This is a genomic window from Rahnella sp. AN3-3W3, assembly GCF_003263545.1.
Lineage (GTDB): Bacteria > Pseudomonadota > Gammaproteobacteria > Enterobacterales > Enterobacteriaceae > Rahnella > Rahnella variigena.
Genome location: NZ_JYDG01000026.1, coordinates 1 through 57106 on the forward strand (window position 1 = coordinate 1; position 57106 = coordinate 57106).

General features: G+C 51.0%; 55 protein-coding genes, 1 other RNA gene and 1 pseudogene (1 of these 57 cut by a window edge). 33 read left to right on the plus strand and 24 right to left on the minus strand.

Translation table 11 applies throughout. From position 1 onward, the window contains the following. The first annotated feature begins 326 nt into the window (after positions 1-326). Positions 327-728, plus strand: a complete 402-nt coding sequence (locus tag UC15_RS09160; RefSeq protein WP_112288154.1) for a hypothetical protein — start codon at positions 327-329, stop codon at positions 726-728. A gap of 274 nt (positions 729-1002) precedes the next feature. After that, positions 1003-1110: pseudogene (locus UC15_RS25760) on the plus strand (carbohydrate ABC transporter permease); the annotation flags it as partial. Positions 1111-1158: 48 nt separating this feature from the next. Here the strand turns inward: UC15_RS25760 and UC15_RS09170 are convergent. Continuing rightward, on the minus strand, positions 1159-1767 hold the full coding sequence (locus tag UC15_RS09170) for an HD family hydrolase (protein ID WP_112288155.1): 609 nt from the start codon (positions 1765-1767) through the stop codon (positions 1159-1161). Positions 1768-2106: 339 nt separating this feature from the next. On the opposite strand from UC15_RS09170, the gene UC15_RS09175 reads away from it, so the two are divergent. Beyond that, positions 2107-2757 carry a hemolysin III family protein gene (locus UC15_RS09175; protein WP_112288156.1) on the plus strand — a complete coding sequence of 217 codons (651 nt, stop codon included), beginning with the start codon at positions 2107-2109 and terminating at the stop codon, positions 2755-2757. Positions 2758-2818: 61 nt separating this feature from the next. Here UC15_RS09175 and UC15_RS09180 read toward each other — a convergent pair whose 3' ends face one another. Continuing rightward, positions 2819-4123 (minus strand): lysine N(6)-hydroxylase/L-ornithine N(5)-oxygenase family protein, encoded by a 1305-nt coding sequence (locus UC15_RS09180; protein ID WP_112288157.1) that lies wholly within the window; start codon positions 4121-4123, stop codon positions 2819-2821. Between the two features lie 152 nt (positions 4124-4275). On the opposite strand from UC15_RS09180, the gene UC15_RS09185 reads away from it, so the two are divergent. Then, positions 4276-5157 (plus strand): PhzF family phenazine biosynthesis protein, encoded by an 882-nt coding sequence (locus tag UC15_RS09185; RefSeq protein WP_112288158.1) that lies wholly within the window; start codon positions 4276-4278, stop codon positions 5155-5157. A gap of 40 nt (positions 5158-5197) precedes the next feature. Here UC15_RS09185 and UC15_RS09190 read toward each other — a convergent pair whose 3' ends face one another. Then, positions 5198-5752 carry a helix-turn-helix domain-containing protein gene (locus tag UC15_RS09190; protein WP_112288159.1) on the minus strand — a complete coding sequence of 185 codons (555 nt, stop codon included), beginning with the start codon at positions 5750-5752 and terminating at the stop codon, positions 5198-5200. A gap of 86 nt (positions 5753-5838) precedes the next feature. On the opposite strand from UC15_RS09190, the gene UC15_RS09195 reads away from it, so the two are divergent. The 3 genes from UC15_RS09195 to UC15_RS09205 all read left to right on the plus strand — a co-directional run bounded on the left by UC15_RS09195 (position 5839) and on the right by UC15_RS09205 (position 8148). After that, entirely contained in the window at positions 5839-6360 is a 522-nt protein-coding gene (locus tag UC15_RS09195) for a GNAT family N-acetyltransferase (RefSeq protein WP_112288160.1), read from the plus strand. Between the two features lie 97 nt (positions 6361-6457). After that, positions 6458-7555 carry a bifunctional DNA-binding transcriptional regulator/O6-methylguanine-DNA methyltransferase Ada gene (gene ada, locus UC15_RS09200; RefSeq protein WP_112288216.1) on the plus strand — a complete coding sequence of 366 codons (1098 nt, stop codon included), beginning with the start codon at positions 6458-6460 and terminating at the stop codon, positions 7553-7555. Positions 7556-7608: 53 nt separating this feature from the next. Next, positions 7609-8148 (plus strand): GNAT family N-acetyltransferase, encoded by a 540-nt coding sequence (locus tag UC15_RS09205; RefSeq protein WP_112288161.1) that lies wholly within the window; start codon positions 7609-7611, stop codon positions 8146-8148. A gap of 59 nt (positions 8149-8207) precedes the next feature. On the opposite strand, the gene UC15_RS09210 is transcribed toward UC15_RS09205, so the two are convergent. From UC15_RS09210 to gatZ, 7 genes are all read right to left on the minus strand, one after another. Beyond that, positions 8208-8909 carry a GNAT family N-acetyltransferase gene (locus tag UC15_RS09210; RefSeq protein WP_112288162.1) on the minus strand — a complete coding sequence of 234 codons (702 nt, stop codon included), beginning with the start codon at positions 8907-8909 and terminating at the stop codon, positions 8208-8210. 120 nt (positions 8910-9029) lie between these two features. Beyond that, positions 9030-9884, minus strand: coding sequence for a tagatose bisphosphate family class II aldolase (locus tag UC15_RS09215; RefSeq protein ID WP_112288163.1), 855 nt, complete (start codon positions 9882-9884; stop codon positions 9030-9032). 4 nt (positions 9885-9888) lie between these two features. Then, positions 9889-10938: a galactitol-1-phosphate 5-dehydrogenase gene (gene gatD / locus UC15_RS09220; RefSeq protein WP_112288164.1), complete on the minus strand. Its 1050-nt coding sequence runs from the start codon at positions 10936-10938 to the stop codon at positions 9889-9891. Positions 10939-10982: 44 nt separating this feature from the next. After that, complete coding sequence (locus tag UC15_RS09225) at positions 10983-12350, minus strand: PTS galactitol transporter subunit IIC (protein WP_112288165.1); 1368 nt, start codon at positions 12348-12350, stop codon at positions 10983-10985. 3 nt (positions 12351-12353) lie between these two features. Then, entirely contained in the window at positions 12354-12638 is a 285-nt protein-coding gene (gene gatB / locus UC15_RS09230; RefSeq protein WP_112288166.1) for a PTS galactitol transporter subunit IIB, read from the minus strand. A gap of 75 nt (positions 12639-12713) precedes the next feature. Beyond that, the gene (gene gatA, locus UC15_RS09235; protein ID WP_112288167.1) at positions 12714-13196 is read right to left on the minus strand and encodes a PTS galactitol transporter subunit IIA; all 483 of its coding nucleotides are present in this window, start codon (positions 13194-13196) and stop codon (positions 12714-12716) included. Next, positions 13189-14484, minus strand: coding sequence for a tagatose-bisphosphate aldolase subunit GatZ (gene gatZ, locus UC15_RS09240; protein WP_112288168.1), 1296 nt, complete (start codon positions 14482-14484; stop codon positions 13189-13191). Before gatZ ends, gatA begins: the two co-directional genes overlap by 8 nt. A 279-nt stretch (positions 14485-14763) precedes the next feature. Here gatZ and UC15_RS09245 point away from each other — a divergent pair, with 279 nt between their 5' ends. After that, entirely contained in the window at positions 14764-15546 is a 783-nt protein-coding gene (locus UC15_RS09245; RefSeq protein WP_112288169.1) for a DeoR/GlpR family DNA-binding transcription regulator, read from the plus strand. A 404-nt stretch (positions 15547-15950) separates the two neighbouring features. Here the strand turns inward: UC15_RS09245 and UC15_RS09255 are convergent, their stop codons facing one another. The 3 genes from UC15_RS09255 to smpB all read right to left on the minus strand — a co-directional run bounded on the left by UC15_RS09255 (position 15951) and on the right by smpB (position 20137). Beyond that, positions 15951-18416 (minus strand): glycosyl hydrolase family 18 protein, encoded by a 2466-nt coding sequence (locus tag UC15_RS09255; RefSeq protein WP_112288170.1) that lies wholly within the window; start codon positions 18414-18416, stop codon positions 15951-15953. 825 nt (positions 18417-19241) lie between these two features. Then, positions 19242-19605, minus strand: a transfer-messenger RNA (tmRNA) gene (gene ssrA, locus UC15_RS09260). A 49-nt stretch (positions 19606-19654) separates the two neighbouring features. Further along, positions 19655-20137 carry an SsrA-binding protein SmpB gene (smpB, locus tag UC15_RS09265; RefSeq protein ID WP_112288217.1) on the minus strand — a complete coding sequence of 161 codons (483 nt, stop codon included), beginning with the start codon at positions 20135-20137 and terminating at the stop codon, positions 19655-19657. A gap of 156 nt (positions 20138-20293) precedes the next feature. On the opposite strand from smpB, the gene UC15_RS09270 reads away from it, so the two are divergent. Beyond that, a complete protein-coding gene (locus tag UC15_RS09270) occupies positions 20294-20728 on the plus strand; it encodes a type II toxin-antitoxin system RatA family toxin (RefSeq protein WP_013576738.1) in 435 nt (144 codons plus the stop codon). Beyond that, on the plus strand, positions 20721-21005 hold the full coding sequence (locus tag UC15_RS09275; protein ID WP_112288171.1) for an RnfH family protein: 285 nt from the start codon (positions 20721-20723) through the stop codon (positions 21003-21005). Before UC15_RS09270 ends, UC15_RS09275 begins: the two co-directional genes overlap by 8 nt. Before the next feature lie 77 nt (positions 21006-21082). On the opposite strand, the gene bamE is transcribed toward UC15_RS09275, so the two are convergent. From bamE to nadK, 3 genes are all read right to left on the minus strand, one after another. Then, positions 21083-21427 (minus strand): outer membrane protein assembly factor BamE, encoded by a 345-nt coding sequence (gene bamE, locus UC15_RS09280; RefSeq protein WP_112288172.1) that lies wholly within the window; start codon positions 21425-21427, stop codon positions 21083-21085. A gap of 112 nt (positions 21428-21539) precedes the next feature. Further along, a complete protein-coding gene (recN, locus tag UC15_RS09285; protein WP_198659690.1) occupies positions 21540-23201 on the minus strand; it encodes a DNA repair protein RecN in 1662 nt (553 codons plus the stop codon). Positions 23202-23297: 96 nt separating this feature from the next. Then, a complete protein-coding gene (nadK, locus tag UC15_RS09290; protein WP_112288174.1) occupies positions 23298-24176 on the minus strand; it encodes an NAD(+) kinase in 879 nt (292 codons plus the stop codon). A gap of 137 nt (positions 24177-24313) precedes the next feature. Here nadK and grpE point away from each other — a divergent pair, with 137 nt between their 5' ends. Next, positions 24314-24901 carry a nucleotide exchange factor GrpE gene (grpE, locus tag UC15_RS09295; protein WP_112288175.1) on the plus strand — a complete coding sequence of 196 codons (588 nt, stop codon included), beginning with the start codon at positions 24314-24316 and terminating at the stop codon, positions 24899-24901. Between the two features lie 77 nt (positions 24902-24978). Here the strand turns inward: grpE and ung are convergent, their stop codons facing one another. Beyond that, positions 24979-25665, minus strand: a complete 687-nt coding sequence (ung, locus tag UC15_RS09300; RefSeq protein ID WP_112288176.1) for a uracil-DNA glycosylase — start codon at positions 25663-25665, stop codon at positions 24979-24981. A gap of 337 nt (positions 25666-26002) precedes the next feature. Here ung and grcA point away from each other — a divergent pair, with 337 nt between their 5' ends. Further along, a complete protein-coding gene (gene grcA / locus UC15_RS09305) occupies positions 26003-26386 on the plus strand; it encodes an autonomous glycyl radical cofactor GrcA (protein ID WP_112288177.1) in 384 nt (127 codons plus the stop codon). Positions 26387-26476: 90 nt separating this feature from the next. Here the strand turns inward: grcA and srmB are convergent, their stop codons facing one another. After that, positions 26477-27802 carry an ATP-dependent RNA helicase SrmB gene (srmB, locus tag UC15_RS09310; protein WP_112288178.1) on the minus strand — a complete coding sequence of 442 codons (1326 nt, stop codon included), beginning with the start codon at positions 27800-27802 and terminating at the stop codon, positions 26477-26479. A gap of 243 nt (positions 27803-28045) precedes the next feature. On the opposite strand from srmB, the gene UC15_RS09315 reads away from it, so the two are divergent. Further along, positions 28046-28705 carry a tRNA1(Val) (adenine(37)-N6)-methyltransferase gene (locus UC15_RS09315; protein ID WP_198659692.1) on the plus strand — a complete coding sequence of 220 codons (660 nt, stop codon included), beginning with the start codon at positions 28046-28048 and terminating at the stop codon, positions 28703-28705. A 67-nt stretch (positions 28706-28772) separates the two neighbouring features. Here UC15_RS09315 and nadB read toward each other — a convergent pair whose 3' ends face one another. Continuing rightward, complete coding sequence (gene nadB / locus UC15_RS09320) at positions 28773-30374, minus strand: L-aspartate oxidase (protein WP_198659691.1); 1602 nt, start codon at positions 30372-30374, stop codon at positions 28773-28775. 214 nt (positions 30375-30588) lie between these two features. On the opposite strand from nadB, the gene rpoE reads away from it, so the two are divergent. The 4 genes from rpoE to rseC are packed head-to-tail and all read left to right on the plus strand — an operon-like array spanning position 30589 to position 33298. After that, entirely contained in the window at positions 30589-31164 is a 576-nt protein-coding gene (gene rpoE / locus UC15_RS09325) for an RNA polymerase sigma factor RpoE (RefSeq protein ID WP_112288181.1), read from the plus strand. A 30-nt stretch (positions 31165-31194) separates the two neighbouring features. Beyond that, positions 31195-31842 (plus strand): anti-sigma-E factor RseA, encoded by a 648-nt coding sequence (gene rseA, locus UC15_RS09330; protein ID WP_112288182.1) that lies wholly within the window; start codon positions 31195-31197, stop codon positions 31840-31842. After that, positions 31842-32792, plus strand: a complete 951-nt coding sequence (rseB, locus tag UC15_RS09335) for a sigma-E factor regulatory protein RseB (RefSeq protein WP_112288183.1) — start codon at positions 31842-31844, stop codon at positions 32790-32792. The genes rseA and rseB overlap by 1 nt, the downstream gene beginning before the upstream one ends. A gap of 29 nt (positions 32793-32821) precedes the next feature. Continuing rightward, on the plus strand, positions 32822-33298 hold the full coding sequence (gene rseC / locus UC15_RS09340; protein WP_112288184.1) for a SoxR-reducing system protein RseC: 477 nt from the start codon (positions 32822-32824) through the stop codon (positions 33296-33298). Positions 33299-33372: 74 nt separating this feature from the next. Here the strand turns inward: rseC and UC15_RS09345 are convergent, their stop codons facing one another. Then, entirely contained in the window at positions 33373-34191 is an 819-nt protein-coding gene (locus tag UC15_RS09345) for a DUF6585 family protein (protein ID WP_112288185.1), read from the minus strand. Positions 34192-34616: 425 nt separating this feature from the next. Between UC15_RS09345 and lepA the strand changes: the two genes are divergently transcribed. The 7 genes from lepA (at position 34617) to acpS (ending at position 41179) form a co-directional block, all read left to right on the plus strand. Further along, entirely contained in the window at positions 34617-36416 is a 1800-nt protein-coding gene (gene lepA, locus UC15_RS09350) for a translation elongation factor 4 (protein ID WP_112288186.1), read from the plus strand. A gap of 27 nt (positions 36417-36443) precedes the next feature. Next, positions 36444-37421, plus strand: a complete 978-nt coding sequence (gene lepB, locus UC15_RS09355; protein ID WP_112288187.1) for a signal peptidase I — start codon at positions 36444-36446, stop codon at positions 37419-37421. Between the two features lie 210 nt (positions 37422-37631). Then, positions 37632-38312 carry a ribonuclease III gene (rnc, locus tag UC15_RS09360; protein WP_013576719.1) on the plus strand — a complete coding sequence of 227 codons (681 nt, stop codon included), beginning with the start codon at positions 37632-37634 and terminating at the stop codon, positions 38310-38312. Further along, a complete protein-coding gene (era, locus tag UC15_RS09365) occupies positions 38309-39214 on the plus strand; it encodes a GTPase Era (RefSeq protein ID WP_112288188.1) in 906 nt (301 codons plus the stop codon). Before rnc ends, era begins: the two co-directional genes overlap by 4 nt. An 11-nt stretch (positions 39215-39225) precedes the next feature. Next, complete coding sequence (gene recO, locus UC15_RS09370; protein ID WP_112288189.1) at positions 39226-39963, plus strand: DNA repair protein RecO; 738 nt, start codon at positions 39226-39228, stop codon at positions 39961-39963. A gap of 104 nt (positions 39964-40067) precedes the next feature. Next, the gene (pdxJ, locus tag UC15_RS09375) at positions 40068-40799 is read left to right on the plus strand and encodes a pyridoxine 5'-phosphate synthase (protein WP_112288190.1); all 732 of its coding nucleotides are present in this window, start codon (positions 40068-40070) and stop codon (positions 40797-40799) included. Further along, on the plus strand, positions 40799-41179 hold the full coding sequence (acpS, locus tag UC15_RS09380) for a holo-ACP synthase (protein WP_112288191.1): 381 nt from the start codon (positions 40799-40801) through the stop codon (positions 41177-41179). The genes pdxJ and acpS overlap by 1 nt, the downstream gene beginning before the upstream one ends. Before the next feature lie 21 nt (positions 41180-41200). Here acpS and UC15_RS09385 read toward each other — a convergent pair whose 3' ends face one another. Both UC15_RS09385 and UC15_RS09390 read right to left on the minus strand, forming a co-directional pair. Then, a complete protein-coding gene (locus UC15_RS09385; protein ID WP_112288192.1) occupies positions 41201-41455 on the minus strand; it encodes a YfhL family 4Fe-4S dicluster ferredoxin in 255 nt (84 codons plus the stop codon). A gap of 102 nt (positions 41456-41557) precedes the next feature. Then, a complete protein-coding gene (locus UC15_RS09390) occupies positions 41558-42406 on the minus strand; it encodes a MurR/RpiR family transcriptional regulator (RefSeq protein ID WP_112288193.1) in 849 nt (282 codons plus the stop codon). A 142-nt stretch (positions 42407-42548) separates the two neighbouring features. Here UC15_RS09390 and murQ point away from each other — a divergent pair, with 142 nt between their 5' ends. Genes murQ through yfhb form a run of 3 tightly spaced genes read left to right on the plus strand, consistent with a single transcriptional unit; the run spans position 42549 to position 45494 of the window. Beyond that, a complete protein-coding gene (murQ, locus tag UC15_RS09395) occupies positions 42549-43454 on the plus strand; it encodes an N-acetylmuramic acid 6-phosphate etherase (protein WP_112288194.1) in 906 nt (301 codons plus the stop codon). 26 nt (positions 43455-43480) lie between these two features. After that, positions 43481-44851, plus strand: coding sequence for a PTS transporter subunit EIIC (locus tag UC15_RS09400; RefSeq protein WP_112288218.1), 1371 nt, complete (start codon positions 43481-43483; stop codon positions 44849-44851). Between the two features lie 4 nt (positions 44852-44855). Then, positions 44856-45494, plus strand: coding sequence for a phosphatidylglycerophosphatase C (gene yfhb / locus UC15_RS09405; RefSeq protein WP_112288195.1), 639 nt, complete (start codon positions 44856-44858; stop codon positions 45492-45494). A gap of 72 nt (positions 45495-45566) precedes the next feature. Here yfhb and yiaY read toward each other — a convergent pair whose 3' ends face one another. Next, a complete protein-coding gene (yiaY, locus tag UC15_RS09410; RefSeq protein ID WP_112288196.1) occupies positions 45567-46718 on the minus strand; it encodes an L-threonine dehydrogenase in 1152 nt (383 codons plus the stop codon). Positions 46719-47011: 293 nt separating this feature from the next. Here yiaY and tadA point away from each other — a divergent pair, with 293 nt between their 5' ends. Continuing rightward, positions 47012-47575 carry a tRNA adenosine(34) deaminase TadA gene (gene tadA, locus UC15_RS09415; RefSeq protein ID WP_112288219.1) on the plus strand — a complete coding sequence of 188 codons (564 nt, stop codon included), beginning with the start codon at positions 47012-47014 and terminating at the stop codon, positions 47573-47575. A gap of 13 nt (positions 47576-47588) precedes the next feature. On the opposite strand, the gene mltF is transcribed toward tadA, so the two are convergent. Continuing rightward, the gene (gene mltF, locus UC15_RS09420; RefSeq protein WP_112288197.1) at positions 47589-49049 is read right to left on the minus strand and encodes a membrane-bound lytic murein transglycosylase MltF; all 1461 of its coding nucleotides are present in this window, start codon (positions 49047-49049) and stop codon (positions 47589-47591) included. Positions 49050-49324: 275 nt separating this feature from the next. Here mltF and purL point away from each other — a divergent pair, with 275 nt between their 5' ends. From purL to UC15_RS09445, 5 genes are all read left to right on the plus strand, one after another. Then, entirely contained in the window at positions 49325-53218 is a 3894-nt protein-coding gene (gene purL / locus UC15_RS09425) for a phosphoribosylformylglycinamidine synthase (RefSeq protein WP_198659693.1), read from the plus strand. A 216-nt stretch (positions 53219-53434) separates the two neighbouring features. Then, positions 53435-54058: a lipid IV(A) palmitoyltransferase PagP gene (gene pagP / locus UC15_RS09430; RefSeq protein ID WP_112288199.1), complete on the plus strand. Its 624-nt coding sequence runs from the start codon at positions 53435-53437 to the stop codon at positions 54056-54058. A gap of 259 nt (positions 54059-54317) precedes the next feature. Beyond that, complete coding sequence (pagP, locus tag UC15_RS09435; RefSeq protein WP_112288200.1) at positions 54318-54929, plus strand: lipid IV(A) palmitoyltransferase PagP; 612 nt, start codon at positions 54318-54320, stop codon at positions 54927-54929. Between the two features lie 186 nt (positions 54930-55115). Beyond that, positions 55116-56417 carry a bifunctional glucose-1-phosphatase/inositol phosphatase gene (gene agp, locus UC15_RS09440; RefSeq protein WP_112288201.1) on the plus strand — a complete coding sequence of 434 codons (1302 nt, stop codon included), beginning with the start codon at positions 55116-55118 and terminating at the stop codon, positions 56415-56417. A gap of 101 nt (positions 56418-56518) precedes the next feature. Beyond that, a protein-coding gene (locus UC15_RS09445) for a fatty acid desaturase (RefSeq protein ID WP_112288202.1) crosses the window boundary here: on the plus strand, positions 56519-57106 show its 5' portion. Its footprint extends 420 nt past the window's final position; only the first 588 of its 1008 coding nucleotides appear in the window; the start codon lies at positions 56519-56521; its stop codon lies off the right edge, out of view.

Sequence of the window (57106 nt, forward strand, 5' to 3'; positions counted from 1 at the left end):
GCACTGTTTGAATTGTCAGAGAAGGCGGGGGTTGCGCTCGGGATAACACAAATACGGGCTTAATCTTTTGCTCCTTCCCCTCTCACGAGGGGAAGGCTGGGAGGCCGGGTGTTGGTTTCGTGTAAACCTTAAGATAAATATAAAATATACCCCACGTGTATTTATATGTTTTTTGTATGATTTAAGTTGATGTATTTATATTTAAAAGGTTTGTTTCTAATATCAAAGTGATTAATATCTGCGTGGTTTAAAATGTAGTTTTGAGGGACCAAACTCCCATTGAGATGATCCTAAAGACCAGACATGGATAAGAGCAGGGATTGATTATGCAAAAAGAACGGGTTTTTAGGAAAAGGTATATTTTTATTGTATTGGCTATAGCTTTTTTTGGATATTTAATTAAGGTGGTATTAGATTTTTCACCTTATGAACAAACGATTATACGAAAGGAAAGTATAGGCGAGTTTAATACCCTTTATGTGACTGAAGGTAGTGCGGGTGCAACGACCAAAAATACGTATAAATATTATCTTTATCCCTCTGTAAAAACAGAGAAAGAGTTTCTGGCAGATGTCAGAGATTATCCTTCTGTTCTGTTTACTTCAGATCCCAATGTTAAAATACAATTAAAGGGGAGATATCTTTATTTTACAGTTAAAGGAACTATTTATAGTTTTACCAATCAATCTGATTCTGTTTTTATATATCTCAATTCAACCCCATTTTAATGGGGTTATATCCACGCATTGCCGTTCATTCCGGCATTCAACTCTGATTTGTTCAGAAACATTGCTCATATCTCATTCAAATAACCATCATATTCCCGCCATGTAAATGACATAAACGCAGACAGGATAGGCGCCTTATTTCAGTCAGCTACAGACAGGCTGTCTGACAGACGTCTGTCGTCGGACGCGCCGCCGTTTGTAGGTCCGCAAAACTATCTACGGCTGATCCACGTTTCAGTCTTCTGGCGCACTGCTCAATAATGTGGCGTACATCCTGATGCGTCAGTCGTTTCTCAGTATTCCCCGTGAAATCGAAGAAGCCGCGCTGATGGTAGGCTGCCGCTGGTTGCAGGTAGTATTTCGGGTGCTGATCCCGATGTCGTTGTTGACCTCGCTCCTTCCCCTTTTACGAAGGGAAGGAGCAAAAAAATTACTTCAGCCAGCCCTGCTGATGCGCATTATCCAGATGAGTGCGGATATGCAGCCACAGTTCAGGATGGATATCGGCGATAAAGGCATTACGTGCCAGAACCTGCTCGAGACGGATATTGTTTTCCACCCAGCTCTGACCCTGATTATTCAGGTTCATGACCATCGGCATCACGCGGTCGATCACCAGCGCAAAGCGCGCTTCAGGGGTTTCGCCCGCTTCATATTCATTCCACAAATCCAGGAACTGCGTGCTCATGGGCACAGGCAGCAGGCCGAACAGACGTTTCGCTGCAATGATTTCCTGATCGTGAACCGCCGCGCGGGCAGCGAGATCGTAAACCAGCACATCACCAGCATCGATTTCGACGATGTCGTGGATCAGCGCCATGCGGATGACTTTATTAATATCAACGCCTTCCGGTGCGAAAGGGGCCAGAGACATTGCCGCCACGGCGAAATGCCAGCTGTGTTCTGCGGAGTTTTCCTGACGCTCAGTGCCTAACACTTTGGTGCGACGTTGCACGCTTTTCAGCTTGTCGATTTCCATCAGGAACTGAAAAACTTCGGTCATTGCCCCAAAATTCAGCGGGGTCGTTGCTGCAGACATACTAAAACCTTAGTCATATTGACGGCATGGTAAACGGCGTTATTTTCATTTTTCCGCTACACCTTAGTCGCTTGATATAAAAAAATCATGTTTTTGGGTGCGGAAAATCCCGCTGTAGTCTGAATGTCACTTTGGTAAATTATAAACAAAGCGAATGAATTGAAGGGCTTCACAGTCGAGGATGAGTGAAATGATGATCCGGCTAAGAGACTGTTACATCAGATAATACTCATTTTAAGCTTACAGATGTACACTGGAATTGTTCTCAGTTAAGCTAATTCCGTCGGAACGTTTTATAAACAATGATTTTTACTTTTTTGTCTTGAGGATCCTCAACGTATGGGTAAGTTGTCTCCATCACCACAGGGATATCCGTGGGCTGAAGAAATTGCCAACAGCCTGAGTCACGGCGTTGGTCTGGTTTTTGGGATTGTCGGGCTGGTGCTGTTGCTGGTTCAGGCAGTTGGCGATAACGCCAGCGCCATGGCGATCACCAGTTATAGTTTGTACGGCGGCAGCATGATTTTGCTGTATCTGGCCTCCACGCTGTATCACGCGATACCGCATCAGAAAGCCAAATACTGGCTGAAAAAACTTGATCACTGCGCGATTTATTTGCTGATCGCCGGAACCTACACACCGTTCCTGCTGGTCGGGCTTAATTCCCCGCTGGCGAAAGGGCTGATGGCGGTGATCTGGGGGCTGGCGCTGTTCGGCGTGATTTTTAAACTGGCGTTTGCGCACCGCTTTGAAGTGCTTTCGCTGGTCACTTATCTGACGATGGGCTGGCTGTCGCTGATAGTGATTTATCAGCTGGCGACTACACTTTCGCTGGGTGGCGTAGCCTTACTGGCGCTGGGCGGTGTGGTATACACGCTGGGCGTTATTTTCTACGCCTCTAAACGCTTTCGTTTCGGTCACGCCATCTGGCACGGGTTCGTGCTCGGCGGCAGTGCCTGCCACTTTTTGGCCATCTATTTTTACGTCTGATTTGTTTAATTAAAGTCAGTAAAAGGAAAGCGGAGCCTGATGCTCCGCTTTTTTGTGCCTGCTATTTACCGCGCTTGCCCGCATCCGGCGTGTCCGACCACCATTGCACCAGTGAAGGCACTGGCCGCAAATCGTAGTGCGCTTCGCCCAGCAAATGATTGAGGATTTTCGCCGAGCGCCACGCGGTCAGCGTCAGTTGCCCTTCGGCGCTGCCGTGACTGTGAATCCCGGCATTCACCGCGTAAATGCGGTTCTGCTCAGGGCCGTCCCAGCGCAGGTTGAAATTCGGCTGAAGCGGCAAATGTTGTTCGCGGTCATAGGGGATGCGGTCCAGCAACGGCTCGAGATAATCCGGTAAACCGGGACGATAGCCGGTCGCCAGAATCACGATATCGGCACTGAAATGCTCTTCGCATTTTTCCAGCCCGTGTTTTGCCTGCAAACTGAAATCACCGCCCGCATGACGTACGATATGATCGAGCGCGCGGTGGGGCAATAAACGAACGTTACGCGGCTGATGCAGCACATCGAAACGGTGATACAGCTGCTTATAAATATCTTCCAGCGTGTGATAACTGATGCCATCGGAAGGCAGTTTTTGGGTGGCGATTTCCTGCTCACGTACGTCCTCCGGCAACGTATAAAAGTAATTCACATACTCCGGCGTGAAATATTCATTGGTGAAAATCGATTCATCCAGCGGCTGAAAATTCGGGCGTCGTGATATCCAGCTCAGTTCGGCAAATTCGCCCCAGTGGCCGCTCAGCGCGTTGAGAATAATGTCCGCGCCGCTTTGTCCGCCACCGACGACGGCCACGCGTTTGCCGGTGAAATCCGGTTCGCGCAGTTCAATCTCAGCCGCATGAAAACAGTTTTCGCCCAGCGCCGCCCGCGCCGGTTTTGGGATCCACGGTGCATGGCCGGTGCCGAGGCAAATGTTGCGCGCACGGTGCTCGCCTGTTTTACTCTGCACGATAAATTCCTGCCGCTTGTCATCGAAATCAATGCGCTCAACCGGTTCGGAAAAATGCAGATCAGGGATGCGGTCGCACGCCCAGCGCAGATAATCGGAAAACTCATCACGGCTGATGATCAGTTGTTCCGTCGCCAGAAAGCGGTAAATTTTCTTCTGTTCCACCAGATAATTGATGAAAGAAAACTCGCTGCGCGGGGCGACGGTGGTCACCAGATCCTGCAACACATAGGTTTGCATGGTGGCTGTCGGCAGTAACATGCCGGGGTGCCAGCTGAATTCCGGATTAGCGTCAAAGAAGGCGGCGTCGAGTTTTCCGGTATCTTTTGCCATGGCGGCGAGGCTTAAATTAAAGGGACCAATACCAATACCTATCAAATCCTTCACGGGCATCTTTCTGTTCCTTGTGTTTTTAGGATATTTTGGAAGCTCTGTTAAGCATAGGTCAGCCGCCCGCGACTGACATGGTTCTCGATAACTTATCGAAATATTCCTAAACTCAGTGACTTCGCCGTTCCTTACTCAATGATTAAAAAGGATTTGCTATGACCCGCCTGCGCCGTTTTAAACAAGTCGATGTGTTCACCGCCCGGCCGCTGAAAGGCAACGCCCTGGCCGTGATACTCGACGCCGAAGGACTGACAGACGCCGAGATGTTTGCAATGGCCCGCTGGACGAATCTTGCGGAAACGGCGTTTGTGCTCAAACCCGCTTCACCACAAGCCGATTATCGCGTAAGGATTTTCACTACCGATAAAGAACTGCCGTTCGCCGGACACCCAACGCTTGGCACAGCTTACGCGCTGTTGCAAAGCGGGTTGCAGCCGAAAAATCCGGGATATCTTGTCCAGGAATGTGGCGTCGGGCTGGTGCAGGTGAAACAGCTGGCAGAGGGCGGACAGGCCTTTTCCGCGCCGCCAGCGAAACAGAGTCCGCTTGATGCTCAGCATCTGGAATTGCTGGCTAAGGCGTTACGTGGCGGAAAGATTCAGGCAGAAGTTACGCCGGTCAACGTCGATATGGGGATCATCTGGCTGGTGGTGCGGATGGAAAGCGCGCAGGAATGTCTGAATATCACCGCTGATGCCGCCGCTGTCAGCCAGCTGCAAACGCAACTGGGTATTAACGGTATCGCGGTTTACGGTTTGCACGATAAAAACGGTCCGGCGGATTATGAAGTGCGCGCGATTATTGATGAGGACGGCGTGCTGAAAGAAGATCCGGTCACCGGCAGCGCCAATGCCTGTCTGGCGCGGGTGCTGAAAGCCGCGAACTTCCCCGACGGAGAACATATGGCACAAACTTATCGCGTGCGGCAGGGAACTAAACTCCAGCGCGATGGCCGCGTAACCGTGACGTTTGTCGATGGTGAACCCTGGATCGGCGGCGATACATGTACGCTGATCGACGGCACGTTAGATCTCTGATCAGCGTGACCGTGCACTGGCGCTGCTGAAAGCGTGGAAACTATTTGTCGCTCATGACCAGCAAATACCGGCACGGCTCAGTGCCGGTATTACTGAAGGTGATCGGCAAATCCACGCCGAACGTCAGCGCATCGCCTGCCGATAGCACATACTTTTCCGTGCCATAATCGACAGTCAGCGACCCTTCCACCAGCCACAGACGTTGTTTATACGCCTGATGACTCCAGCCCGGATAACTGACGCGCGCAGCGGCTGGCAGCGTAATTTCCACCAGTTCCGGACCGCCGTTTTCCTCATGCGCCGTCACCTGACGCCGCAGATAACCGATATCCGGATCCTGCCACACTTCCTGCTGTGCAAGCGGACGTAATGGCGCGGGTTGTTCGTTATCTTCTGACAGCAACTGCGCGAGCGAAACACCCAGACTGGCGGCCAGACGACCTAAAAGGCTGGCGCTCGGACTGCTGTCCTGCCGTTCAATTTTGGAGATCATCGCTTTACTGACACCTGAATTGCTGGCCAGTTGTTCCAGGCTCAAACCCTGTGTTTTACGCAAAGACTGCAAACGTGTGGCGATCAGTTGGTCGATTGACATGGGATCCGTTCCGTTGTTTACTTTTGTGGAATTAATTCCACTATAGTGGAATTAAACATCAAACGGAAGTCACCGGGGAAGAACTGATGAAAATGATCACCTGTACCGAACGCCAGCACGCTGTCGCTATTCTGGATATTTTTAATGATGCGATCCTGACATCCACCGCGTTGTATGACTATAAACCGCGTCATATCGACAGCATGACATCCTGGTTTGCCACTAAACTGACCAATAACTTTCCGGTGATCGGGCTGGAAGACGAACAGGCCGCACTGCTGGGTTTTGCCAGTTACGGCACTTTCCGTGCCTGGCCTGCCTATAAATATTCGGTCGAACATTCGATTTATATTCATAAAGATCACCGTGGCAAAGGGCTGGGTAAAATCCTGCTTAATGCACTGGTGGATGCCGCCCGTGAACGTGGCGTACATACGCTGATTGGCGCGATTGACGCGGCCAACAGCGGCAGTATTGCCCTGCACGAAAAAAACGGATTCAGTCATACCGGGACCATTAAACAGGCGGCATTTAAATTTGACCGCTGGCTGGATCTGGCCTTTTATCAGATGATCCTCGACACGCCGTTAAAGCCGGTGGCAGGCTAAAAGTCCGGCATTGAATAAGAAAGCAAGCGCCGGAGGGTGCAAGGGATAATGGCGGCTTATGCTGACAGTCATCCAGTCGGGAAACGTGAGGCAGAAAATGTCAGGTAAAACACAAGTCATCAACAAAACGGTAGCGGAAAACTCAGCCTCTGAGTCGGTGAAGGATCCGCGCTGGCAGGCGGTCGTCAGCTGTGATGCGAACGCGGATGGCAAATTTGTATACGCGGTAAAAACCACCGGTATTTACTGCGCGCCTTCATGCCCGTCACGGCAGCCGAATCCGGAAAATATTCTCTATTTTGATGATGCCGAAGCCGCAGAAGAGGCAGGGTTTCGCCCGTGCAAACGCTGCCGTCAGGGACTGATTTCACTGGCGCAGTTTCACGCTCAGCGGGTAGCTCAGGCCTGCCGTATTCTGGAAGGATCTGCCAGGATGTTGACGCTTAATCAGCTGGCCGCCGAAGTAGGCATCAGTGCTTATCACTTTCATCGCCTGTTTAAGGCGCAAACCGGCGTGACGCCCAAAGAGTATCAGCAGGCGCAGCGCGCCCGGCGTGTACGTGAAAAGCTGGCTGATTCTGCAACGATAACCGAAGCGATCCACGCGGCCGGATATCCTTCCGATAGCCGGTTTTACGAAACGTCCGCAGCCACGCTGGGCATGACGCCGCAAAATTTCCGCTCCGGTGGCCGCGATGTGCGCGTCTGGTTTGCCATCGGCAAATCTTCACTGGGCGATATTCTGGTTGCCGAAAGTCAGCGGGGGATCTGCGCCATTTTACTGGGCGACGATCCTGAAAAGTTGATCAATGAGCTGCAAAACAGTTTTCCACAAGCGGAATTGCTGGGCGGCGATGCGGATTTCGAGCAGCGAATTGCTTTGGTTGTTGGCTTTGTCGAAGCGCCTCAGATTGGGCTGGATTTGCCGCTGGATATTCGCGGAACGGCTTTCCAGCAGCGCGTCTGGCAGGCATTACGTGATATCCCACCGGGAAATACCGCCAGTTATGCCGAGATTGCCACTAAAATTGGTTCGCCTAAATCAGTCCGCGCTGTGGCCGGAGCCTGCGCCGCAAACCTGCTGGCAGTCGCCATTCCCTGTCATCGGGTGGTTAAAACGGGGGGTAATATTTCCGGTTACCGCTGGGGCGTGGAACGAAAACGCAGTTTGCTGGCGCGGGAAGAGAAAGGCTGACTATACTCAGCTGACATTATGATTTTCCGAACATTTTGATGAAGAGGGATGCCGTGCCAGCCTGCACTATACGGATTGCTGAACCGAAAGATATTGATTCACTGGCTGAATTACACGTTGCCATCTGGCGTGATACTTATCGCGAACTGGCACCGCCGGAAGCCTTTAACGCGCTTGATGTTCCGCGTCGTAAATCTTTCTGGCAGGATAAATTTGCGCATCCTGCTGCCGGTCAGGGCATTTTTATCGCGGAAGTTGACGGCAAATTAGCCGGATTCAGTCTGGCTTCGGCTTCTTCAAACCCTGAATTTGGCGAGATGGCCGAAATCAAATTCCTGTATGTTTCGCCTGCATTTAAGCGTCAGGGGATTGGCAAATTGCTGATTGCCAAAGCTGCAACACATCTGGCGGGTGAAGGTTTTAAAAGTGCAGGGCTGGGAGTTGTAGAAGGCAACGAGCCTGCAATTAGGTTCTACCGTGCCCTGGGGGGGCTGGAATCCGGGCGCTATACCGATGCCGGTCCGCTGTGGCGTTCGCCTAATATTATCTATGCGTGGCCTGATGTTACGGTATTGTCTGCGCTAAATTCCTGAGCGGTTTTCATTGAAGGACCGGTTCTGCCTGCGTCAGTAAACAACGCAGGCAATGCCTGTCAGCGCAGTTCTTCCAGACGATGTTTCTGCTGACCTTCCGCATTGAAATTATCTGCACTTAACCAGCGATCAAACGCTGCCTTTGAGGCCGGCCATTCGTGGTCAAGAACCGAATACCAGCAGGTATCACGGTTGTGGCCTTTATTGATGATGGCCTGACGGAACATACCTTCATACTCAAACCCGAAGCGTTTTGCGGCCAGTTTTGACGGCTCATTCAGGCTGTGGCATTTCCATTCGCAGCGGCGATATTTCAGGGTATCGAACAGATAACGTTGCAGCAGGTAAATGGCTTCAGTGCCAAAACGTGTGCGTTTCATCAGCGGTGACCAGTTCACCCAGCCAATTTCGGCAACGCCATTCACGGCATCGATACGCATCAGAGAAACGCTGCCCACGGCGCGCTGTGTTTCGTTATCCACCACCGCGAAAAATAGCGGATCTTCGCTTTTTTCCTGCCGGGAAATAAACACGTCGCAATCTGCCTGCGTTGCAGGGCGGTCGACGGTGAGATAGGTCCAGTCCCGATTGTCATCAATGCTGTGCCAGGCGTTAAATAAATCCTCACTATGGCGTTCGCAGGACAGAGGCTCAAGATGACACCAGAGGCCATCAAGCTGAAGATGCGCAGGGCGCTCGCGGGGCTGCCAGTCGGGAAGAGCGTCACCGATGGGTTGGCCAAAATGGTTCAGGGTGGTCATAGCCGTTTCCATTTTACTATTAATGAACTTCCATAAAATCAGAATGGAATGACAGCTGCAACCTGCACTTTACTAAAATCCGGAAAGCGGGCGCGGGCCCGCTTCTTTAATACAGGCGTGTCATAATCGCCCGGCACTGCCACAAATCCTGATTTTTTCTTCCACGACTTTCTGCATCGCGAGCTTTCCCGGCACGATGTATTTTCGCGGATCGTTAGCGTCCGGATGTTCTGCAAAATACGCTTTCACAGCATCCGCAAAGGCAATTTTCAGTTCGGTCGCGACATTCACTTTGCAAATCCCCAGACCGATTGCCCGGTGGATCATCTCCTCCGGAATCCCCGATGCACCGTGCAGAACCAGCGGAATATCAACCTGCTGGCGGATTTGTCCAAGACGGGTGAAATCCAGTTTAGGTTCTCCCTGATACAAGCCGTGAGCGGAACCAATGGCGACTGCCAGCGAATCAATTCGCGTCGCTTCAACAAAGTGTTTCGCCACTATCGGATCAGTAAAGTAGCTGTCGCCTTCTTCCACCACCAGGTCGTCTTCCTGACCGCCCAGGCGGCCTAATTCCGCTTCGACACTGGCATCAAAGCCATGACACAGCCTGACGGTTTCGCTCACCTGTTTGATATTGTCCACCAGCGGGAAGTGCGAGGCGTCAATCATGACGGAGCGGATCCCCGCACGGACTTTGGTTTCTATATCACCCTGATCCTCATGATGATCCAGGTGCAGTGCCAGTGGGATGCGGTATCTCCGCGCAGCCTCGTGGCATATCGAGATCAGGTAATCTGTTCCGGCATAGCTGAATGTGCCCGGTGTTCCTGCAAGGATCACCGGAGAACTCATGGCCGCCGCGGTTTCGGCTACCACCTGCACAGTTTCCAGATTGTGGACGTTGAACGCAGGCACAGCATAACCGTCGCGCTGCGCTGCAAGCAGCATTTCCCTGTTTGAAATCAGATACATTGTTTCAGCTCCCTGTCATATCCAGTAAAATTTTCCCTGTCATCGGCTTTCCTGCGAGTGACGTCACTTCCCTGACAAATTCTTCCGGTGCTCCAATACTTCCGATCAGCGCGTCAAGATTTATCCTTTTCTCTGCAAAAAGTTGCGTGGCTTGCTGCCATTCGCTGCCCGGCCAGGGGGCGGAATAATTCATCCAGCTGCCCAGCAACGTCAGTTCTTTGCGCAGGATATGGCTGAAGGTAGAAACGTTAAGGGTAAGATCCTTGTGTAACGTCCCGACCAGCGCCACCTGAGCGTTAGGGCCGGCAATATCGAGGGAAAGCGCAACAGTTTGCGGTGTGCCTGCTGTTTCTATGATCAACTGATTAAAGCGTCGTTCTTGTGTTTTCTGCCGAATGTCATCTGCGCTCAGCGTTGCGCTGTTAAAGGCATGGCTGGCACCGGTTTCCAGCGCAAGAGCCAGACGCTGAGGATTGATATCAACAGCCGTCACCGATTTTGCTCCCAGTGCGCTGGCGGCCTGAATGATGAGTTGTCCGATGGTGCCTGCGCCAATCACAATGACCTCTTTGTCCTGACAGCCACCGGCCAGTTTGAGGGCATGAAGACCTACCGTAATGGGCTCAAGGAAAGCGCCCTGCAAAAGGGAGGCATTCTCTGGCAATTTGAACAAGTTTTTGCGGGAAACCAGCGCATATTCAGCGTGTCCTCCCTCACGGCGGGAGCCAATAAAGTCATAGTGTTTGCACTGCGAATAAGCGGCTTTCTTGCACTCTTCACATACAAAGCACGGGAGTAAAGGAACGCAGGCCACGGCATCACCTTCCTGTAGGTCGTGAATATCCTCCCCGATACTGACGACATGACCGCTGAATTCATGGCCGAGGGTAATGGGATAATAATGCGAGCTGTTTGCGAAGATACGCGGGATATCTGACCCGCAAAGACCTGAGTAGGCGATGCGAACCAGTACATCACCGGAGCTTTTGAGTTCCGGAACCGGGCGATCTTCAACTGTCATCTCCCCGCCGGTGTGTACCACAACAGATTTCATAATCGGTTTCCTTGAGCGGGGGGATCCCCCCCGCTGAGATGAAGTTAAGAATTGGCCTGTGCAATCACTGCTTGTTTTTCAGCCTGCGTAAACTCGCGGGCACGACGCCATGTCAGGAAGACCCCGATGGCATAGACGACGCCGATCACGCTCAGTCCTGCGATATTCTTCAGTGTGCAGAGCTGAATGAGCAGATAGGTGACAGGTGAGCCGCCCTGATCCATAGACGCCACTCTTCCGCCTGCGGTAAGTGCGCCAGCATTGGCAGCCAGTTGTGTTTGCAAATCAATAGTCTGAGTGGCAATCCACAACGTGATGCCCATGATGATGCAGCCGGAGATAAGCGTGCGGAACAAGTTGCCCTGATGCACGGCTACGGCGATGGCAACGAAGAAACCGATAGTGGCGAGATCCCCGAACGGCAGGACCTGATTGCCAGGTACCAGTACGGCAATCAGTATGGTCAGCGGAATAAAGATCAGGCTGGCAGATACCACGGCGGTGTGGCCGAGCAGCAGCGCGGGATCCAGACCAATCAGGAATTCCTGTCCGCCAAAGCGGGCTTGCAAACGGGTACGGGCATGGCGGGCAATGGGGGTTAAGCCGTCCATGATCGGTTTGATCACTCGTGGCATCAGGAGCATCACTGCCGCTGTTTTCACCGCCAGTTGCAGTACGCCCTTAGCGTCATAACCGGCGAGGAAACCAATAATCAGCCCCATCACAAAACCGACAGTCACCGGTTCACCAAACGGGCCGAAACGCTTTTGCACATCGTCAGCGCTGAAGTGAATTTTGTTCAGCCCCGGGATTTTCTCGATAACAGTATCAACCAGCACAGCGATCGGGCCGAGATAGGCCGAAGAACCATGCGGGATCGCAATGCCTTCAAGATTGAAGAAATCCCGGGTATCTTTCGCAAACCAGTCACCCAGTTTGTAGATAAACGCCGCATGGACAACGACACCCATAATCCCCAGCCAGTAAGAGCCGGTGGCGAGATGCAGCATGGCGCCAGTGAATGTCATGTGCCAGATGTTCCAGATATCCACATTGACGACACGCGTCATACGGGTCAGCAACATCACAATATTCACACCGATGGCAATCGGGATGGCAACCAGTGCAATTTGTGAAGCCCAGGTCATTGGGGCTGAACCTGGCCAGCCAATATCAACCACCTGCAGGTTAATTTCGAAGTGCTCTGCCATGGCTTTTGCCGCTGGCCCGATGGAATCGAGCATCAGGCCGATGACTAATCCGATCCCGACAAAACCGATGCCAATATGAATTGCTGATTTAAAAGAATCTCCCAGTTTCATCCCCAGTATCAGAGAGAAAACGATGATGACGCCGGGCAACATGACTGTTGGCCCGAGGTCGAGGATGTAGCGCATTATTTCAGTAAACATGGCTTACTCCTGTAACAGGGTCAGTATTTGCTGGCGCAACGTATCCATGCCTACACCTGAGATAAACGGCATCCCGTGAACGACCGGAATGCTGCCGAATGTGCGGTCGACTTTGGCGGTGGTGCAAATCAGATGAGCACCTTCCATATAGGTTTCGATCTCCGTTACGCGACACTGCACGAGATCCACTTGTATGCCATGTGCTTCACACAGTTCTTTGATTTCTTCTGCTGCCAGCGTAGAGGTGGCAACAGCTCCGCCACAGGCGACTATAATTTTTCGCTTCACGGTAAAACTCCTCAATAGGTTGTTTTTGATATTATTTTTTTAGGTAAGACGTCGGTTTTAATGCTGAGAATGCGCTCAGATGCACGCTTCGGAACGCTTCTCCGGTGATGAGATAAAAATGCGACTTTTAAACAGCGCGGAAAGCTGCTCTTCAGGCGCCGTCAGCAAGCTTTCGCAAAAAACGGGATCTTGTAACTGGCTGAATAACTTGCGTAATAATTTCAGCTGTTCTGCCGGATGAGTGACTATCAGGGCAATAATCAGTGAGGCCGGAATGGTTCCGTCGTCATCTGCCTGAAAAAATTCCACTGCTGTTTCGGGCCTGATGAGATAAATCGCCGGACAGCGGGCATGTGTCGCTTCACAATGGGGAATGGCGACGGCATGGTGCTCTAACTGGATGCCTGTTGGGAATTCAGCTTCGCGGTTTACCAGCGCTTGCGGATACGTCGTTTCCACTACGCCTTCCTGCACCATACGTTCACCGATGTGCATAAGCGCCTCGTGATGATCCGCAAAACTGATGCCGGTTTTGACGAAAACCTCGCAGTTATGCATGGCAGGCTCCTTCCTTAAGGGGTTGCGCAGGAGTGCAGCCGAAATGGTAAGCGCGTAAAACATCCTGGATTTTATCGATGATAAGTTCGTGCGGATCGCTGGCGAGTTCGCCTTTCATCACCCTTTCAAACTGAGCGGGAAGGTACTGACTCAGTAAGCCCAGAGGGATTGCCACTGATTGCAGGTTGGTGATTAAGACTTCCATCGCCCGGTTAATACGGGTGTGAGGCCAGTAATAGCGAATGCGATCGGACAGGCTGAAATGCAGGTCGATGAGCGAGAGGCTGAATGTCGAATGGTAATATTTTTTCCAGTAACCGGGCTCATCCAGCATAACGCTATCAATAACCGTCAGGATCTGGCTGCGGGACTCGGGCGCAATCAGTACCTGTTCAATGTTTGCCAGCGCGAAAACGGCTTCCCGTAAGGCAAAAGTCAACGCCGGCCCCACTTTCAGGATGGCGAAGTGATCGTTCACCAGGCTGCGGTAGGAATCACGGGTCTGGTAATCGGTAGAATGTGCCTCGTAAATTAGCGGAGTTGTCGCAATATACGCGGACAGATCCCGGGCGAGTTCCGGCTGGTAGTGGATTACACGGCTGTGATCGAATTCCACGCCGGGCTGGACCACGACGGCGATAATCCTGTTTATTGCATCATTCAGCCCAAGCTCACTAAATGCCTGATGGTGCATGTCGAGTGTGGCTTTGGCATCTGCGGCTTTCGTGACATGAACATGCTCAATGGAGGAAGACTCACCGCCGGGCACAGGAACTTCTGTACCAATGACATAGGTCAGCTGCTTTTTCTGCTGTGGAGTGGCTACCCTTTCTGCGACCTGACATAAACGCGCAGCGCGTTGAGCCACAACGAGGGGAGCCAGAGGGACAGGATCATCTGCGCATGACATAGACGCATCAAGATGAATTTTGCTGAACCCCGCTTCGACATAGCGGGCAATCAGCACTTCGGCTTTTGCCATCGCACTTTCAGCGCTTTCGTTCTGCCAGCAGTTTGGTCCCAGATGATCCCCACCTAAAATCAAACGATGCATCGGGAACCCCATATTTTCTGCAATCGCGAGAACGAAATCTCGAAAGTCCATCGGCAGCATCCCGGTGTATCCGCCAAATTGATTGACCTGGTTTGAGGTAGCTTCGATCAGCACTTTGCGGTCTGTATGCAGGTCTTCGCGTAACGCCGCTTCAATCACCAGAGGATGTGCAGAGCACACTGAGCAAATCCCAATTCTTTCGCTTGTCTTGTGTTTAGCAATAATGTCTTTCATTTTCTGCCTCCGTTTGTTTCCGAAGAGGATCGTACCTTTGCGAAAGGCAAACAATAGCATTTTCCGCATTATGTGATGGTGATCGAAATGTTTCGTAAGCATACTGCATTCGTTTTCTTTCGTTTTCAGCGGTGTCTCGGGAAATTCGAAGATAAAGTCTGAGAATGCAGCCAAGACACATCGGGAGTTGCTATGATTCACAGCACAGGTAATTTTTACTCCTCATTGAGGGGTCTTTTGTTTACACTGTGGAGAATATGACCTTTCGGATTACTCATAATGAATACTTATGAACGTCGCCATAAAATCATTGAGTTAGTGAATGAAAATGGCAGTGTTTTAGTGGCTGATCTTTCGAGTGCTTTCGAAGTTTCAGAAGTGACCATTCGTTCGGATTTGAGTCTGCTGGAACAAAAAGGCGCACTTAGCCGTTTTCATGGTGGTGCGGCAAGATGGACGGCGAAGAACGCTTCCGGCCACGACAAACAGCCGGGGGAATTGGTACTGGAAGAGCGCTACCTTCAGGCCAGCGATCCCAAAAAACGTATCGCGCAGGCGGCGGCTGGCATGGTTAAGCCCGGCGATACCGTGATCCTCGATAGTGGTAGCACCACGATGTTACTGGCCGAGGAGTTAGTAAAATCAGGGGACATCACGGTTATCACCAATAATCTTCCTGCTGCTTTTGTTTTGTCTGAAAATCCAGACATTACACTGGTGGTTTGCGGCGGAACGTTGCGGCATAAAACCCGCTCCTTACATGGCAATATCACGGAATATGCGTTGCAGGGTATCGTCGCTAACCTGATGTTTGTCGGCGCTGATGGTCTTGATGCGGCTACCGGAATTACTACCTTTAATGAAGGCTACAGCATCAGCGGAATTATGGCCGAGGCCGCTCAGCATGTGGTGGTCGTCACTGATTCCACTAAATTTGGACGACGCGGATATAACCTGGTGCTGCCTATGGAAAAAATTGACACCATCATTACTGACGCGGGTATCAGCAATAATGTGCTGCAGGCGCTTCAGCAAACGTCGACAGAGATTATTGTTGTTTAATCTTTATCCGGTTTCTGACTTCAACCTGTGCTGACTTTATGGCTGCTGATGACTAAAAGATACGGGCACAACTGAGGATTGCGCAGACGCGCGAGGAAGATTTTAGCTTTTTCAGTAACAGCACTTGATAAGTGGAATCGGTATTCAAAAAGTTGGCCGCAGAGCAAGATGCCTGCGGCGACGGGAAAGCAATCAGGATTTTTTGTTATAGACTTCAAAGGTGAAGTATTTCTTTTCCAGCGTCTGATAAGTGCCGTTTTTGTGGATTTCTGCTGCAGCGGCATTAGTCACGGTGACATTAATAGCTAACAGGCAAAAAAAATCGCCTTTACCCGCGGGGATAAAGGCGATTTAAGCTTTACCTTTGACTTAATATGACATTGTCAAAAGCCGTTCATTGAAGATTAATTGGCTTTAAAGATCTGTATTGATGAGATTTGCTCGTCTAACCTGAATGAATACATATCAGGCACATCTTCTCCACCTTTAATCTCAATTTTTTTACCCGAGTAATTTTCATGCACATAAACTCGGGCAACCCAGCCGGGTGTGACTTTTATTGAGGACAGCACATCGTTAAAGCCATGCGTGACAAGCTTAGGTATATTCCCCTCGACAGAAATAGATGAGCCAGTGTAATTAGCATTTGTATACAGCACAGCCTTCACTTCTTTAACTGGTTGCGGTTCTGGCTCAACACTGGGGATGACTTTTAATGAGGAAACTTTGTCATTAGATTTTAGTGAGTTAAGGTCTGTAATATTTTGACCTGACGTCACATCAACATAATCCCCTCCAAAGTTGCGTCCAGCATAAAGTCGAACGGTATAACCTTCAGCAACCTTTATCGATGACATTGCGTCATTGAAATTAAGATCATCGCCGAGCCATTCCATATCGCCGACAATGTTTAAGGAGGTATTCCGATAGCCGGTATCTTTATAAGCAATTGCTTTAATCAGCTCAACAGAGGAAACTTTATCATTGAAGCCGCTGACTAGCGCCGTTGCATCCGCAGTATAAGTCACCTTATCTCCGCTAAAACGACATTCCTTGTATAAATTTGCCCCCAAAGAACCTTTCCCAAGTGATATGGACGAGGTTTCATCATTGGACTTTCTACCGTTTTTCATCGTGTGGTCGACTAAGCATTCAATGTCCTCGTTGACTTCCAGACTATCGCCACCCATAGCAGTGTTCTGGAACAGCGTTACATTCGCAGAGGAAACAGGCGTTGGATCCGGCTCAGGTTGCGGCTCCGGCTGCGGCTCAGGCTGCGGATCTGGATCAGGCTGTGGCGTTGAAGCTGTCAGGATATCATCGACGATATGGCCCAGTTCATGTTCAGGCGTATCGCCGCTGATGTCCCAAAGGATCGCGCCACCAAAGCCTTGCTCGTTGATATAGTCGACTTTTTCGCGAATAGACTGCGGATCGTCATAGGTCAGGAACTCTTGCGTAGTTTCGCTGTAGAGATACGGAACGTGTGATTCAGAATCCCAGTAGCGCGTGTATTCGCCAGTGTTCAGTTTTTGTTTCAGCACATACCACGGGTTGGTACCGGTGAAATCTTTCGCGTCGTCCCATGCACCTTTGACAGTCGCTGCACCGGTGTTAAACATGCCCGGTAAACCAGGAATCAGCTCCGTTCCAGGAACATGGCCCCAGCCACGACCGTAGTAAGGGATCCCCATCATCAGCTTGGCTTTTGGTACTTGCCAGGTTTCGACGTAAGCATTCATAGTGTCGGCTACGTTCAGGTCTTTATCTTCATCATGGCTGTTTTCATACAGCGGTGCGTTATGACCGGTTAGTGGATCAAAAGCACCGTGGATGTCATACGCCATCACGTTTACGCTATCCAGCAACGGTGCGGTCACAGCCGGGTTGATGTATTGAATGTTGTTGTGGTTGGTGGTGACTGCCGCAGAAAGTTGATAGTACTTATCATCCTTCAGACCTTGTGCATCCAGCTTGCTGCGCAGGGACTGGATAAGCTTGGTGAACTGGGCTTTTTCAGCTTCGGTGTCCGGGTATTCCCAGTCAATATCGAGGCCGTCGAAATTCCACTGCGCCATATAGCTGACCATGCTGTTGGCCAGTTTCTCAAGACCTGCATCTGTGGCGGTTGCGTTTTCGAAGACACCTTCCTGAGAGTTATTCCAGCCACCGACTGAAATCATATGCGCCACGTTGGCCGCTTCAGTGCGTTTATCCAGGTCTTTGATCAGGCCCGGAGCTTTGTCGGTGTCATGCATGGTCACTACACCATTTTTCACCACAGCAAAACCGTAGTTCAGATGGGTCAGGCCAGAGTAGTCAACTTTATCCGGGGTAAAGAAGTTATGTGCTTCATACACACCCCATTCCGGGAAGTAGCCAATCACTTTACGCTCAGCAGCTACGCGAGCCTTTTCACGGGTCTGCAGATCGATTGCGTTCTGGCCGGTATAAGGGGTGAACTGGAAGGTGGCGTAAGGCTTGATATTAATCGCATCGCCGGATTTCCAAACCGGATCGGTGCTCGGGCTGATGCCCTGATCAACCCACCATTGTGCAGTCCAGTAATATCCGAGGAAGCGTACGGTATCGCCGCCTTTATAGGTGCGGTTCGGGTCGTAGTCTTCGGAGATAATAGCCAGTTCTTGTTTCGGCGCGACTTCGGCTAAAACAGTACCAGGGAAGTTGTTTTGCGATGCGTTGGTATACGCAGTCCAGGTGTGACCACCATCTTTGGTGATCATCATCGAGTAATCGAGGCCTGAGAAGGTGTTAGTCTCGTCATTTCCCGCCACAGTGGCAGCTGACGAAATTATTGGGAATCCAATAGCAGAAAACAGGATTGCCGCAGTTAATTTATTTAAGCGCATAAATAGCTTCCAAATTTGTCCATAAACTCGTTATTAACGAGGGATGCAAAAAAAAACACGCGCCTTTATATCATTTACATTGTTTGCATAGTATTTAATTATATATTAAGAACGAATAAATCAAACTTACCCATATGTATTTAAACAATAAAGATATTCCCATCATTTAAATGAATGTTATCGTTGCCAATTATAATTAAATGTTATTATTGATAAAAGCTGCAGAAACTGAGTTCACTATCAGCTTCTTAGGATGCCAAAGACTGACTCCTCAAGGGCCCTGAACTTGGCAGTAGTGAGTCAAAACGGGGCGATTTTGGGGTTCACCAATCATAAATTGTGGATCGGAAAAGACCCGTTTTGAGCGAGGTAGCGGGTAAGCGTAAAACTTTACCATTAAACGATGTCATAGCTATTTCTCTTGAATAATATTGGTTTGGATGCAGGAGGATTGGGTATGTGGTCGTTTTTAAAATTATTTGTGTCTTATTGTTTTTATAATGAAAGCCATAGAACTTCACTTGTTTGTTTTAATTTAAATGAGTCTTAAAAATACTTACTATTTTTTATTAAAAGCTTCGACGATGTACCTGGAACCCTACCATATTGGGTACAAAATACGCGATGGGAATCAGTGAAGTCGATGCAGGACTACGAAAACCTGACATACAATTTTTATTGGAAAGCTCAATGATGAATTCACATCGGTGGCTCTTTTTCAGAGGTCCTGGGAAAAATTAAAGATACAAAAAAGCCCGCAGGGCTTACGCCTTGCGGGCTTCCAGGACTTCGTTGGATGGCTCTGGTAACCATCAACCAAGAATTTGGTGGAGCTGGGGGGATTTGAACCCCCGTCCGAAATTACTACACCGTCGGCACTACATGCTTAGTCCAATCTTTACATTCGCCGGTTAGCTGCGGATGGACACGCCACTAACAAACTATCCTGATTGGGTTTAACGCTTTCACCCCAGGCAAGGTGTCCACGCGATCTCTTTTGGGTTTGACCTCTCTTGATCCCCGTCCTAAGAGCGGAGGCTAGGGAGAGAGGGCTCTAAGCAGGGTATTAAGCTGCTAGGGCGTAGTTTTCGTCGTTTGCGACTATTTTTTTGCGGCTTTTTACGAGGCAAACCGCCCCTCGGCATGCTCCTTGGGCTTCGCAAATCCCGTCGAATCCAGAATCAGCCCCAAGTACTGTTACGCAGTATACCAGAAAAAGAACACGCTAAGCCAGAGACTTAGCGGTTTGAGTTCTTCATGATACGTGCTTTGTCTACTTTCCATTCACGATCTTTAATGTCATCGCGCTTGTCGTGCTCTTTCTTACCTTTAGCCAGACCGATCTTCACTTTTGACCAGGCATTTTTCCAGTACAAGGAAAGCGCCACGACGGTGTAACCATCACGACTGACTTTTCCGAAAAGCGTTTCTAATTCTCGCTTCTTCAGCAGTAATTTTCTCGTACGGGTAGGGTCGCAGACGATATGACTCGACGCCACGTTAAGAGGTTGAATGGTTGCGCCAAATAAATAGGCTTCACCGTCGCGGAATGTGACATAGCTGTCAGAGATGTTTGCTTTACCAGCGCGCATCGATTTGACTTCCCATCCCTGCAAAGCAAGCCCCGCCTCGATTTCATCTTCAATGAAATATTCATGGCGAGCGCGTTTGTTCATCGCGATAGTCGCGGAACCGGGTTTATGTGCTTTTTTCTTTGTCATAGTGATACTTATTATACTGTAAGCGATGCCGATTGAAATCCCCACGCTGTCAGAGTGGGGTGTTTTTCCTGTTTGTGGCGAGCTGTGCTTCGTAGTTTTTATTACCGCGCGGATAAATGGTATTATCTGTACGTTTTATGACACCTGGAAAATGATATGCCACAGATAAGTCGTTCTGCGCTTGTACCCTTCAGCGTGGAGCAGATGTACACCCTGGTTAATGATGTCGATGCTTATCCGCAGTTTCTGCCCGGTTGTACCGGCAGCCGCATTTTAGAAAACAGCGATACGTCCATGACCGCCGCCGTTGATGTTTCGAAAGCGGGCATCAGTAAGACTTTTACAACCAAAAATACGTTAATCAGCAATAAGCGCATTGATATGCAGCTGGTGGATGGTCCTTTCCGGAAACTGACTGGAGGATGGGATTTCATCGAACTTAGCCCCGACGCATGTAAAGTTCAGCTTAGCCTTGATTTCGAATTTACCAATAAATTGATTGAGTTAGCGTTCGGAAAAATCTTTAAAGAACTGGCAGGCAGTATGGTTCAGGCATTCACGCTGCGCGCAAAAGAGGTTTACAGTGTCTGAGATCCGCGTTGAAGTCGTCTATGCACTGCCGGAACGTCAGTACCTGCGCACGGTGAAACTGGAAGAAGGGAGCAGCGTAGAGCAGGCGGTCAATGCTTCCGGTTTGCTTGAGTTACGCAGTGATATAGATTTAAAGCAGAACAAACTGGGTATCTACAGCCGCCCGGTAAAGCTTGCCGATACGGTGAGTGACGGAGATCGTATTGAGATTTATCGGCCATTAATTGCTGACCCGAAAGAGTTACGGCGGATTCGCGCCGAACGTTCTAAAAAATAAGGCGCCACAGGCGCCTTATTTTTTTACCCTGAAAGATGATTTTTGGTAGTTACCAGAGACCATCACACCGGGGCGATTTATTTTTGATCGCTCAACTTCGGTTTGTTGTCGATATTGGTCAGTTCACCCGCTTGGTTGAAGGTCAGCGTCAATGTTTGCTGTGTTACACCTTCGTGGCCTGGCTCCTGACGGAACACGTAGAACCAAACATCACTGCCAAACGGGTCGTGCAGCATCGGCGTGCCAAGAACATAAGCAACTTGTTGTTTAGTCATACCGGTATGAATTTTTTGAACATCCGCAGGAGATAAGTAATTCCCCTGGTTGATATCAGGCCGATAAACCACCTTTTCCAGAGTGGAACAGCCCGCAGTAAGCATTACAAGAGCTACAGCGGCGGCAGTTAGCGTTTTACAGCGCATAGTCATTACATTCCTTTAGGGCATAAGATGCCGATGATAATAGACCTTTCATCAGTTTGAAACCTTTGCGGGGCACCTGTATGACCGCTTAAATGTAAAAAAGTTGAGCTTTTTACGCAGCGAGCAGCTCTTTTGCATTGGCCAGCGTGTTTCGGGTGACTTCACTTCCGCCCAGCAGACGCGCCAGTTCCTGCAAACGCGCCTTTTTATCTAGCCGGTTCATTTGCGTTTCTGTCACTTCGCCGTCGGTTTCTTTGCTGACAAAATAATGCTGATGTCCGCAACCTGCAACCTGAGGTAAGTGAGTCACACACATAACTTGCGTGGATTCACCTAACTGGCGCAGCAACCGGCCAACAATGGCTGCCGTTGGTCCACTGATGCCAACGTCAACTTCATCGAAGATAAGCGCCGGAGTTTCCATTTTTTGCGCCGTAATAACCTGGATCGCCAGTGCAATACGGGAAAGCTCACCACCGGAGGCTACTTTGGCCAGCGCCTGAAGCGGCTGACCCGGGTTAGTGGTGACCTGGAATTCCAGACGGTCAGCCCCCTCCATGTTCAGGTGTTCTGGTTCGAACTGCACCTGAATCTTGAATTTACCGTGCGGCATGGAAAGTGCCTGCATGCTTTGCGTAATCAGATGTGTAAGTTCATCGGCGAAATACTGGCGTTTTTCATGCAGCTGTTCAGCAACCGCTACTGCCTGCTGATAATGATGCTGTACCGCTTCGCTCAGCTCTGCCTGATTGGTTTCCTGATCATCCAGTGCCTGCTGTTCTTCAAGCAACTGGCGATGCAATTCTGGCAGTTCTTCTGCGCTGACATGGTGCTTGCGTGCAAGATTCATCTGACGGGACAGGCGCTGTTCCAGTTCGTATAAGCGGTTTGGATCCATTTCCAGGCGTTCACTGTAGTGGCGCAGTTCATCGCTGGCTTCGCTGACCTGAATGGAGGCATCGTCGAGCATGACGATCAGATCGTTCATTTTGCTGTCGAGCTCAGCGAGTTCAGTCAGCTGATTACGTGCGGTATAAAGCAAACTGACAATGTTTTGCTCTTCGCCATCGGCCAGAAGATATAGCGCGCTTTGGCTCAGGGAAAGCAGCTGTCCGCTGTTTGCCAGACGTTTGTATTCTTCATCGATTTGTTCGTACTCACCGGCCTGAGGGGCGAATTCGTTCAGTTCTTTCAACTGATATTGCAACAACTGACGGCGCGATTCGCGCTCGCTGACTTGCTGCTGATATTGCGCCAGCTGACGACAGCTCTGATGCCAGTTTTGGTAAGCTTTGCGCATTTCAGCCAACAGCAGGGGCTGATCGGCATAAGCATCGAGCAGATCTTTCTGATGCTCAGGCTTGAGTAAAAGCTGATGGGCGTGTTGTCCGTGAATTTGGATCAGATGCTGACCCAGCTCGCGAAGCTGTGACAAAGGCACGGGCGTGCCGTTAATGAAACCGCGGGAACGGCCGTCGCTGCTGATGGTACGGCGCAGCAGGCAATCCTGCCCTTCGTCGAGCTGGTTTTCTGCCAGCCAGTGTTTTGCAGAAGGTGTATCAGCCAGAGTGAAGCGGGCGCAGATATCGGCACGACTCGCACCCAGGCGCACCATGCTGCCATCTGCGCGACTGCCAAGGCAAAGCCCGAGCGCATCAATAGCGATGGACTTACCGGCACCGGTTTCACCGGTGATTGCCGTCATACCGGCATGAAAATCGATTTCTAATTCGCGGACAATGGCAAAGTTACTGATAGTTAATTGCGCCAGCATGATCACCTTCCTGTACATAACAACAGACCTGTAATTACATACAGTATAAACTGGTTTTATATACAGTAAAGGGGCTGGCGAATTATTTTTGTCTGATCAGAAGAGTTTTTTTGACCATCCGAGTTTTGTGCTTAATGTATTGAAATAGCTGTAGTCTTTCGGGTGGATCAGATTCAGGTGGAACTCGCTACGGCGGATGACTACTTCTTCACCCGGTTGGATCGGCAGGGCAATCTGGCTGTCACAGCTGATTTCAAGGTCATTGCTCATATGTGAGAACCGCAGACAAATCGTACTGCTGCTGTTAATAACCAGCGGGCGCGCAGAAAGTGTGTGCGGGAACATCGGCACCAGCGCAATAGCTTCTAACGTCGGCGTCAGGATCGGACCGCCACCTGATAGCGAATAGGCGGTAGAGCCGGTTGGTGTCGAAATAATCAGACCGTCCGAACGTTGGGAGAAGGCGAATTTGTCGTCAATATAGACTTCAAATTCAATCATGTGTGCGACTTTTCCCGGATGAAGGACGACTTCATTGATAGCAGTGCTCACGCGACATTGCTGGTCTTTGCAGCGTACCATGGCCTCCAGCAGGAAACGTTGTTCGCTGATGTATTCGCCCTGCAGAACGTCATCGAGTTGCTGCAAAGCGTTATCCGGGTCCAGATCGGTCAGAAAACCGAGATTGCCACGGTTGATGCCGATGACTTTGATGTCATAGCGTGCCAGAACGCGTGCGGCGCCCAGCATGTTACCGTCACCGCCGACAACAACGGCCAGATCGGCCAGTTTGCCGATTTCTGCCAGACTGCCGGTCGTGGCGTTTTCAAGGGCTAAATCTTGTGCCACCTGTCGCTCAACAATGACCTGATATCCTTTTGAGATTAACCAGTGGTAAAGCATTTCATGGGTGGCAAGTGCCGAAGGATGACGAGGGTGTCCGACAATCCCAATGCACTCAAATTTTTTATTCATCGCTGTGGTTATCCTCAGCAGGGTGTGATGACCCCTGCATTATGACCGGTTTCATTAAAAACCAAACCTTGAAACCCCGGTTTTGATCCCCATAATAAGCCAAGTAGCAAGATTAATGCTAAAACGCGGAGAGATTCATGAGTAGTAAAGAACATAAGACACCTGACGAGCAAGTCTCTGAAGAACTGAATCAGGAACAAGAGCTGCAAGCGGAAGCGGAAACCCAGGCGGCAGATGTCGTTGACCCGCGCGATGAACGTATTGTTGAACTGGAAGCACAGCTGAAAGAACTCCAGCAGCGCGAGCGTGACAGCTTGCTGCGTGCGAAAGCGGAAGTGGAAAACATCCGTCGCCGCACCGAACTGGATATCGAGAAAGCGCATAAATTCGCTCTGGAGAAATTCTCCGGCGAGCTGCTGCCTGTTATCGATAATCTGGAACGTGCTCTGGATCTGGCTGATAAATCCAATTCAGAACTGGCAGGTTTGATTGAAGGCGTCGAGCTGACCCTGAAATCTCTGCTGGATGCTGTGCGTAAGTTCGGTATGGAAGTGGTGAGCGATATCCACGTGCCTTTCAATCCGGAACTGCACCAGGCGATGACGATGATGGAATCCGAAGAGCTGGAACCTAATCACGTGATGATGGTGATGCAAAAGGGTTACACGCTGAACGGCCGTCTGTTACGCCCTGCAATGGTTGCGGTTTCCAAAGCAAAAGCCTGATTCTGTGTTTAGCAGACTGATATAACGAAAGAGGCACCTTCGCGGGTGCCTCTTTTTTATGCCTGTTCAGGTCGCATTTATGCCTGTTCAGGTAATACCGGCACCCAGTCAATCGGTGCCAGACCCTGCTGTTCCAGTAAGGCATTCGCCTGTGAGAAATGTTTACATCCCAGAAAACCGCGATGTGCAGAAAGCGGAGAAGGGTGCGGCGCTTTCAAAACATGATGGCGGTTGCGGTCGATAATATTACCCTTCTTCTGCGCGTGAGAGCCCCACAGCAAAAAGACAATTCCTTCACGATTTTCGTTCAGTGCGGCAATAACTTTGTCGGTAAAGGTTTCCCAGCCTAGTTTGGCATGTGAGTGCGCCTGACCCCCTTCGACGGTCAAAACCGTGTTCAACAGCAGCACGCCCTGATCGGCCCAGCTTTGCAGATAGCCGTGAGACGGTCGTACGAAGCCGGGAATGTCGGTGGCCAGTTCTTTATATATGTTCACTAAAGAAGGCGGGGCAGGGATACCCGGACGGACAGAAAATGATAATCCGTGAGCCTGGTTGGGGCCATGGTAAGGATCCTGACCCAGGATCACCACTTTGACGTCTGCCAGTTCAGCAGAACGAAAGGCGTTGAACACATCCTGCTGTGGCGGATAAATGGTTTTGCCTGCCGCGCGTTCTGCCGCGACAAACTTCAATGTATCAACGAAATAGGGTTGTTCTTTTTCCTGACCAATCACGTCATGCCAGGTGAGAGTAGTGGACATTGACGCTCTCCTTTTGAAGGTAATTTTAAACTGGCAGTAGCTTACCTGCTCATTCTGCTGAGTGAAACCCGCACGCGCTTTTGCTGATGTTTATCTGCGACTTAACGTTCTATGCAAAATTTGTTGATAATTTACAAAAATAATTTAATCAAGCGCCTTGAGAAAATTGATATAAAACATAAATATGCCGAGGGTGAGAAATACCCACAGGGAAAAGATTGATATTTATCAAAGAATGCAGGGTGCTCTGCTGTTATATCTGACAACAGGAAAACAGGTTGTGATTCAGCCTGACATCAATCAATTAACAGTATCGTAGCCAACTTGGAGGCAACATATGATCACTGGGATCCAAATTACTAAAACCGACAACGAAGCGCTGAAAAACTCTTTCTGGCTGCTCGATGATGAAAAAGCAGAAGCTCGCTGTGTATGTGCAAAAGCGGGTTTTGCGGAAGACCAGATTGTGGCTGTCAGCGATCTTGGCAAGTTTGAATACCGTGAAGTGCCAATGGAAGTTCAGCCGACCGTGCGCGTGGAAGGTGGTCAGCACCTGAACGTTAACGTACTGCGTCGTGAAACGCTGGAAGATGCGGTTAAACATCCTGAGAAATACCCACAGCTGACTATTCGTGTGTCTGGCTATGCGGTACGTTTCAACTCACTGACTGCTGAACAGCAGCGTGACGTGATTACCCGTACTTTCACTGAAAGCCTTTAAGCGCCTCTGAGCGTTTCAGTTTTCAGGTAATAGCAGGAATAAAAAAACCGCCTTTAGGGGCGGTTTTTCTTTGCATCAAATCAGGCCTGATTAGGAGGCGTCTTTTGCTGCGTCAGGTTTAACGCGGCGCTTGCCGACGTTTTTGCTGTCACGATGGCGAACTTTCACTTTCACCTTCGATTTTTCCTGATCCGCTTTCTGCTTCTCTTTGCGTTTCGCCAGCACTTTCTTCGATGGCTTACCGGTCACTTTTTCACTAGGTGCTTTGGTCTTAGGACGGAAGCCTTCCAGCACGCGCGCTTTAAGTGGTTCATTCAGGTAACGACCGATTTTACCGAGCAGCAGATGGTCATGCGCTTCCACGAAGGAAATCGCGGTGCCTTTGCGGCCAGCACGACCGGTACGGCCGATGCGGTGCAGATAGATGTCAGCGGTCAGCGGCAGGTCAAAGTTGAAGACGTGGCTGATGTCGTTGATATCCAGACCGCGCGCGGCGATGTCGGTGGCAACCAGCACGTTAACGCGATCTTCGACCATACGTTTAACAGCTTCGGTACGTTTAACCTGTACCATTTCGCCTTCGAGATAGCAGGAGTTAATCCCGGCTTCACGCAGCCACGCGACCAGTTCATGCACACGCTCGCGCTTACGCACGAAGATCACCGATTTAGTGACGTCTTCCTGTTTCAGCAAATGGATCAGCATCTGGGTTTTATGCGCCAGATCGTCGGCACGGTAATACCATTGCAGGATCTTTTTGCGTTCGCGGCGTGACGGGTCGGCTTCGATTTCTACCGGCTCAGTCAGAATGCGTTCTGCGAATTCACGAATGGCTTCCCCTTCCAGCGTTGCGGAGAACAGCAACGTCTGTTTGCGCCAGCGTGCTTCGGCAGAAATGGTTTCGATGTCCTGCGCAAAACCCATGTCCAGCATGCGGTCGGCTTCGTCGAGGATCAGCGTCTCGATTGCGCGGCAGTCGAAGTTTTCTTCTTTAATGTATTGCAGCAAACGTCCGGTTGTCGCAACGACAATGTCCTGGTTTTCGCTGAACACTTCGGCATGGTTCATATAAGCCACGCCGCCAGTGATGGTCGCGATATCCAGTTCGGTATGTTTGGCTAACTCACGCGCCTGTTCAGCAACCTGCATAGCAAGTTCGCGGGTTGGCGTGAGGATGAGAATTCGTGGCGGACCAGATTTCTTACGCGGGAAATCCAGCAAATGCTGCAATGCAGGCAGCAGGAACGCCGCTGTTTTGCCGGTGCCGGTAGGAGCCGAACCCAACACATCGCGTCCGTCCATTGCTGGCGGAATGGCCTCTGCCTGAATGACAGTAGGACGGCTATAGCCTTTGTCGCCAAGGGCTTCAATCAGGCGTTCATCGAGTTCGAGTTCGGAAAAAGTGGTTACAGTCATGGTCTACCTCTACTTGGGGCGCCGATTATAGACGTGTTAGACGCGATCTTCACCTATTTAAGCGGTTTGCGTGGCTTTTACTCTGCTTCTCTTTGCCCTATGCTACGACAGTTTTCGTTCCCGGCCCTGCTGGCTGGCGTTATTACGGTGAAATGAGTGACAAAAGTAGTCAGTTCCGCACAGCCTTTACGGCGCAATGGTTTTACCTTTAAACAGTTTTTCGTCGCACATGACCGTTGCGCGATGAAAGTTGGCACAGACGGTGTTCTGCTGGGTGCGACTGCGCCGGTCACTCAGGCACGACGTGTTCTTGATATTGGCTGTGGCAGCGGTCTGATTGCCATGATGCTGGCACAGCGCAGCGAATCTGACACTGTTATTGATGCCGTAGAACTTGAACCTGCGGCCGCCGGACAGGCAGCTGAAAACTTCCGCGAATCAGTCTGGGCGAATAGATTGTCTGTGCATGCGCAGGATATTAATGAGTACGCGCAAAAATATCCTGCTCAGTATGATCTGATTGTCAGCAATCCTCCTTATTTTGAATCGGCCGTTGCCTGCCGCGATGAAGCCCGTAATGCTGCCCGTTACACGGAAACCCTGACACATGAGGCGCTGCTTGAATGCGCGCAGATGCTGATTGCGCCGGAAGGGCTGTTCAGCGTTGTTCTGCCCTATGACATCGGTCTGGCATTTGAAACGCTGGCTCACCATAACGGCTGGTTCAGTGCGTGGCGCATGGCCGTTCGAGACCGGCCGGGAAAACCGCTTAACCGTTTGCTGCTGACATTATCAAGGCAATTTGTTGAACGAACGGATGAGGAACTGGCATTGCGGAAATCGGAAGGCGTTTACAGCGAAGAGTTCTGCACGCTGATCACCGATTTCTATCTGAATTATTAACGGGGCAAAGGGTGAGGGGCCGAAAAGTGCGTTCCTTCGCACTCTTTCGAAACTAACACTGTAAAACCTATGGCTGCAAAATAGTGGGCTGCGGATATTCCTGTAAATCAGGATAATCGAGCGTGTAATGCAGGCCACGACTTTCTTTACGCTCCAGCGCGCTGCGGACGATCAGTTCAGCTACCAGCACCAAATTTCTCAATTCCAGCAGATTATTGGAAATACGGAAGTTGGCGTAATACTCGTCAATTTCCTGTTGCAGCGTCATAATGCGGCGCAGTGCGCGCTCCAGGCGTTTCGTTGTACGCACAATTCCCACGTAGTCCCACATAAACAGGCGCAGCTCATGCCAGTTATGCTGGATAACAACCTGTTCATCGGAATTGTCCACCCGGCTTTCATCCCACTGCGGAATGTTTTTTGCCAGCTTGGCATGAGGCAGGCGCTTAATAATGTCTTCCGCTGCCGACCAGCCGTACACTACACATTCCAGCAGTGAGTTAGAAGCCAGACGGTTAGCGCCATGCAAACCGGTATAGCTGACTTCGCCAATCGCATACAAACCATCGAGATCGGTACGACCGTGCTGGTCTACCATCACGCCGCCGCAGGTGTAATGCGCAGCCGGCACGATCGGAATGGGCTGTCTGGTCAGATCGATGCCCAGCGATTGCAGCTTTTCATCAATCATCGGGAAATGATGCTTAATGAATTCCGGCGGGCGATGGCTGATATCGAGATACATGCAGTCTGCACCGAGACGTTTCATTTCATGGTCGATAGCACGTGCAACAACATCACGCGGCGCCAGTTCGCCTCTTTCATCGAAATCAGGCATAAACCGCGTGCCATCCGGACGTTTGAGCAGGGCACCTTCGCCACGCAGCGCTTCGGTCAGCAGGAAGTTACGCGCCTGAGGATGATAAAGACAGGTCGGATGGAACTGATTGAATTCCAGATTGGCAACCCGACAACCTGCACGCCACGCCATGGCGACGCCATCGCCTGAAGAGATATCCGGGTTAGTGGTGTACTGATACACCTTAGCGGCACCGCCTGTGGCGAGAACAACGGCTTTGGCGCGCAGTGTTTCAACATGCTCTTTATCGCGGTTCCAGACATAGGCACCGACCACGCGTTGGGTGCCCGGTAATCCAAGTTTGCTTGAGGTAATTAAATCAACGGCATTATAGCGTTCTTTCACGCAAATATTGGCGTGCGCCCTTGCTTTCCCAACCAGCGTAGTCTCTACTTCTTTACCTGTAGCATCAGCAGCATGCAGGATCCTACGGTGGCTGTGACCGCCTTCGCGTGTCAGATGATAACGCTCTTCTGAGCTCGCGTTGGTTTCGGTATCAAACAGGACGCCCTGGTCGATCAACCATTGCACACAATGTCGTGCATTGCTGGCGATAAATTCAACAGCTTCTTTATCGCATAAGCCTGCGCCGGCAATTAATGTGTCATCAACATGTGAGGCAATGCTGTCTGCTTCGTCGAAAACGGCGGCAATTCCGCCCTGGGCGTAAAACGTAGAGCCTTCGTTGAGGGGGCCTTTACTGAGAACAGTGACGTGACAGTGGTCTGCAAGTCGCAAAGCCAGAGAAAGGCCCGCAGCGCCACTTCCGATTATCAATACATCGCTAACAAATTCAGATGAAGGTTGCATAACGTATGATGTTTGCAGAAGAAGAGGGAAATTCATGTTAGCCTAAACCTCCGTGCAAAAGCCACGGGCTTAAGACTTCAATAGAAAAAACAATGGCGATGTGGAACTAATCGTTCCATGTGAACTCCAAGCAGTACTTGCTCAGGAATATAATGATGAAAGCTGGCAGTACGATTCTAAGCGCGGAGATAGTTTTGGGGAGATTTTACCTCGGATGAGCGAGCAGTTAGCCGATCAAGTTCTGGTTGAGCGGGTCCAGAAGGGTGATCAAAAATCGTTCAATTTACTGGTTATTCGTTACCAGCATAAAGTAGCGAGCCTTGTATCCCGCTACGTGCCACAAGGCGATGTGCCTGATGTGGTTCAGGAATCTTTTATCAAAGCGTATCGTGCGCTGGAATCTTTCCGCGGCGACAGTGCTTTTTATACCTGGCTGTATCGTATTGCAGTCAACACAGCGAAAAATTATCTGGTTGCTCAGGGGCGTCGTCCGCCATCCAGTGATGTCGATGCGAACGATGCCGAGAATTTCGAAAGTGGCGGTGCCCTGAAAGAAATTTCGAACCCTGAGAACTTAATGTTGTCTGAAGAATTACGACAGATAGTTTTCCGTACTATTGAAGCACTTCCTGAAGATCTTCGCATGGCGATCACCTTAAGGGAGTTAGATGGATTGAGCTACGAAGAAATAGCCGCCATCATGGATTGTCCGGTGGGTACGGTAAGATCCCGTATATTCCGTGCCCGGGAAGCAATTGATAACAAGGTTCAGCCGCTCATCCAGCGTTAGAGATGACGGACACAGGAAGGGTACTTAGGCATGCAGAAAGAAAAGCTTTCCGCTCTGATGGATGGTGAAGCCATTGATTCTGAACTGTTGAGTTCTTTATCAACAGATTCCAAGCTTCAGCAAGACTGGCAGAGTTATCATTTGATCCGCGATACCTTACGCGGTGATATTGGGAATGTGGTGCATCTGGATATCGCAGACCGTGTGGCCGCAGCGCTGGCAAACGAGCCGGTTAAACTGGTGCCGGGTTCCGCAACAGAATCGCAGCCTCAGCCTCATACCTGGCAAAAAATGCCTTTCTGGCAGAAGGTGCGCCCTTGGGCGAGCCAGCTGACTCAGGTTGGCGTAGCTGCTTGCGTATCGCTGGCTGTGATTGTCGGTGTGCAGCACTATAACCAGCCTGACGCATCTGGCGCTTCTCCGGAAACGCCAGCATTTAATACTTTGCCAATGATGGGTAAAGCCTCTCCGGTCAGCTTCGGCGTGCCAAATGAAGGCAATACCACCAGCGGGCAACAAAATGTGCAGGAGCAACGTAAGCGTATCAATGCTATGTTGCAGGATTACGAACTGCAACGCCGCTTGCATTCTGAGCAACTTCAGCTCGAACCTGTCACTCCACAGCAAGCCGCTGTTCAGGTCCCAGGAACTCAGTCTTTAGGAACGCAAACGCAGTAATGAAGCAATTTTGGTTTGCCGCTTGTTTAGTGACGGGCAGCCTGCTTACTCCAAGTATCGCCTCGGCAGATCCCACTTCCGAGGCGTTATTACAAGGGATGGGTAAAGCCAGTCAGTCGCTGAATTATGAAATGGGTTTTATCAACATCACGAAGCAAGGGATAGATTCCTTTCGCTATCGTCATGCTGTTTCTAATCAATCCTCGCTGGCTCAACTGGTACTGATGGATGGTCCGCGCCGTGAAATTGTCCAGCGCGGAAAAGACATCAGCTACTTCGAGACCGGGCTTCAGCCTTTTACTCTGGATGGCGATCATATTGTTGATTCCCTGCCCTCCATTGTATTCAGCGATTTTTCCCAGCTGTCAAAATACTATGATTTCATCGCCGTAGGTCGCGCGCGTGCCGCAGACCGTCTGAGCCAGGTGATCCGCGTGGTTTCGCGTGATGGCACAAGGTTCAGCTATGTTATCTGGATTGATGAGCAGACTAAGTTGCCAATGCGTGTGGATTTATTAGATCGCGATGGCGAAACGCTGGAACAGTTCAGGGTCATCAGCTTTGATGATGGTAATCAAGTCATAGTGGCTCTTGCTGATCTTGAGAAAGCAAATCTGCCGCCGGTACTTTCGTTACCTGCTTCTGAGCCGATTAAGTTTGGATGGCAAGTGAAATGGCTTCCGGCGGGGGTAGCTGAAGTGGCGAGCAGTCGCAGAAGCTTGCCAAATATGCCAGTCACGATAGAATCCCGTTTGTATACTGACGGATTGTTCAGCTTCTCTGTCAATATCTGTGCTACCACTAACGGCCCCTCTGAGCAGTTAATCAGACAAGGGCGAAGAACCGTACAAACGGAAGTTCGTAACGGTAATGAGATTACTGTCGTCGGTGAATTGCCGCCTTCCACAGCAAAACGTATTGCTGAAAGCATTGTTTTCTCTGCCAAATGACTTTTGGCTAAATAAATCCGGGTGATTTTATGATGAAAGAATGGGCCACTGTGGTGTCGTGGCAAAACGGTATTGCATCACTGCGCTGTGAAACGCAGTCGGGTTGCAGTAGCTGCCATTCGCGTTCAGGTTGTGGTGCCCGGGTGCTGAATGAACTGGGACCACAGACTGGCCATAATCTTCAGGTCAGTTTTGCTGAGCCCCTGGAACCGGGGCAAAAAGTTGAACTGGGAATACCTGAGGGCAGTTTGCTACGCTCTGCATTTCTGGTCTATATGACACCGCTGTTTGGGGTGATTGCCGGAGGCGGAATACTGCAGGCTCTGTTTAAAGCAGACATGTACGCAGTGATCGGTGCCGCGCTGGGCGGCGGTCTGGGCTTTATCATCGCCAAAGCACTGGCGGCAAAAGTCGACGGTAAATCGGGCTATCAGCCGGTGGTTTTGCAGGTGGGATTACCGCCGAACGCATTCCGTTATTCTGCGGATAACGAGCTTCCTTCGTAATATGTGACTTCTTTCGTGCTACCCGGAACGATGCGAAAACAAATGCCACTGACTCAGACGAGCCAGTGGCATTTTTAGTTTCTGACCGGGATACGGTTCTGAATCATATGCTCAATCAGGGCGATGAAAAGATCGGCACTGGAGAGTGAAGTATAGGCAACAGAGAACAAAATCCGACCGTGTTTATCAAGCAATCTGATTAACGGGCTGTTGCTCCCGCCGCTGATAAACTGAATGTCTTGAACGGGTATTGTCTTCCCTTCATCGGTGGTCAGCATTAATGCACTCAGCCGGATCCTTTTCTCGTTCATTGTCAGAAGGTTAGAGCCGATAAACCGTTTCAGTCCGCAGTGCGAATTTACCATGCTGGTAAAAAGAATGTCTCCGCCCTGCGCCAGCGTATTCAAAGCCCAGGGGCCACGGAACATCAGTTGTTCATTCTTAATAACATCAATCAGCCGTTCTGAATTAGCAATGTTCGGCGTGATCCGGTGCCATGTTTTGCTATTTTCCTCACGGAACATCATCGTATTTAAAATGCGGCGTGTATATTTACCCGTTCTGAAACGGTATATATCCGAGATTCTGTCGAACGGAATAAATCGGTTCTTTTTATCTAGCTGGCTTATAACCAAAATACCATTTTCATGAAGCTGATACACCTGATTCGGTCGAATCAAACGTCTTAGTAAAATAAGTACGACACCGAGCGCAATGCTCAGCAAGGCAGATACCACCACGCTATGCAGCCCGTCAGCGGTATGGCCGAAGGCGAGGAAAAAAGCGATTTGTACGGCACCGCCCACCAGCAAAAGCACTGAAAGGACCAGAGTGATCCAAGAGTTGGCTTTGGCAAAGCCATGCTGACTGAGCAGCCGCCCTTCATTGATCATATTGATAACCTTGTGACCGGATTGAATTAATAATAAAAAACGAATGAATAGGAAGAATGAGAATTAAAACTTTGTGAATTGGAATAATGTAATTTCTTTTATAACAATATATTAGGTGTTCAAGTGCGTTTTTGTATATGGGCATTTTCCTAAAACCTGCCTGAGTCTAAAAAACACAGACGAAATGCCCAAAAAAAGTCAGGGCGACGCTGAAAGAACAGTCCGGGAATGAAAACAAATGAAAATGTGAGGATTTCCTTCAGAAAAAGCACGCATAATCTGGAGTTAGGATGTACCGAGACTAGGTTTTCACGGTGCTGGCATGTAGAATGCTGCGACTTAGGCGAAAGACAGCCAACCTACAAACCGTCGCTGTATGTTCATGGCGAATGATTCAGAAATACCAAGGTAGAAAAACTTTTATAATGAAGCATATACGAAATTTCTCCATTATTGCCCACATTGACCACGGTAAGTCGACGCTGTCAGACCGTATTATTCAAATTTGCGGCGGCTTGTCCGATCGTGAAATGGAAGCGCAGGTTCTCGATTCTATGGATCTTGAGCGCGAGCGCGGTATCACCATCAAAGCGCAAAGCGTGACGCTCGATTACAAAGCGAAAGATGGGCAGGTTTACCACCTGAACTTTATCGATACTCCCGGACATGTCGACTTCTCCTACGAAGTTTCCCGATCACTGGCCGCTTGTGAAGGCGCATTGCTGGTCGTGGATGCGGGGCAGGGCGTAGAAGCGCAGACGCTGGCGAACTGCTACACCGCGATGGAAATGGATCTGGAAGTAGTTCCGGTTCTGAACAAAATCGATTTGCCTGCTGCTGATCCTGACCGCGCAGCTCAGGAAATCGAAGACATCGTGGGAATTGATGCGACGGATGCAGTCCGTTGTTCAGCTAAAACCGGTGTGGGTGTGCCTGAAGTTCTGGAGCGTCTGGTGCGTGATGTTCCGCCACCGGAAGGTGATCCTGATGCGCCATTGCAGGCACTGATCATCGACTCCTGGTTCGACAACTATCTTGGCGTTGTTTCTCTGGTGCGTATCAAAAACGGCACCATGAGAAAGGGCGACAAAATCAAAGTAATGAGTACCGGACAGGTGTATAACGCCGATCGTCTGGGTATCTTCACGCCTAAACGTGTTGATAAAGACATTCTGAACTGCGGCGAAGTAGGCTGGCTGGTTTGTGCGATCAAAGACATCCTTGGCGCACCAGTGGGCGATACCCTGACGCTGGCTCGTCAGCCTGCAGAAAAGGCTTTGCCTGGTTTCAAGAAAGTGAAACCTCAGGTATATGCCGGTCTGTTCCCGGTCAGTTCCGATGACTATGAAAACTTCCGTGATGCGTTAGGCAAATTGAGCCTCAACGATGCTTCCCTGTTCTATGAACCGGAAAGTTCTACCGCGCTGGGCTTTGGTTTCCGTTGTGGTTTCCTCGGTCTGCTGCACATGGAAATCATTCAGGAACGTCTGGAACGTGAATACGATCTGGACTTGATCACTACGGCACCAACCGTTGTGTACGAAGTTCTGACCACCGGCAACGAAACCATTTATGTCGACAGCCCGTCTAAACTTCCGGCGCTGAATAACATTCTGGAATTACGCGAGCCAATTGCCGAGTGTCACATGCTGATGCCGCAGGAATATCTGGGCAGCGTGATCACCTTGTGTATTGAGAAACGTGGCGTGCAGACCAATATGGTCTATCACGGCAATCAGGTTGCGCTGACGTATGAAATTCCGATGGCTGAAGTAGTCCTCGATTTCTTCGACCGTCTGAAATCAACATCGCGCGGCTATGCGTCCCTCGATTACAATTTCAAACGTTTTCAGGCTTCTGACATGGTACGTGTTGATGTTCTAATCAACGGCGACCGTGTGGATGCACTGGCACTGATTACTCACCGTGGCAATTCACAGTTCCGTGGACGCCAGCTGGTTGAGAAGATGCAGGAACTGATCCCGCGTCAGCAGTTCGACATTGCTATTCAGGCGGCAATTGGTGCTCACATCATTGCCCGTTCCACCGTGAAGCAATTACGTAAAAACGTTCTCGCCAAATGTTATGGCGGTGACGTCAGCCGTAAGAAGAAACTTCTGCAGAAGCAGAAAGACGGTAAGAAACGCATGAAACAAGTGGGTAACGTTGAGTTACCGCAGGAAGCGTTCCTGGCCATTCTTCACGTGGGTAAAGAAAGCAAATAAATCCTCATTGAGTTGTAGGGAGTATGCATGGCTAACATGTTTGCCTTGATCCTGGCGATTGCAACGCTGGTTTCAGGGATTATCTGGTGCCTTGATCGTTTCAAGCTGGCACCTGCACGCCGGGCTAAAATTGCGAAAATTAAGGCTGAAACGGGCGGGGCGGTTGACGATACAACGCTGAGCAAAGTCGCGAAGCAGCCAGGCTGGGTGGAAACCTGTGCTTCTGTATTCCCGGTATTGTTAGTTGTGTTTGTGGTGCGTTCATTTATTTATGAACCGTTCCAGATCCCATCTGGCTCTATGATGCCAACGCTGCTTATTGGCGATTTCATTGTGGTTGAGAAATATGCTTATGGTCTGAAGGATCCTATTACCCAGACCAAGCTTATCCCGACCGGTGAACCAAAACGCGGCGATGTGGTGGTATTTAAATATCCGCTCAATCCAAGCGTGGACTATATTAAACGTCTGGTCGGTTTGCCAGGCGACCGGGTGACTTACGATCCGTTCAGCAAGCAGGTGACCGTTCAGCCAGCCTGCGACAGCGGCAAAAATTGCAACACGGCGCTGGCGGTGACTTATGACACCGGCGTTGCCAGCGATTTCGTGCAGACTTTCGGTCAGTCTTCTGGTGGCGAAGCCAGCAGTGGTTTCTTTGAAACGCCACCGACAGGCAATGTTCCGCAAGACGGTGTCCGTCTTGTTCAGCGTAATGAAACGCTGGGGAATGTCACGCATCGTATTCTGACTGTGCCGGGCGCGCGTGACCAACTGGGTGCGTATTATCAGCAACCGGGCCAACCGCTGGGGACATGGGTCGTTCCTGCCGGCCATTATTTCATGATGGGCGATAACCGTGATAACAGCGCTGACAGCCGTTATTGGGGCTTTGTACCTGAAAAGAATTTAGTGGGTAAAGCGTCTGCAATTTGGATGAGCTTTAAAAAACAGGAAGGTGAATGGCCTACCGGTGTTCGTTTAAGCCGTATCGGTGGAATTCATTAATTAATGGTGCCCGTTAGCGCAGCATTATATTTCCACTCGTTGTAGAATATCCTTTCGGGCGATAAAAGTTGGCTCCCCTGATTTTACGTTTTTATTTAAAACGAACAGGAGGAGCCACTGCAAACGAAACAGCTTTGGATTGGCTTAGGGCGAAGCAGGCCTGTTCCGTATGCTGAAGTTTTTGACGCATTCTTGATCTATTGGTAACTCATGAATCCCATCGTAATAAACAGGCTTCAGCGGAAGCTGGGCTACACTTTTCAACAGCAGGAGCTTTTATTGCAGGCACTGACTCACCGCAGCGCAAGCAGTAAACACAATGAGCGTTTAGAGTTCCTGGGTGACTCAATTCTTAGTTATGTAATAGCTAACGCGCTGTACCATCGCTTTCCTCGTGTAGACGAGGGCGATATGAGTCGTATGCGTGCCACGCTGGTACGTGGAAATACGTTAGCTGAAATGGCACGTGAATTCGATCTCGGCGAATGCTTACGCTTAGGGCCGGGCGAATTGAAAAGTGGTGGTTTCCGCCGCGAGTCGATTCTTGCGGATACGGTGGAGGCACTCATTGGCGGCGTGTTCCTGGACAGTGATATCCAGACCGTCGAAAAGCTGATTCTCGATTGGTACCGTAGTCGTTTAGACGAAATCAGTCCCGGTGATAAGCAGAAAGACCCAAAAACCCGTTTACAGGAGTTTTTGCAAGGTCGTCATCTGCCGTTGCCTTCTTATCTGGTTGTGCAGGTTCGCGGTGAAGCGCACGATCAGGAGTTTACCATCCACTGCCAGGTCAGTGGCTTGAACCAGCCGGTTGTAGGAACCGGTTCAAGCCGCCGTAAAGCCGAGCAGGCGGCAGCGGAACAAGCGCTGATACAGCTGGAGCTTGAATGAGCGAAGAAAAGAATTACTGTGGTTTTGTTGCAATCGTAGGCCGTCCTAACGTCGGTAAATCTACCTTGCTGAATGAATTATTGGGGCAGAAAATCTCCATTACTTCCCGCAAACCGCAAACTACGCGTCACCGCATCATGGGTATCCACACCGAAGGGCCATACCAGGCTATCTACGTGGACACCCCGGGGCTGCACATCGAAGAAAAACGTGCCATTAACCGTCTGATGAACCGCGCTGCAAGCAGCTCGATTGGTGATGTAGAACTGGTGATCTTCGTGGTTGAAGGCACTCACTGGACTCCGGATGACGAAATGGTGGTCAACAAACTGCGTGATTTGAAATCACCGGTTCTGCTGGCAATCAATAAGATTGATAACGTCACCGATAAGTCTAAATTGCTGCCACATTTGCAATTCCTGAGTGAGCAGATGAACTTCGTTGATATCGTGCCTATCTCAGCAGAGAAAGGCACCAACGTGGATACCATTGCAGCTCTGGTGCGCAAACGTCTGCCGGAAGCGGTTCACCACTTCCCGGAAGATTACATCACTGACCGTTCACAGCGCTTCATGGCCTCTGAAATCATCCGTGAAAAACTGATGCGTTTCCTCGGCGAAGAATTGCCGTATTCCGTGACCGTAGAAATCGAACGCTTCGTCAGCAATGAACGCGGCGGTTACGATATCAATGGCCTGATTCTGGTAGAACGCGAAGGCCAGAAGAAAATGGTTATCGGCAACAAAGGCTCTAAAATCAAGACGATTGGCATTGAAGCCCGCCAGGACATGGAAAACATGTTTGAAGCGAAAGTCCATCTTGAGTTGTGGGTTAAGGTCAAATCCGGCTGGGCAGACGACGAACGTGCGCTGCGTAGCCTGGGTTATGTAGACGACTTATAAGGTCCGCGCCTATGGAAGGCTGGCAACGCGCATTTGTTTTGCATGGGCGACCTTACAGTGAAACCAGTCTCATGCTGGATTTATTCACTGAGGGACAAGGGCGGGTACGCATACTGGCTAAAGGTGCGCGTGGCCGCCGGTCCAATTTAAAAGGCTGCCTGCAGCCTTTTACGCCTTTACTGGTTCGCTGGAGCGGGCGGGGAGAAGTCAAAACCCTGCGCAATGCCGAGCCGGTTTCTCTGGCACTTCCCCTTTCAGGTCTGATGCTTTACAGCGGCCTGTACGTCAATGAACTCGTTTCCCGCGTACTTGAGCAGGAAGCTAATTACTCTTCGTTATTCTTCGACTATCTTAATTGTCTGCAAAATCTTGCCAGCGCCAGTGGTTCGCCTGAGTACGCTTTGCGTCAGTTTGAACTCTCGCTTTTACACCATTTGGGCTATGGCGTGGATTTCCTGCATTGCGCGGGCAGTGGCGAAGAAGTCAGCGACACCATGACCTACCGCTATCGTGAAGAAAAAGGCTTTATCGCCAGTCTGGTCATTGATAATTCCAGCTTTACCGGGCGTGATTTGAAAGCGCTGGCCAGCCGGGATTTTCCGGATGTTTTCACGCTGCGTGCTGCAAAACGTTTTACCCGCATGGCACTGAAACCCTATCTCGGTGGCAAGCCCCTGAAAAGTCGTGAGCTATTTCGCCAGTTTCAGGTCAAAAAGCCTGTCTCACCTTCTGACAATTCTTCCAGCTAAATCAGATTCCGGGCTACACGTCGCTACTCTCAAGGGTGTAAACTGCAGAAATTAGCTTTTCTGATCCACTCATAAATCAATTCATTCTCAAATCTGGAGCTGTTATGGCTGAGTTGCTGTTGGGCGTTAACATTGATCACATCGCGACACTGCGTAATGCACGCGGTACGGCTTACCCTGATCCGGTTCAGGCGGCATTCATCGCTGAACAGGCTGGTGCTGATGGGATCACCGTCCACCTGCGTGAGGATCGCCGTCATATCACCGACCGCGACGTGCGCCTTCTGCGTCAGACTATCCAAACCCGCATGAATCTCGAAATGGCTGTCACCGATGAAATGGTCGGGATTGCCTGCGAAGTTTTGCCGCATTTCTGCTGCCTGGTGCCGGAAAAACGCGAGGAAGTGACTACCGAAGGCGGTCTGGATGTCGCCGGTCAGATAGATAAAATGACCGTTGCCGTTTCCCGTCTGAGCGAAGCGGGCATTCTGGTTTCCCTGTTTATCGACCCGGATTTGCGCCAGATTGATGCTGCTGTCGCGGTCGGTGCGCCTTACATCGAAATTCATACCGGTGCGTATGCGGAAGCGAAGACTGATCTTGAGCGTCAGGCTGAGCTGGAACGTATTAAGCAGGGCGCGGCTTATGCAGCAGGCAAAGGTTTGAAAGTGAACGCCGGTCACGGGCTGACGTATCATAACGTGCAGCCGATCGCGGCACTGCCGGAAATGCATGAGCTGAATATCGGCCACGCTATCATCGGTCAGGCGGTTATCGACGGCTTATCCGGTGCAGTACGTGAAATGAAAAATCTGATGAGAGAAGCCCGCCGGTAATGAGCATTTTAGGTTTAGGTACGGATATTGTTGAAATTTCCCGTATCGAAGCAGTGATTGAACGCAGCGGCGACCGGCTGGCGAAGCGTATTTTATGCGCCAATGAATGGGCTGTTTATCAGCAACATCAGCAGCCGGTTCGTTTTCTGGCGAAGCGGTTTGCCGTGAAGGAAGCCGCAGCTAAAGCGCTGGGAACCGGTATCCGCAACGGCCTGGCATTTGAGCAGTTTGAAGTCGTCAATGATGTGCTGGGTAAGCCGGGGCTGGTTTTTCATGCCCGCGCGGCAGAAATGGCGGCGGAAATGGGCGTGAAATCGGTACATGTCACGCTTGCCGATGAGCGCCGTTATGCCTGTGCGACGGTTATTATTGAAAACTGATTTGTTGCATCATTCCGTCAGTTAAACGGCGTGATGCAATACCACAAACTTATCCCAAAGCTGTTCGTTAGTTTCGATGTGTTGCGGATTGATGATGATGGTATTGTCGATTGGGCAGACACTCTGACAGGTCGGTTTGTCGTAATGACCGACACATTCCGTGCAACGATCGCTGTCAATTTCATAAATATCATTGCCCATCGAGATTGCCTGATTCGGGCACTCCGGTTCGCACATATCGCAATTAATGCATTTGTGTGTGATCAGCAGGGCCATGGCGTTTTCTCATATCGTTCAGTTATCAGGGCGCGCAGTATAGCAGAATTGCGCTGGCACAGGATCTACGTCAGTGCCTTTCCGCTCCCCGAATGATCCTGATCAAACCAGCTTTTTGACCAGTTCTTCGCTGTGGCGGATCCGCTCCGGTGCATGTTCGGTATCCTGCTGAACCAGCGCAACAAACAGCAGATCGGTCAGTGAATATTGTGCCGTTGTGGCCGACAGCGCGGCTCCGCGTGTGGTAGGTAAATCTGCGACGGTGTACAAACAGTGATCGGCCTGTTGTTGCAGGGTATTGGGTGAAAACCCGGTGATCGCCAGTACCTTAGCGCCACTTTCCCGGGCAACCCGTGCCGCCAGATTGATTTCGCTGCGTTCACCGCTGAACGAAATCGCCAGCAATAAATCTTCCTTTGAAAGCGCCTGAGCTGTAGCAATCAGCACATGTGTGTCCGACTCCGCGATGGCCGTGACGCCAATTTTCAACAGCTTATACGCCAGATCCTTAGCCACCAGTGCGGATGCCCCGATGCCCGTCAGAATGATTTTTCGGGCACTGCTCAGCATCGACAATGCGATTTGCAAACGGGGCTCGCTGTTGATATCGAGCGTTGCGCGCAAAGCCGATTGTTTTTCTGTCAGTAGTTTCTCGCCCACAATGTGCAGACTGTCGGTGCTCAGGATCTGATTGTGTACGGTGACAGGTTCGCTGTTTTTGGGGGATGCCAGGGATTCGCTCATGGCGAGTTTCAGCGCAGGAAAGCCTTTATAACCGAGTTTTTGCGCGAACTTCACCACGCCTGACTGGCTGACTCCCGCCATTTCGGCCAGTTTTTGTGAGCTCATATGACGCGCTTTTTCCGGCTGAGCCAGTAAAAAATCAGCCAGTTTACGGTCATTTTGTGCCAGTGTCGGATACAACTGGCGGATACGGATCATACAACTCATGGTGGCTTATCCCGGCTTCTCAGAATACGTAGGTCACGTTTTGCGGATTATGTTATCTAAAATAGCAAATATTCCTCGCAATGATGAATAAAATATTCAAGTATTATGCAATAAATTTGAATTAAAAATTCAGGAGAAAAACATGAACAGTCCCCTTAACTTAGGCGCACTCGTTTCCGAGAGCCGTAATCCGGATACGATCAACTTAGATGAAATGTCTTCACTGGAATTAGCCACCTGTTTCAATCAGGAAGACCGCAAAGTTCCTGAGGCCATCAGTAAAGTTCTGCCGCAAATAGCGCAGGCGATCGATAAAGCCGCGGCTTCATTTAAAGCGGGCGGTCGTCTGATTTATCTCGGCGCGGGGACCAGCGGGCGTCTGGGCGTTCTCGATGCATCGGAATGTCCGCCAACGTTCGGCGTGCCGCACGGCATAGTTATCGGCCTGATTGCCGGTGGTCCCGGTGCACTACTCAAAGCGGTAGAAGGGGCCGAAGACAGCGAAGCGCTGGGCGTTGAAGATTTAAAGAATCTGCATCTGAGCGCGGATGACACCGTTGTCGGATTAGCGGCGAGCGGCCGCACACCTTACGTGATCGGCGCGTTGCGCTACGCCACGGAACTGGGTTGTGCCACGGTGGCGATTTCCTGTAATCCGGATTCACCGATTGCGCAGGAAGCGACGATCGCCATTTCTCCCGTTGTCGGGCCCGAGGCGCTGACCGGTTCCACTCGTCTGAAATCCGGTACTGCGCAGAAACTGGTACTGAACATGATTTCTACCGGTGCGATGGTGAAAACCGGCAAGGTCTATCAGAACCTGATGGTCGACGTGAAAGCGACCAACGTCAAACTGGTCGATCGTGCCTGCCGCATTGTTGTGGAAGCCACCGGCGCGGCACGCAGTGATGCTGAACTGGCGCTTTCTCAGACTGATTTCGAAGTGAAACCGGCCATTCTCATGTTACTGGCGGGCATTGATGCACCACAGGCAAAAGCGCGTCTGGAGCAACATAACGGCTACCTTCGTGCCGCGCTGGCGGGCTAAATCAGGAGAAAAGCATGGCGACAGCAATGGATAAAACTCACCTGCTGGCTTCTAAGATTTTGCAGGGTGTGGGCGGCGAAGGGAATATCAGCAAGCTGGAAAACTGCATGACCCGTGTACGTGTGGAAGTTTTTGACGATGCGCGCCTGGATCTGACCAGCCTGAAAACGCTGGAGGGGATTAAAGGTTATCTCAGGCAGGGCGAGCAGCATCAGTTTATCGTCGGGCCGGGGGCAGCAGCCAAAGTCGTGGACGCCATGCGCCTGTTGCTGAGCCCTGCGGGAGCAGCCAGTGCGGCGGGTGAAAGTGATATAGCCCGCAACAAAGCCAGTGCCAAAGCCAAATACTCAGCGCCGATGAGTGGCGCGCTGCGAAAACTGGCGGATGTTTTCATCCCGCTGATCCCGGCATTTATCGCTTCAGGTCTGATTATGGGCATTATTAATCTGCTCAAACGGCCTGATATCGCCGGTTCCATTGCGACTGATTATCCTAATATTCTCGGCCTGCTGGCGATATTCGGCGGCGCTGTATTTGCCATCATGAATATTCTGGTCGGTGTGAATGCTGCCCGCGTGTTTGGCGGTTCACAGGCAATGGGCGGCGTGATGGCGGGGATCCTTTCCAGTCCGGCGCTGGCGCAAATTACGCTGTTTGGCGAAACATTACAGCCGGGGCGTGGCGGGGTGATTGCCGTCTTGCTGGTCGTCGCGCTGATGTGCTGGCTCGAAAAACGGCTGCGCCAGTGGCTGCCTGAATCGGTCGAACTGATCCTAAATCCGCTGATCACCACGCTTATCACTGCGACGCTGGCAATTGTTATCCTCCAGCCGATCGGCGGTTATATCTCTGACGGCATCGCGCACGGCGTCAATATTGCTATCGACAAAGGCGGATTACTTGTGGGTGCAGTGCTGGCCGGAGCCTTTCTGCCGCTGGTGCTTTCCGGGCTTCATCAGGGGCTGGTGCCCATCCACGTAGAGCTTATTCAGGCGCACGGTTCCAATCCGCTGTTGCCTATTCTGGCGATGGCGGGTGTCGGACAGGTCGGCGCGGCGATTGCGGTTTACATGAAAACGCGTAACGCACGGCTGAAAAAAGTGATTAAAGGTGCGCTGCCGGTGGGAATACTGGGCATCGGCGAACCGTTGATTTTCGGGGTGACGCTGCCGCTTGGCCGGCCATTTATTGGCGCCTGTCTGGGCGGGGCCGTGGGCGGCGCGCTAATCTGTTACTGGAAAGTCGCTACGGTCATCACTTTTGGTATTTCCGGGTTGCCGCTGGCGCTGACCATTATTTCTGGCAAAGTGATGTTGTATCTGGCCGGTTTAGTCATTACGGTATTAGCTGGTTTTATTTTTACCTGGCTGATGGGGTTTAACGATCCCGAGGAGTAATGGATTGAGTACGAAGCCTGATCGACGGGTGGTCTTTTTTGACCTGGATGGAACACTGCATCAGCAGGATATGTTCGGGACCTTCCTGCGTTTTTTGCTAAAAAAAATGCCGCAGAACCTGGTTCTGGTGGTGCCTTTATTGCCGCTGATTGGCGCAGGACTATTCTTTCAGGGGCGTGCAACACGCTGGCCGATGAGTCTGTTGCTGTGGGCCATTACCTTTGGTCACAGTGAGGCACGCCTGAAAGCGCTGGAGCTGCAATTCGTGACTGCGTTTCGCGAAAAAGTGGTGGAGTTTCCGGTGGTACAACGCCGGTTGCGCGAATATCTGGACAGCGACGATACCGAAGTGTGGCTGATCACCGGTTCTCCTGAGAACCTGGTGCAGCAGGTTTATAAAGCATCGCTGTTTTTACCGCAGGTACGTCTGGTGGGCAGCCGTATCGCGCGGGGTAAAGGCGGCTGGGTGCTGCCTCTGCGCTGTCTCGGTGAAGAAAAGGTTGTACAGCTCGAAAGCCGGATTGGCTCACCGCTGAAACTTTACAGTGGTTACAGCGACAGCAAACAGGACAACCCGCTGTTGTTCTTTTGCGAGCACCGTTTTCGTGTCAGCAAGCAGGGCGAATTGCAGCAACTGGAATAAATACCGCAGGATGTTTCAGACAAAAAACAGGCCATTTCTGGCCTGTTTTTATTTGGGCATATTCTTTAGTAATCAGAACGCAGCTTTGAAAATCCCTACCACATCGGCATGCGTACCCTGAATCGGGTTAGTCAGTGCGCAGGCATCTTTCAGGGCGTTGGTCGCCAGTGTATTAAAATCTTCTTCTTTCACGTTCAGGTCGCGTAATCCGGCAGGAATATCGACATCACGCGCCAGCTGACGGATAGCATCGATACAGGCTTTTGCACCTTCGGCATCACTCATCGCTGAAACATCAATGTGCATCGCGGCAGCAACGTCTTTCAGACGCGGGCTGGCAACGCGGGAGTTGTATTCCTGCACAAACGGCAGCAGGACGGCATTACAGACACCGTGCGGCAAGTTATAGAACCCGCCTAACTGGTGCGCCATGGCGTGTACATAACCGAGCGACGCATTGTTAAATGCCATCCCGGCGAGAAACTGTGCGTAAGCCATGTCTTCGCGAGCCTGCATATTTTTACCGTCTTTCACTGCAGTGCGCAGTGAGTCGGTAATCATGGTAATCGCTTTCAGCGCACAGGCATCCGTTATCGGGTTTGCCGCGCTGGATACATAGGCTTCGATCGCGTGGGTCAGCGCATCCATCCCGGTGGCAGCAGTCAGCCCTTTTGGCATGCCGACCATCAGATGCGGGTCATTGACTGACATCAGCGGCGTCACGTTTTTATCCACGATAGCCATTTTGATATGGCGTTCTTCATCGGTAATGATGCAAAAACGCGTCATTTCTGAAGCCGTACCGGCAGTCGTGTTGATAGAAATCAGCGGCAACTGGGGTTTAGCAGAACGGTCAACGCCTTCGTAATCATTGATGTTGCCGCCGTTAGTGGCCAGCAACGCGATACCTTTGGCGCAGTCATGCGGTGAACCGCCGCCAAGTGAGATCACGCAATCGCAGGCATCTTTTTTCAGGATCTCCAGCCCTTCACGCACATTGCGGGTGGTTGGGTTAGGGTTCGTTCCATGATAAACGCTGCTTTGCACGTCGCTTTTTGCCAGTAATTCCTGAACCTGTTTAACCACGCCGATATCGAATAACACTTTATCCGTGACGATCAGGACATGGCGGAAACCATGCTGCGCGATAGCGGTAGCCGCATCATTAAGCGCGCCAGAACCAATAACGTTAACGGACGGGATAAAGAAAGTTGCAGTAGCCATAATTGTTTTCCTTGTTGTCAGCTCTTGGTAGGTACAAGGAAACCTTAATATTGTTACCGGTAACATCATTTGATCTGGCGCAACAATACGCAGATTAACCCGGCTAATTTCCTCATCTAATGACTATGAAATGTAAGGTTATTATCTGTTGGCATAAGCCATTTCTGCTATCAGAACCGCGGGTTATCATCATTAAGTAATACTTCCTGTTATCGCTGATGAACTGTACGCGCGATATCGATTATGGCCCGTGGGCGGGCGGCGCGAACAAAGGTATAATGGCGCGGATTAAAATGACTGAGGTTGAAGTGGCAGTGACAGAATTAGCAGAAATAAATGACGACGAACGCTGGATGCAATACGCAATGACTCTGGCGCTGAAGGCGCAGGAGGAGGGCGAAGTGCCGGTGGGCGCCGTGCTGGTTTTGGACAATCAGGTGATTGGCGAGGGCTGGAACCGTTCTATCGGACATCATGATCCGACGGCGCACGCGGAAATCATGGCGTTACGTCAGGGCGGCAGCGCGGTGCAAAACTACCGACTGCTGGATGCCATATTGTATGTCACTCTTGAGCCTTGCGTGATGTGCGCCGGCGCAATGGTCCACAGCCGGATCCGTCGCGTAGTGTATGGCGCTGCCGATGCCAAAACCGGTGCAGCGGGTTCTCTGATGGATGTTTTGCGCCATCCCGGCATGAATCATCAGGTAGAAATCACGTCGGGCGTTCTGGCTGATGCCTGTTCTGAACAGCTGAGTGCGTTCTTTCGTTTTCGCCGCAGCCAGAAAAAAGCGCTGCGGCTGGCAGAGCGCGCAGCTCAGGCCGGTGACATCATTTCTGATAATCCTAAAGAATAAGGCTGTTCAGGCCTTATTTCCCCAGTGCTTCCTGTGCATCCACTACCGGATATCCCTGACCCAGCTGAGCCTGTAGCGCCGCCTTCTGCGCCTGCTGCTTCTCTTTTTCCATCAGATACCCCACCAGACTGAGCTGATAGCGGCGGATATTTTCCACATAATTATACGCCTGCGTGCCGCGGGCATAACCGTAAGTCGTCCGGCTTAAGAAGCGTTTCTGATTAAGCATCGGCAGCCGTTGTTTCACATCCGCCCAGCTGTCCGGATTCCCCTTTTGCTGTGCGGTCAGCTTGCGCGCGTCCAGCATATGGCCGTAGCCCATATTATATGCCGCCAGTGCAAACCAGATCCGTTCATCCTGCGGAATAGATCCCGGCATTTTATCCATCAGATGCGACAGATACTGCGCACCGCCACGGATACTTTGTTCGGCATCTGTCCGGTCATCGACATTCAGCCCGCCAGCCGTCGCGCGGGTCAGCATCATTACGCCACGCACACCGGTCGGTGATTTCGCCAGCGGATCCCAGTGAGATTCCTGATAAGCGATAGCGGCCAGCAAACGCCAGTCGATGTTCTGAGCATATTTTTCAAACAGCGGCTGCAAATCCGGCAGCGTCGTGTCGATGGCGTTCAGGAAAGTACGGGTATCGACATAATCGAAATCGCCCACGTGCCCGAGGTATTTTTCCTCCAGTTTTTCCAGCGTACCGTCCTCTGAAATCTGACTGAAGAAATCCAGCATAGCGGCAGCAAGGCTGTCGTCATCAGGTTGTTTGCGGTAATACCAGGTGACCGGTTCATCGTCTGTGGCATCAAAGGCCACCGCAAGGCGCGGATAGACACGCTGCATCAGGGCGATAGTGACCGAATCCCCCAGCGTATAATCGAGTTTGCCGTTTTCAACCTGTTGTAACAGGTCGCGGGGTGACAATTTATCGGTGGTGGTCCAGGTGAGGTCTGGATATTTTTGGCTGGCAGCCTCCAGCGTGGCGATATGCGCACTGCCGGCAGACACTACCAGCGAGCCTTTGATGTCGGCGAAACTTTTCGGGCGCACGGCACCCTGCCGGTAAACCAGCTGCTGCGATACGGAATAGTATTCCGGGCCGGCGCGGTAGTTTTTCAGGCGCTCATTGTTGTACACCAGACCGGAAGCCAGCATGTCGGTTTTACCATGGTCAAGATCGTCGAACATGCTCTCGATGGTGGTGTGCTGAGAAATCACCAGCTTCACGCCCAGATAATCTGCGAAGCGTTTAGCCAGTTCATAATCGAAGCCCAGATTGCCTTCAGGGGAGTCCATAAAAGTCAGTGGAGAATTGAGCGTGCTGACGCGCAATTCTCCACGGGATTTTATCTGATCCAGCTGGTCACCTTCACCTCTGTGCCACGGCACGGCAGGCCACAAGGCCAGTGCCAGTAACAGGGCGGCGATCCCCATCAGAACATAATTAATTTTTAGTCGCGTCAAATAGTTATCTCGCTGCGGCGCTCTTGTTTTTTTACGCTATGCTGTGCAGTTAGTATGGTTATATCCCCAGTGCTGACGCATTTTGCTCAACAAAACGGCAGTCTGCAACTTTATTCATAATAGCCATGATAATGGTAAGGCTATAAAGGAATATGAAGTTTCCCGACGCAAACGGTTTCGTCGGACGCCAGCTTTCTTTATAATAGCCCGCGTTTTCCCCCTGTTGCGCCCAATGAAGCACTGTGGTCAGTGTCTTCGAAGACGAGAGATCTGTGATTATGGAAATACTGCGTGGTTCGCCCGCTTTGTCGGCTTTTCGCATTAACAAATTGTTGTCCCGTTGTCAGGAAGCACATCTTCCGGTCAGCGATATCTACGCCGAATATGTACACTTTGCCGACGTCAGCGCACCGCTGAATTCGGACGAACAAACCAAGTTACAACGCCTCCTGAAATACGGTCCTTCTCTCGCTGAACACGCTCCTTCTGGTCGTTTATTGCTGGTCACCCCGCGTCCGGGCACCATTTCTCCCTGGTCTTCCAAAGCTACCGACATCGCCCACAATTGCGGTTTGTCACAGGTTCTGCGCCTTGAGCGTGGTCTGGCATTTTATGTTCAGGCACCGCAACTGACCGAAGCACAGTGGAACGAACTGGGCGCATTGCTGCATGACCGCATGATGGAAACCGTGTTTACCCGTCTGGAAGACGCCAGCGCGCTGTTCGCGCAGCATCAGCCAACCCCGGTGCAACATGTGGATATCCTCGGCGTTGGCCGTGGCGCACTCGAAGCCGCCAACACCAAATTAGGTCTGGCGCTGGCGCAGGATGAAATTGATTACCTGATGGAAGCCTTTACGTCGTTGGGGCGCAACCCGACAGACATCGAATTGTATATGTTCGCACAGGCCAACTCAGAACACTGCCGCCACAAAATCTTCAACGCAGACTGGATTATCGACGGCGAAACCCAGCCGAAATCCCTGTTCAAGATGATTAAAAACACCTTCGAACAGACCCCTGATCACGTGCTGTCCGCGTATAAAGATAACGCCGCCGTGATGGAAGGTTCGCAGGTCGGTCGTTTCTACGCCGATGCGAAAGACGGTCTGTACGATTTCCATCAGGAGCAGGCGCATATCCTGATGAAGGTAGAAACCCATAACCACCCGACGGCGATCTCTCCATGGCCGGGTGCGGCAACCGGTTCAGGCGGTGAAATCCGTGACGAAGGTGCAACGGGGCGCGGCGCAAAACCGAAAGCCGGTCTGGTTGGTTTCTCTGTTTCCAACCTGCGCATTCCTGGCTTTGAACAGCCGTGGGAAGAAGATTTCGGTAAGCCGGATCGTATCGTTACTGCGCTGGATATCATGACCGACGGCCCGCTGGGCGGCGCAGCGTTTAACAACGAATTTGGTCGTCCGGCGCTGCTGGGCTACTTCCGTACTTACGAAGAAAACGTCAACAGCCACAACGGCCCTGAGCTGCGCGGTTACCACAAACCGATCATGCTGGCCGGTGGTATTGGCAACATCCGCGCGGATCACGTGCAGAAAGGTGAAATCACCGTTGGCGCAAAACTGATTGTGCTGGGTGGTCCGGCGATGAATATCGGTCTGGGCGGCGGTGCGGCTTCTTCCATGGCATCGGGTCAGTCTGACGCGGATCTGGATTTTGCTTCCGTACAGCGCGACAACCCGGAAATGGAACGCCGTTGTCAGGAAGTGATCGACCGTTGCTGGCAGCTGGGCGAAGCCAACCCGATCCTGTTTATCCATGACGTCGGTGCCGGCGGTTTATCCAACGCCATGCCGGAACTGGTCAGCGATGGCAACCGTGGTGGCCGTTTCCAGCTGCGCGACATCCTGAACGACGAACCGGGGATGAGCCCGCTGGAAGTCTGGTGTAACGAATCGCAGGAACGCTATGTACTGGCTGTTTCTCCGGCTCAGCTGGAACAGTTCGATGCTATCTGCCAGCGTGAGCGCGCACCTTATGCCGTGATTGGTGAAGCCACTGAAGAAATGCATCTTTCTCTGGAAGACAGCCATTTCGACAACCAGCCAATTGATATGCCGCTGGACGTTCTGCTGGGTAAAACCCCGAAAATGACCCGCGATGTCACCACGCTGAAAGCGAAAGGCGACGACCTGAATGCGGAAAACATTCAGATTGCAGAAGCGGTAAAACGCGTTCTGCACCTGCCAGCCGTGGCAGAGAAAACTTTCCTGATCACCATCGGCGACCGCACCGTCACCGGTATGGTGGCGCGTGACCAGATGATCGGTCCGTGGCAGATCCCGGTCGCTGACTGTGCGGTCACCACCGCCAGCCTCGACAGCTATCACGGCGAAGCGATGTCACTGGGCGAACGTGCGCCAATTGCCTTGCTGGACTTCGCCGCTTCTGGCCGCATGGCCGTTGGCGAAGCGCTGACTAACATTGCCGCCGTCGAAATCGGCAGCCTGAAACGCGTTAAGCTTTCTGCTAACTGGATGTCTGCGGCGGGTCACCCGGGCGAAGATGCGGGTCTGTATGCCGCAGTAAAAGCGGTGGGTGAAGAACTTTGTCCGGCGCTGGGTATCACTATTCCGGTGGGCAAAGATTCCATGTCGATGAAAACCCGCTGGCAGGAAGGTAATGAACAACGCGAGATGACGTCACCGCTGTCGCTGGTGATCACCGCGTTTGCCCGCGTCGAAGACGTGCGCCACACCGTGACGCCGCAACTGCGCACCGATAAAGGTGACACTGCGTTGCTGCTGGTCGATTTAGGTGCTGGTCATAACGCACTGGGCGCGACGGCGCTGGCACAGGTTTACCGTCAGCTCGGCAATACGCCAGCGGATGTGCGCAGCGCACAGCAACTGGGTGGTTTCTTCAACGCTATGCAGGCGCTGGTGTCTGAGCAGAAATTACTGGCTTATCACGACCGTTCCGACGGTGGTCTGCTGGTGACGCTGGCTGAAATGGCCTTCGCGGGACATTGCGGTCTGACCGCAGATATCGCAGCGCTGGGCACTGATTCGCTGGCGGCATTGTTTAACGAAGAACTGGGCGCCGTAATCCAGGTGCGTACGTCTGACCGTGAGGCGGTTGAGAAAACGCTGGCTGATTTTGGTCTGGCGGACTGCACGCATTACCTCGGCAGCGTCGAAACCGGTGACCGTTTCATCATTTCGTCGGGTGACAAGCCGGTGTACAGCGAAAGCCGCACCACGCTGCGTACCTGGTGGGCTGAAACGACCTGGCAGATGCAGCGTTTGCGCGACAACCCTGAGTGTGCCGATCAGGAACATCAGGCCAAAACCAACGATCTGGATCCGGGCCTGAACGTCAAACTGAACTTTGCCCCTGACGAAGACGTGGCTGCACCTTACATCGCGAAGGGCGCGCGTCCGAAAGTTGCCGTGCTGCGCGAGCAGGGCGTGAACTCCCACGTTGAAATGGCAGCTGCCTTCCATCGTGCCGGTTTCGATGCGGTTGATGTCCACATGAGTGATTTGCTGGCGGGTCGCCGTGATTTGCAGGATTTCCATACGCTGGTGGCGTGCGGCGGATTCTCTTACGGTGATGTGCTGGGCGCGGGTGAAGGCTGGGCGAAGTCAGTGCTGTTCAACGACCGCGTGCGTGAAGAGTTCGAAGAATTCTTCCACCGCCCGCAAACGCTGGCGCTGGGTGTATGTAACGGCTGTCAGATGATGTCGAACCTGAAAGAGCTGATCCCGGGCGCAGAACATTGGCCACGCTTCGTGCGTAACCTGTCAGACCGTTTTGAAGCGCGTTTTAGCCTGGTTGAAGTGACTGCCAGCCCGTCGATGTTCATGCAGGGGATGGCCGGCTCACGTATGCCAATCGCGGTTTCCCACGGCGAAGGCCATGTGGAAGTGCGTGACGCTGCGCATCTGGCACAAATCGAGCACAGCAATCTGGTGGCGCTGCGCTTTGTGGATAATAACGGTCAGGCAACCGAAGCGTATCCGGCGAACCCGAACGGCTCCCCGAACGGGATCACTGCTGTGACCAACCTGTCAGGTCGCGTTACTGTGATGATGCCGCACCCTGAGCGTGTTTTCCGTACCGTCAGTAACTCCTGGCATCCGGAAGAGTGGGGTGAAGACAGCCCGTGGATGCGCATGTTCCGTAACGCGCGTAAACAGCTTGGCTGATGCTTAATAAGCTCCAGTAATAAAAATCCGCAGTGCGAAAGCCTGCGGATTTTTTTGTCTGACTTACCGCAACGAAAGTAACGCTAACTCTCTGTTTTTTAATAGTTATGTTATTTAATATTCATTAAATTGATTGTTGCTTAATTAATCATTAACTATTTATATGTAATCATCGTCATATAATGCCCAGGTCAACTCAACAGGGCTTATACGCCAATGAAAAATATCATTTTCGCGAATATTCGTGCAGCACTCGCTTGCCCAATTTTTATGCTTTCATTATTAATATCCCTTAATGTGCAGGCACAGGATCACCCCGGTAATTCCACGGTGGAGAATGTTTCCCCGCAGGAAAATAATGAAGGCTTATGGGATTCATTCACCAATAATATTGCTGAAACGTGGAATACACCGCAGCAGCAAGATCTCTTTCTTCCGGTATTAACTCGTCATAACCGGCATACACACAGCAAAAAACAAATCGAAGGATATAATGAACATCCGTGGGGTGGAGGTTACGGTATTTCGCGTTATGATGAGAAAGGAAACTGGCACGGCATTTATGCGATGGCCTTTAAAGATTCTTTTAATAAATGGGAGCCTGTTGCCGGTTACGCTTATGAAAAGATATGGCAGCCGCTTGATGATAAAGAATTCCGCTTAGGGGCAGGGTACATTACCGCCGTTTCAGCCCGTGACAATTATGATTACATTCCTTTTCCCATGGTGCTGCCGCTGGTATCAGCAGGCTATTCAAGGCTGACGTTCCAGACAACCTACGTGCCGGGAACCAACAGCAAAGGGAACGTCCTGTTCGGCTGGTTCCGTTTTCAGTTTTAATCGTCTGAGTAAGGTGAGGGGAAAGTATTAAGAAAATCCCCGTTATGTTTTTCGGTTTATTCTTATTGGTGAGTTTTTTAAGTAAATTAATTGACTAAACAGTCCCTACCTATTTTAGGGATAATTCCTATAATGAATTACGGAAATACTTTAAATTCATGAAATTGAATAAACAGACGTTTTTTGTTACTTCTTTGTTTAGTTTATAAAGACATTATTTGTCTATGATACTCTCCTGACGCAGGGAGCTATTACAGATATGATGATCAAGAAAGTAATCGGTTGTGCAGGTATGATACTAACGCTGGGTATGAGCTCATCCGTGTGGGCAAATAACAGCGGGATTAATCCGGTCAGCGATCCGGATACCATCCAGTATAAATCGCTGGCTGCGAACGTGTGGTCAGACTTTACCGATAAAGTCTCAACGACATGGAATGATTCTGATTCACAGGATCTGTATCTGCCGGTGATCACCTGGCATAACCGTCTGACATACGATAAAGAGAAAACCGATCGTTATAACGAACGTCCATGGGGCGGGGGTTATGGTATTTCCCGTTATGATGAAAAAGGCAACTGGAACGGCATTTATTTTATGGCGTTTAAAGACTCCCATAATAAATGGGAACCGATCGGCGGTTATGGCTGGGAAAAAATATGGACACCTGCAGAAGATAAAAACTTTCGGTTAGGTTTAGGTTATACCGCGGCAGTAACGGCGCGTGACGACTATAACTATATTCCTATTCCGATCGTGTTACCGCTGGCTTCCATCGGCTATAACAAACTGACCTTTCAGGCGACGTATATTCCGGGAACCTACAATAACGGCAACGTTTTCTTTGCCTGGCTGCGGTATCAGTTCTGAAGCGCTATCTTTATGAATGAGTTTTGTGACTGAACAAAGTCCGGGCACAGGTTGTGAACCTGATCCCCCAATTTTGATGAATATTCCACTATGCTAAAAATTCACCGCAAGAATCAATCTGTTGGGTTCTGCGGTGATTTTTTGTTTTCAGGGAATCTGTAAAACACTTCATCAAGAGGATCACTCGTGAAAAAAGCATCCCGTTATCTTGCGTTATCTGCACTTGCCTGCGTTTTCCCCCTCTCGCTTCCTGCCGCTCAGGCGGCTCAGTCTGATAATTTAGAACTCCAGCAAGTCCTGGTGCTCAGCCGTCACGGTATCCGTGCGCCGCTGGTCAATTACGGTGACGTGCTCGCCGAATCCACGACGCACACCTGGCCGGTGTGGAAAACGGAAGGCGGGTTGCTGACGCCGAAAGGCGGCCAGAATTCTGAACATATGGGCCAGTACTTCCGCGCATGGCTGGCGAAAGATAAATTGCTGCCTGCAACCGGCTGCCCGGAAAGTGCGCAGGTCTTTACTTATGCCAACAGCTTGCCGCGCACCATTGATACCGCAAAACATTTCTCCACCGGTGCTTTCCCGGGCTGCGACGTTTCAGTTATTAATCGCGTAGAAATCGGCAAAATGGATCCGGTGTTCAACCCGATTATCACCGCTGATGTGAACGATACTTTCAAAACCAACGCGCTGAATTCTGTTAACCAGCATGCTGGCGAGGGCGGTCTGGCGGGGCTGAATCAGCGCCTCAAGCCAAATTACCAGCTGCTGGAAAGTATCCTCGATTATAAAAACAGTAAAACCTGCAAAGAAAAACAGCAGTGCGATCTGGCTTCGCAGCCATCAGAAGTCGTACTGACGCAGGGTAAAGAACCGGGTATTACGGGGCCGCTGCGAATGGCGACCGGCGCGGCGGATGCGTTTATGCTGCAATACTACGAAGGTTATCCGATGAAAGACGTGGCGTGGGGGAAAATAACGACGCCGGAGCAGTGGAAGAAACTGGAGGATATCAAAAATCTTTATCACGAAACGTTGTTCGGCTCGCCGGCGATTGCTGCCAACGCGGCTAAACCGTTGCTGACCTTTATTTCCGGTGTGCTGGATCCGAAACTGGCAACGACAGCCGATCAGAAAGCGGCGCAGCAGGCAAAACTGGCGGTGCTGGTCGGGCATGATTCCAATATCGCGTCACTGCTTGCGGCACTGAAAACCCAGGATTACCAGCTGCCGGGTCAGTACGAACGTACGCCAATCAATGGGACCGTGGTCTTCCAGCGCTGGCACGATAAAAAGACCGATAAAGACCTGATGAAAATCGAGTATGTATATCCGACCGCCCGTCAGCTGCGCAACAATGTAGCGCTGAGTCTGAAAAATCCACCTGAACGCGTCACACTGCAAATCGAAGGTTGTACCGTTGATAAGCAAGGTTTCTGCCCGATGGAGCAATTTAATCAGGCCGTGCAAAAGGATTTACAGGGCTGATGCCTTAAGCCGCTAACTGGCAATAGATAGCGTTTTAAGTTAGTTAGCGGCAGCTTTCCTCAGCCAGATAATGTGCCAAAGTTTTCTCACTCTGGCACATTATGGCGTCCTCTTCGTTTTACCTCAGCGCCCGTCAGCGGGCAGAGATTGCTTCCCGCTCCGCCCGTTTCTGGTGGCGGTTGGAAATCCCCACCTGGACACTGATCGCCACGGTTTACAGCGGCTGGTTTGCGCTGGTCTATTTCTGGGAAGATCTCGGTCCGTGGATTGCCACGCCTGCGCTTATCTGGTTCACGGCCTGGTATATGTCGCTGCAACACGAACTCATTCACGGGCACCCGACCCGTAAACCCTGGCTGAATCTGCTGCTCGGCACGCTGCCGCTGGCGGTCTGGTATCCCTATGGTTTATATCGCGACACGCATTTACAGCATCATCGCAATGAACATCTGACGCTGCCGGGCGATGACCCCGAGGCGTATTATTTCAGCCGCGCCAGCTGGGAAAGCTTGTCGCCGCTGATGAAAGCTGTTGTTCGTCTGCGTAACACACTGCCGGGACGGATGCTGATCGGGCCACTGCTGGATATTTCCGCCACGCTGACCGGCGCGCTGACAGCGTTATTGCGCGGTGACTGGCGCACAGTCGGCATGTGGGGTTTCCACGGGGTTTTGCTGACAGGTTTGTTG

What these genes read in the sequence shown, in the direction of transcription:
- recO (WP_112288189.1), top strand. Translation starts at nt 39,226, where the DNA reads ATGGAAGGCTGGCAACGCGCATTTGTTTTGCATGGGCGACCTTACAGT.
- UC15_RS09225 (WP_112288165.1), bottom strand. Translation starts at nt 12,350, where the DNA reads ATGTTTACTGAAATAATGCGCTACATCCTCGACCTCGGGCCAACAGTC.
- UC15_RS09245 (WP_112288169.1), top strand. Translation starts at nt 14,764, where the DNA reads ATGAATACTTATGAACGTCGCCATAAAATCATTGAGTTAGTGAATGAA.
- UC15_RS09345 (WP_112288185.1), bottom strand. Translation starts at nt 34,191, where the DNA reads ATGATCAATGAAGGGCGGCTGCTCAGTCAGCATGGCTTTGCCAAAGCC.
- UC15_RS09180 (WP_112288157.1), bottom strand. Translation starts at nt 4,123, where the DNA reads ATGCCCGTGAAGGATTTGATAGGTATTGGTATTGGTCCCTTTAATTTA.
- rnc (WP_013576719.1), top strand. Translation starts at nt 37,632, where the DNA reads ATGAATCCCATCGTAATAAACAGGCTTCAGCGGAAGCTGGGCTACACT.
- rpoE (WP_112288181.1), top strand. Translation starts at nt 30,589, where the DNA reads ATGAGCGAGCAGTTAGCCGATCAAGTTCTGGTTGAGCGGGTCCAGAAG.
- lepB (WP_112288187.1), top strand. Translation starts at nt 36,444, where the DNA reads ATGGCTAACATGTTTGCCTTGATCCTGGCGATTGCAACGCTGGTTTCA.
- pagP (WP_112288199.1), top strand. Translation starts at nt 53,435, where the DNA reads ATGAAAAATATCATTTTCGCGAATATTCGTGCAGCACTCGCTTGCCCA.
- recN (WP_198659690.1), bottom strand. Translation starts at nt 23,201, where the DNA reads ATGCTGGCGCAATTAACTATCAGTAACTTTGCCATTGTCCGCGAATTA.
- grcA (WP_112288177.1), top strand. Translation starts at nt 26,003, where the DNA reads ATGATCACTGGGATCCAAATTACTAAAACCGACAACGAAGCGCTGAAA.
- rseA (WP_112288182.1), top strand. Translation starts at nt 31,195, where the DNA reads ATGCAGAAAGAAAAGCTTTCCGCTCTGATGGATGGTGAAGCCATTGAT.
- UC15_RS09315 (WP_198659692.1), top strand. Translation starts at nt 28,046, where the DNA reads ATGAAAGTTGGCACAGACGGTGTTCTGCTGGGTGCGACTGCGCCGGTC.
- ada (WP_112288216.1), top strand. Translation starts at nt 6,458, where the DNA reads ATGTCAGGTAAAACACAAGTCATCAACAAAACGGTAGCGGAAAACTCA.
- UC15_RS09160 (WP_112288154.1), top strand. Translation starts at nt 327, where the DNA reads ATGCAAAAAGAACGGGTTTTTAGGAAAAGGTATATTTTTATTGTATTG.
- UC15_RS09170 (WP_112288155.1), bottom strand. Translation starts at nt 1,767, where the DNA reads ATGTCTGCAGCAACGACCCCGCTGAATTTTGGGGCAATGACCGAAGTT.
- pagP (WP_112288200.1), top strand. Translation starts at nt 54,318, where the DNA reads ATGATGATCAAGAAAGTAATCGGTTGTGCAGGTATGATACTAACGCTG.
- srmB (WP_112288178.1), bottom strand. Translation starts at nt 27,802, where the DNA reads ATGACTGTAACCACTTTTTCCGAACTCGAACTCGATGAACGCCTGATT.
- yiaY (WP_112288196.1), bottom strand. Translation starts at nt 46,718, where the DNA reads ATGGCTACTGCAACTTTCTTTATCCCGTCCGTTAACGTTATTGGTTCT.
- UC15_RS09185 (WP_112288158.1), top strand. Translation starts at nt 4,276, where the DNA reads ATGACCCGCCTGCGCCGTTTTAAACAAGTCGATGTGTTCACCGCCCGG.
- UC15_RS09255 (WP_112288170.1), bottom strand. Translation starts at nt 18,416, where the DNA reads ATGCGCTTAAATAAATTAACTGCGGCAATCCTGTTTTCTGCTATTGGA.
- UC15_RS09390 (WP_112288193.1), bottom strand. Translation starts at nt 42,406, where the DNA reads ATGAGTTGTATGATCCGTATCCGCCAGTTGTATCCGACACTGGCACAA.
- lepA (WP_112288186.1), top strand. Translation starts at nt 34,617, where the DNA reads ATGAAGCATATACGAAATTTCTCCATTATTGCCCACATTGACCACGGT.
- grpE (WP_112288175.1), top strand. Translation starts at nt 24,314, where the DNA reads ATGAGTAGTAAAGAACATAAGACACCTGACGAGCAAGTCTCTGAAGAA.
- tadA (WP_112288219.1), top strand. Translation starts at nt 47,012, where the DNA reads ATGACTGAGGTTGAAGTGGCAGTGACAGAATTAGCAGAAATAAATGAC.
- UC15_RS09195 (WP_112288160.1), top strand. Translation starts at nt 5,839, where the DNA reads ATGAAAATGATCACCTGTACCGAACGCCAGCACGCTGTCGCTATTCTG.
- UC15_RS09215 (WP_112288163.1), bottom strand. Translation starts at nt 9,884, where the DNA reads ATGTATCTGATTTCAAACAGGGAAATGCTGCTTGCAGCGCAGCGCGAC.
- UC15_RS09175 (WP_112288156.1), top strand. Translation starts at nt 2,107, where the DNA reads ATGGGTAAGTTGTCTCCATCACCACAGGGATATCCGTGGGCTGAAGAA.
- smpB (WP_112288217.1), bottom strand. Translation starts at nt 20,137, where the DNA reads ATGACAAAGAAAAAAGCACATAAACCCGGTTCCGCGACTATCGCGATG.
- bamE (WP_112288172.1), bottom strand. Translation starts at nt 21,427, where the DNA reads ATGCGCTGTAAAACGCTAACTGCCGCCGCTGTAGCTCTTGTAATGCTT.
- rseC (WP_112288184.1), top strand. Translation starts at nt 32,822, where the DNA reads ATGATGAAAGAATGGGCCACTGTGGTGTCGTGGCAAAACGGTATTGCA.
- UC15_RS09210 (WP_112288162.1), bottom strand. Translation starts at nt 8,909, where the DNA reads ATGACCACCCTGAACCATTTTGGCCAACCCATCGGTGACGCTCTTCCC.
- gatD (WP_112288164.1), bottom strand. Translation starts at nt 10,938, where the DNA reads ATGAAATCTGTTGTGGTACACACCGGCGGGGAGATGACAGTTGAAGAT.
- UC15_RS09190 (WP_112288159.1), bottom strand. Translation starts at nt 5,752, where the DNA reads ATGTCAATCGACCAACTGATCGCCACACGTTTGCAGTCTTTGCGTAAA.
- UC15_RS09400 (WP_112288218.1), top strand. Translation starts at nt 43,481, where the DNA reads ATGGATAAAACTCACCTGCTGGCTTCTAAGATTTTGCAGGGTGTGGGC.
- acpS (WP_112288191.1), top strand. Translation starts at nt 40,799, where the DNA reads ATGAGCATTTTAGGTTTAGGTACGGATATTGTTGAAATTTCCCGTATC.
- pdxJ (WP_112288190.1), top strand. Translation starts at nt 40,068, where the DNA reads ATGGCTGAGTTGCTGTTGGGCGTTAACATTGATCACATCGCGACACTG.
- nadB (WP_198659691.1), bottom strand. Translation starts at nt 30,374, where the DNA reads ATGCAACCTTCATCTGAATTTGTTAGCGATGTATTGATAATCGGAAGT.
- murQ (WP_112288194.1), top strand. Translation starts at nt 42,549, where the DNA reads ATGAACAGTCCCCTTAACTTAGGCGCACTCGTTTCCGAGAGCCGTAAT.
- nadK (WP_112288174.1), bottom strand. Translation starts at nt 24,176, where the DNA reads ATGAATAAAAAATTTGAGTGCATTGGGATTGTCGGACACCCTCGTCAT.
- UC15_RS09270 (WP_013576738.1), top strand. Translation starts at nt 20,294, where the DNA reads ATGCCACAGATAAGTCGTTCTGCGCTTGTACCCTTCAGCGTGGAGCAG.
- era (WP_112288188.1), top strand. Translation starts at nt 38,309, where the DNA reads ATGAGCGAAGAAAAGAATTACTGTGGTTTTGTTGCAATCGTAGGCCGT.
- UC15_RS09385 (WP_112288192.1), bottom strand. Translation starts at nt 41,455, where the DNA reads ATGGCCCTGCTGATCACACACAAATGCATTAATTGCGATATGTGCGAA.
- ung (WP_112288176.1), bottom strand. Translation starts at nt 25,665, where the DNA reads ATGTCCACTACTCTCACCTGGCATGACGTGATTGGTCAGGAAAAAGAA.
- gatZ (WP_112288168.1), bottom strand. Translation starts at nt 14,484, where the DNA reads ATGAAAGACATTATTGCTAAACACAAGACAAGCGAAAGAATTGGGATT.
- rseB (WP_112288183.1), top strand. Translation starts at nt 31,842, where the DNA reads ATGAAGCAATTTTGGTTTGCCGCTTGTTTAGTGACGGGCAGCCTGCTT.
- gatA (WP_112288167.1), bottom strand. Translation starts at nt 13,196, where the DNA reads ATGCATAACTGCGAGGTTTTCGTCAAAACCGGCATCAGTTTTGCGGAT.